This window comes from Alphaproteobacteria bacterium (genome assembly GCA_023898725.1).
Taxonomy (GTDB): Bacteria; Pseudomonadota; Alphaproteobacteria; order JAUHZC01; family JAUHZC01.
In genome coordinates this window covers 288,357-346,027 of the sequence record CP060236.1, presented here as the reverse complement: position 1 = coordinate 346,027, position 57,671 = coordinate 288,357, and the positions used below count along the sequence as shown (strand labels likewise).

The following is a 57,671-nucleotide window of genomic DNA, read 5'->3' as shown; positions in this document are numbered from 1 at the left end:
TACGAAATCGTGGAAGATGTGATTTCTGCGGATGCAATTCTTATGAATACGTGCCATATCCGTGAGAAAGCAACAGAAAAAGTCTTCTCGGACTTGGGTCGCTATCGTGATATCAGCGCACACAAAACAACCAAACCAGTTATGATTGTTGCTGGGTGCGTTGCGCAAGCGGAGGGTGAAGCCATTATGGCGCGCGAACCTTTTGTGGATATGGTTGTTGGTCCTCAAAACTACCATGATCTTCCGAAGCTTCTTGCGCAGGTTGCTCGTAATCGTGCGGGGTCAGGTGATGGCCCAGGTCGTGGTATCTTAGCGATTGATTTTCCTGAAGAATCTAAGTTTGACGCCCTTCCAGAATCAACCGCTGCAGTTGATAATCCCTCACAGTTTCTCACCATTCAGGAGGGCTGTGACAAGTTCTGTCATTTTTGTTGTGTACCCTACACGCGTGGAGCAGAGTATTCGCGTCCTGCGGAGGATATTCTGACCGAAGCGCGGGCGTTAGTGGACCGTGGTGCGCGGGAAATTACATTGTTGGGTCAAAATGTTAATGCTTACCACGGGATGGGAGTGAAAAGCGGTGAGTGGGGATTGGGAGATTTACTCTTTGCCTTAGCTGATCTCAAGGGTCTTTCCCGTATTCGTTACATGACATCACACCCGCGTGATGTTGATGATCGGTTGATAGAAGCGCATCGTGATATTGATACCCTTATGCCGTTTTTACATCTGCCGGTCCAATCCGGATCCGATCGCATGCTAAAGGCGATGAATCGTCGCCATACTGCGGCATTCTATCGTGAAATTATAGCAAAGCTTCGGGATGCACAGCCTAATTTGGCTTTTTCCTCGGATTTTATCGTTGGATATCCCGGAGAAACGGATGAAGACTTTGCGGATACACTGGCGCTCGTGAAGGCTGTAAATTTTGCACAGGCCTTTTCTTTTGTGTACAGTCCTCGTCCTGGAACACCTGCAGCTGCCTATGAGGATCAACTGCCTGCATCTGAGAAGCACCATCGACTTGAGATTTTGCAAACCGTTTTGCATGCACAGCAACTCGCCTTTAATCAATCGTTTGTTGGTAAAGAAATTCCTGTGCTTTTAGAAAAAACAGCGCGTCATGGGGGACAGGTAATCGGACGATCCGCTTATTGGCAGAATGTTCTTGTAGAGGCAAATCCCCGCTTGATTGGTCAGGTAATTCCTGTAAAAATTAAAGAGTGTACGCTGAAAAGCTTACTTGGTGATATTGTGGGTGTTGATGGCGATATTATGCGAGTGGCGTAGCATATTTAGGGAGTAAAGTAGACAGTTATGAGCGAAAAAAAACAATCCGACGTTCTTGAGTTGGTTTTTGAGACGAAGTATCTTGCGAGCCTTTTTGGTGACGATGATCAAAATTTGAAAGAAATTGCCAAGATCCTGGAGCTTAAGGTTTTATCAAAGGGCAACAAAGTTTTGTTATCTGGCGATCAAACAAAGATCCTTCAGGCACAGAGTGTTCTTGAGCAAACAGTGGCCACGCTCAAGGCCGGGCACGATGTAGGGTTGTCGGATGTGCGGGGCTTTCTGCGTACTTCGGGGGGGGTGGGTGAAAATAAGCCGCTACCGAATAACCAATCGAAGGGAATGGGAGACGGCATTCCTACGCGCAAGGGATTGGTGCGCCCAAGGACTCCTGGGCAAGCAGAATACCTCCAAGCCTTACGTGATTATGATTTGGTATTTGGTATGGGACCTGCGGGAACGGGAAAGACCTATTTAGCTGTTGCGATGGGGGTATCTCTCCTTCTGGAAAAGCGCATCGAGCGCCTTATTCTCTCACGACCAGCTGTGGAAGCAGGAGAGCAGCTAGGGTTCTTGCCCGGTGATCTGCGCGAAAAAATAGATCCTTATTTACGCCCCTTGTATGACGCTCTCCATGATATGATCCCGCGCGATCAAGTAGAAGCAAAGCTGAAAAACGGAGAGATCGAAATTGCCCCTCTTGCTTATATGCGGGGTCGTACCCTTGGAAATGCCTACGTTATTTTAGATGAAGCTCAAAATACGCTTTCCTCCCAAATGAAAATGATTCTGACTCGCTTGGGAGAGGGTGCGCGCATGGTGGTAACGGGAGACTTGAGTCAAGTTGACCTTCCTCGGGGGAAGCTTTCAGGGTTGCGGGAGGCGCATACCATCTTGAAGGATGTTCCTTCTATTAAGTTTTGCTCTATGACCACCGATGATGTTGTGCGTCATCCTCTGGTCGCTGCTATTGTTAATGCATATGACGCTCATGAGCCCCATAATCCTTACGAAGACAAAGACGGAGAAACACCCCCTGAGCGTTAATGTTACACAGGCCGTTGAGGATCGTCGCTGGGACAATCATCTGGACTCCTTTGACCTGGAGGCATGGTTTGCTGCAACGTTAACGCATGTACCGCAGGTGTTTCAAGAGACTGAGGTGAGCATTCTTTGGAGTAATGATGCGCATGTGCGCGCACTTAACCATCATTATCGTCAGAAAAATACACCAACAAATGTTCTCTCGTTTCCTGTCCCAAAAGCCCTCTTTACAGAGGGGGCTGCTGTCGTATATCTTGGGGATATAATTCTTAGCTTTGAAACGATTGATAGTGAGGCAATACGGGACAGGAAGCCTTTTGCTCATCACGTGATGCATCTGTGTGTGCATGGTTTTTTACATCTTTTGGGATTTGATCATGAAACAGATAATGACGCTTCTGCTATGGAAGCGGTTGAGATTCGTGCGCTTCAGCAATTCAATGTTTCTAATCCGTACATCTAAAAATTGCCCATAACTTTGGAATACGTCACCCCATGATAGATAAAATTAAAAAAATTAGTACGCAAATTCGCGGAATTATTGCCAAAAAAGGAGCAGAATCTTCTGCTCGCCAGACTATTGGGGAAATTATAGCTAGCCCTAATTCCGATAAAGATCCCTCGTTAGAGCCTGAAGAAATTATCCTCATGAAAAACATTCTGCGGTTGCGGGACCAAACGGCAGAAGACATCATGACGCCTCGGGTAGACATTAAGGGTATTGATGTAAATATCTCCTATGATGCTCTCGCAGAGCTTGTATCAAAAGCCAAATTTGCCCGCTTTCCGGTTTACAGCGAAAGTATGGATAACATCCTCGGTTGCCTTCATGTAAAGGATGTTGCGGGTGTAAAAAAAGAAGATTTTTCCTGTCGGGGCTTATTGTCCCAAGTGCTTTTCATTCCGACCTCTATGGGGCTTCTGGAGCTTCTTATTCGTATGAAAACAGCCCGTGTAACGATGGCATTCGTTGTTGATGAGTTTGGTGGAATCGACGGGCTAGTGACTAGTTGGGATATCATTCGGGAAATGCTGGGGGATATTGATGAAATTAACGCGAGTGAAGTTGTCCATGCGATATCACGCTTAAGCGACAATACGCTTATTGTTGATGGGCGTTTTGAGCTAGAAGATTTGCAAGAAGCTATTCATGGTGTTCTTACCAAAGAAGAAATTAGGGACTATGATACTGTGGGAGGGCTTGTTATGCATATGGCAGGACGAGTGCCCTCAGTGCATGAAATCTTTGATCATCCCTCAGGTACACAGTTTGAGGTTATGGATACGGATGGTCGTCGCGTGAAGCAGGTTCGTATTTATCCTTATAAAAAGTAAGATTATATGTCGCTTCGATGTTTTTGGGGGATGAGAGTCTTTTCCTGCTTGAGGGAGGGGGTGATACGGCGGCCGATGACCATGCGATGGGTAGTATTGGCCGGTTTTCTTGTTTCCCTTGGTTTTGCTCCTGTCCATGCATTTTCGGCGTATGTAGTGGGATTTGGCATTTTTATGGCGATCCTTCGGGAGAATGGACGTTCCTTGCGCGCGGCTGTTTCTATCATCACAATTTTTACATTTTTCTTTTTGCTTTCAAGTTTTTATTGGGTTGTTTTCTCACTAAGTGTGGATTGGAAAAAATATTGGCCCCTTGCTGCCCCCGTTCTTATAGGGGTACCGGTTTTATTTGGATGGATTTATGGGGGTGTTACCCTTCTATGGTGGCGGTATTGCCGGAATCTACAGGCAAGTGAAGTAATTCTGGGTATATTATGGTGGTGTGCTGAACTTTTTAAAGAGTATATTTTTATTGGTTTTCCTTGGAATATCCCCGCAGATGTATGGACATCCACCCCTAACGGCATTCTTTACCTTAGTGCGTATATTGGCGCGTCTGGGCTCAATTTATTGACCCTTGTTGGGGCTATGTGGCTGGGTAGATGCCTTCGTTACGGGTTGGCTGGATGGCATATTTGCGCTCTTGTTGTTGGCGCAATGATGTATCTGTGGGTCCCTTGCGCAAAACAGCCTGTTCGGAAAAATACAGTTGTTCTCGTGCAACCTTCAATTCACCAAAGCATCAAGGGGAGCCCGATGCATGTCCATGATCTCTTGACAGAGATGCGCTTGTATTCAAGCAATCCTACCCCAGACCCCCACGCAACAATTATATGGGCAGAAGGTGCCTTGCCTCTTGCTGTAAAAGTGTCGTATCCTTATGGGGGGTCGAACACAACAACTCCTGGTCTTGAAGCCTATTTTTCGAGCATTACTCAAGGAAAAAACACCCTCTTTGCCACAGGTATAACCTATCACGAAGAGAAATCTGTGCGGAAGATTTTTAATAGTATGATCCATGTAGATGCGCATGGGAAAATTGTGACTAAGGTATCAAAGGCGCGTCTTTTGCCGTTTGGAGAATATCTTCCTTTTCGGCGTTTTTTTCCACAATTGTTTGCGGATTTGGCGGTGGGGCCCTTGGATATGTCGCCGGATTTTAGCCCCTCTTTGTTGTATGCTGATGGTCTTACCTGGCACATACTGGTCTGTTTTGAGTCTTTGTTTTCTGACCTCGCTCGTCGTTATCTGGAAGCGGATGTTCTGGTTATTGTCACGAATGATGCATGGTTTGGGCACTCCCCAGGACCCTATCAACACCTGAGTGCTGCTATTTTACGCGCGGTTGAAACGGGTATTCCTGTTTTGCGCGTGGCTAATAACGGTATTTCAGCGGTTATCGATGGTGCGGGCCACCGTCATGCTCAACTTGGTATTAACGCTAAGGGCGCTATTCATGCGTATATTCCCCAGGCGATGCCTAAAACCTTTTTTTGGCGCTTTCCATGGGTGGGGGTTGTTCTTATGGTTTGTGCGCTCATTGTGGCTATAGGAATTGCGAATTCTAGAGATCGCAGGGTTTGACTTTTTGGGGCAACACGGTACATTCGTTGCAACAATGCCAAACTGTAAGGAATAGGCGCATGACACTCCTCCATCACATAACGCACGCATCTACGCAGGCTGTTGATCCTGAAATTGCCGCCCTGATTAGCAAGGAGTATGCTCGTCAGGAAAGCCAAATCGAAATGATTGCCTCTGAGAACTTCGCTTCACAGGCTGTAATGGCTGCCCAAGGCAGTGTTTTGACAAATAAATATGCTGAGGGTTACCCACATTTTCGCTATTATGGGGGATGTGAGCATGTTGATGCCATTGAAGATTTGGCTATTGAGCGTCTGAAAAAACTCTATCAATGTGGGTTTGCTAATGTTCAGCCACACTCCGGATCACAGGCCAACCAGGCGGTCTTTCATGCGCTTATGAATCCAGGAGACACCTTTCTTGGTATGCGCCTTGATATGGGGGGGCACCTGACGCATGGATCCCCTGTTAATTTATCGGGAAAAAATTATCGACCTGTTAGTTATGGTCTTGATCCACAAACAGGATTAATTGATATGGAGGCTGTGCGTTTACTCGCGCACGCCAAAAAACCTAAGGTCATTATCGCTGGGGCATCGGCCTACTCACGCACTATTGATTTTGCTGAATTTCGTGCGATTGCCGACGAGATTGGTGCCTATTTCATGGTTGATATGGCTCACATTTCAGGTCTTGTTGCTGCCCGTGTGGTTGAAAGCCCAGTGCCTTATGCACACGTGGTGACAAGCACAACGCATAAAACGCTCAGAGGCCCCCGGGGAGGAATCATCCTATGGAATGAAGAGCGTTTGACCAAAAAAATAAACAGTGCGGTTTTTCCTGGAATCCAAGGAGGACCCTTAATGCATGTTATTGCTGCTAAGGCGATTGCATTTAAAGAGGCTCTATCTGAGGAATTCCGACAGATGATGAAACGGGTTCTGGGTAATGCCAAGGTGTTGGCAGATGTTTTACATCAACGCGGAGTTGAAATCATTTCTGGTGGTACAGACAATCACATGGTTCTTGTAAGCTTGGCTGGTCGAGATGTTAGTGGGCATCAAATCCAGGAATTCCTTGAGGCTTCTGGGATTACGTGCAACAAAAATGGTATCCCGAATGATCCAAGGCCTCCTAAGCAAACATCTGGTATTCGCCTGGGGACACCGCCAGGAACAACGCGGGGATTTGGTATCTCTGAGTTTACCCAGATTGGTTCCTGGATTGCGGATGTTATTGAGGCGTCCCAAAAAGATGATCTGCCATCGGTGCAGGCCCGCGTACGCAAAGAGGTGGCTGATCTATGTCAGAAATTCCCTCTCTATCCTGAAAAATCCGCAGACAAACCTGCGAAATTAGGATAAAAGATACAATTAATTTCTTAAATCCAAATACAGCGAAGGATCATAATTATGAAAGCACCACTTTTACCTAAAGCAACTGCAAAGTGGCTGATTGAAAATACGGCCCTTTCTTTTTCACAGATTGCAGATTATTGCCAATTGCATACTCTTGAAATTGAAGCTATTGCAAATGATGAAGTTGCTAAGGGAATTGTGCCGTTTGATCCCCTCACGAGTAAGCAGGTCACGAAAGAAGATATCGTTGCGTGTGAAAAAAATCCAGACAGAAAGCTGACTCTTCTGGAATCAGCAGCCCTAGCACAAGCACGCAAGACAAAAGGGGGGCGCTACACCCCTGTGTCTAAGCGTCAAGACAAACCCAACGCGATAGCATGGTTGGTCAAACATCACCCTGATATGACAGATGCCGCTATTGTGCGCTTACTAGGAACAACAAAGCCCACAATCAAAGCAATCCGGGAAAAGACGCACTGGAATATCAAAAATATTCACTCCACAAATCCGGTAGATTTGGGAATGTGCCGTCAAACAGAACTTGATGCCGTGGTTGCCAAGATTATCCCCAAGCCCACCTCTTCGTAAGTTTACCCGATGAATATCTACCAGACCTGGACAGAAATTGTTCGCCAACATGCGGAATCTGTTCTTTCAAAGCTATCCACGGATGTGGATAAAAAAATAGTTGATCGTGTCATGGTAGAGCCCCCTCGGGATAGCATGCACGGACATCTCGCAACCAATGCCGCCATGGTTTTGGCAAAATCTGTGGGAATGTCTCCGCGGGACTTTGCGGATAAATTGGTACCGTACTTTTACGAAGAGTCCTATGTTTCCGGGGTAGAGGTTGCAGGCCCCGGCTTTATTAATATTTGCCTCTCCTCTGATTTTTGGAATCAGCAAGTAAAAACTGTGCTTTGTGCACAAGAGAACTATGCTTCCACGGCGTTAGGTGCTGGAAAATTAGTGAATATTGAATATGTTTCCTGTAACCCAACAGGACCTATGCATATCGGACACGCGCGCGGAGCTATTGTCGGTGATGTTTTGGCCAATATATATGAGGCTGTAGGTTATACAGTTACCCGGGAGTTCTATATTAATGATGCAGGTCAACAGATTAAGGCCCTTGGGGAATCCTTATACAAACAGTACCGAGAACTTTGTGGCATTCCTTACGAAAAAGATGTGGCGTACCCGGGAGACTATTTGATTGCGGCGGCCAAGGATATCTTTGATGCGGATAATAACAAGTGGGCTGATGTCACCGAAGACATGTGGTTACCAGAATTTTCGGTGCGGGCTGTTCGTGCAATGATGGTGCTTATTCGTCAGGACTTGAAAAAGTTAGGAATTTGCCACCGTATCTTCTCTTCTGAAAAAGCACTTGTTGAGCAAGGAAAAGTCCAAAAAGCGATCAAAACACTTGATGGTATGGGGTTACTATACCGGGGGATTTTACCGCAACCCAAAGGTCATGCCGATGATGATTGGGAACCCCGGGAGCAATTGCTTTTTAAGTCCACAGCATTTGGTGATGATACCGATCGCCCCTTGATGAAATCAGATGGAACATACACCTACTTTACCAGCGATATTGCCTACCACCAGGATAAATATGCGCGTGGTCACCATATTCTCATTGATATATTGGGGGCCGACCATGGGGGATATGTTACCCGCATTAAGTCAGCGGTAAAGGCCATTACTGGGGGTAATGCCCAGTGCCATGTACTCTTATGTCAGATGGTGAAGTTTATAAAAGACGGTACTGCTTTAAAGATGTCTAAGCGGGCAGGAACGTTTGTGACCGTGGATGATGTTTTGGCCGAAGTTCCCAAAGATGTTGTGCGCTTTATGATGCTTACGCGTAAAAATGATGCGCCCTTAGATTTTGACTTCACAAAAGTTGTTGAGCAATCAAAAGAAAATCCTGTGTTTTATGTACAATATGCTCATGCACGCATGTGTTCTATTTTTCGGCATGCCCAGGAGTTATTCGGAGACCTTGAGAAGGGTCTTATCGCGGGTGATGTCTCGATGAGCGAGGACGAACAGGATGTTATTCGATTCGTGTGTCAGTGGCCTCAAGTGTTACAGGCGTCTGCCACCGCCAATGAACCTCACCGCATTGCATATTACCTGTACGAATTGGCAAGCCAATTTCATGCGCTATGGAATAAGGGCAAAGATTATGAACATTTACGGTTCATCCATCCCACGAGTAAGGAAAAAACACTGGAGCGACTGCAGGTGGTGCGTGTTGTGCAGGTGGTCCTTGCTCAAGGACTTGGTGTGTTAGGGATTATACCTGTTGAGGAAATGCGCTAATGCCACAGTCAAAGTGGAACAAAAAGGGACAGCATCATGGGATATTTGCATGGCTTTCTTTTGATACGCCGAAAACCTATGGATTAGTTTTTTTTCTGGCTTTGCTGGTGATCTGGGGATCATGGCAAGCATGGAATTATGATGTTGGTCCTTACGAGATAGTCCTGGAGGCACCACTCGTCCGCGCAGAGCCCGGACCCTATCGTATGCGACCCGCTAACTATGGTGAGGTTAAGGTCCCTCATGCTGACAAAGTGATTTTTGATGTCATGCAAGATAATGCGGATGAGATAACACAAGTAAAAACACGCCCTGGTTATGAAGAACCCTTGTCTCTTGAGAAACCTGTGGAGGTTCCCGAAGTCGTTCAAGATCCTTTTATGACAAAAAAGGAAGTTGGTGATGTGGCGAATGCGGGTGACAACATCTTAGCTGCAAACAAACAATCAGATGGTGTTGAAGAAAGCGCTGACACATCATCTGCGCCTGGGAAAGGTGACCCGTTGATAGGTCTTGTGGACACCAAAGGTCCACCCAAACTGGTTTCTGAGCCGGGTTCAGTGAATCCTCCAACGCGTGCCGATATTGCTAAAAAGGGTGAGTATTGGGTGCGCTTGGCGACAACACAAACGTATGACGGTGCTCTGAGTGAATGGAATCGTTTATCTTCAAGGTTTGAAGAAGAACTTGAAGGCAAAGAGGGGACGGTTGCTATGATTGATATGGAAAGTGGCAAAAAGCTTTATCCGCTTTATGTGGGTCCCTATGATTCCATGGAGAGAGCTCGCAAGACATGCGCAAAAATTCGTGATCGTCTTGGCTGTATGACAGAACAACTCAAGCCCCGCTGATGGGAGAGGATGATAAGCCAGCTGGTTGTCAGGGGGGAGTAATTGGTGTAGATTCCACGTTATTTTGATAATAGGGCAAATGATGGTCAAAATACTTCCCTGGGTGTTAGCTGCAATATTTTATGCTTATCAGTATACCCTGCGGGTTTTACCAAGCGTTTTTATGTCTGATATTACCCAAACCTATGATATTGATTCTGCGATATTTGGACAATTAACCGGGCTCTACTATGTGGGGTATTCGCTGGCGCACATTCCTATTGGTCTTTCCATGGATAGATACGGCCCGCGCAATGTGATGTCTGTGGGTTTGGCTCTTGTCTTGGTGGGGACACTTCCCTTTGTGTGCCAAAGTCCATGGCAAATGGCGATGGCTGGGCGTATTGTTACGGGCATGGGTTCTGCAACAGCTATTCTTGGTTGCTTTACGGTCATTCGATTATCTTTTCCAGAAAATATGTTCAGTCGTATTCTTGGTATTACGGCGACAATTGGGCTTATAGGGGCAATGTATGGAGGAAAACCCCTAAGTTACCTTGCGGAGCGGTATGTATGGACAGCGATTATATGGTGGTTATTGGGAGCAGGTTTTCTTTTGCTGGTGGCGCTATGGTTCCTGATCCCCGGGAAGCAAGATACGCGCACCGAAAGTATAGGGTTGGATACGCTGGGGCGTATTATGAAAAATCGCAAGATTGTTCTGATTAGTTTGATCGGCGGCCTTATGGTTGGGCCTCTTGAGGGATTTGCTGATGTATGGGGGATTGAATTCCTTAAGCATGTCCATGATGTTCACGCGTCGCGTGCTGCCACAATGGTTGCGCTAATTTTTCTAGGCTTTGCTTGTGGGGCCCCTCTTGTAAGTTGGATCGGTGATATCACAGGAAGGTACTATCTTCTTATAAGCATATGCGCTCTGGTTATGGGACTAGGACTTGGGATAGTGACATTCGTAACGCTTTCAGAGTGCGCGTATTATGGCGTGTTTACCCTGCTAGGGATTGCTTCAAGTTATCAGATTTTTGTTGTTTACAAATCGACCACCTTTCTACCCAAAGAATATGTGGGGCAGGTGTCTTCTGTGTGCAATATGATCATCATGATTTTTGGATATGTTTTTCATAGTCTCATTGGTGGTATTATGCGCGTAACACAGGGGGAGTGCTTCAGCGATCCCAGCAAATACAGTGATCTTGCCTATCAAACAGCTGTGGGTGTGTTGCCTGCGGCTCAGATTGTGGCACTATTGTTAATTGTAGTATTTTTTCGGGATCGTCCCAGAGATCTTTCTACGGATTAGTTTTTACAGAAAAACTCCTGCTTGCACAGAGGCGCGCACGAAACGCACCATATATTTTATGCCCACCCACTTGGCAGAACGCCTAATATAGCTTACATGTGAGTCTGTATTATTGTTTGTTCTCATGAAAGATCTTCGAAACATTGCTATTATTGCTCACGTTGACCACGGAAAAACAACACTAGTTGACGCTATGCTTCAACAAAGTGGCACGTATCGGGAGAAGCAACAGATTGTTGAGCGCGTGATGGATTCCAATGCCTTGGAAAAAGAGCGTGGCATTACAATTCTGGCAAAATGTACGTCTGTAAATTGGCATGGCCATCGCGTCAATATTGTTGATACACCAGGACACGCAGACTTCGGGGGCGAGGTTGAGCGTATTTTGAATATGGTAGATGGAGTTGTTTTGTTGGTTGATGCGGCAGAAGGTCCCATGCCACAAACAAAATTTGTTTTGACGAAGGCGTTGAACCAAAAACTACGCCCTATTGTGGTGATTAATAAAATTGATAAACCCGATGCACGCCCTGATGAAGTGCTTGATGAAATCTTTGATCTTTTTGTGGCTCTTGATGCAGATGAAAAACAACTTGATTTTCCGATTCTTTATGCAGCATCCCGTGATGGATGGGCAGCAAAAGATTTAGAGGCACCGCGTGAAAATCTGGATGCGCTTTTTGATGTGATTCTTGCCCATGTTCCGACGCCCAGTGTTGATGAGAATGCTCCCTTCCGTTTTTTGACATCCATTATTGAATCTGACCAATTTCTTGGTCGGATGCTGACGGGCAAAATTTACAGCGGAAGAGTGGCGGTGAACACTGCGGTGCGGACACTTGATCTCACGGGGAAAACGGTTGAGCAGGGACGTATTAGCAAAATATTTGGTTTTCAAGGTATTCAGCGCATTCCCCTTGAAGAAGCGAATGCAGGGGACATTGTTAGCCTTGCGGGTCTTACAAAGTCAACAGTCAGCCACACGGTGACGCTACCTGATGTGCTCGAGCCTTTGCCTTCAACGCCGATTGATCCTCCAACGCTGGTGATGACCTTTTCAATTAATGACTCTCCTTATGTAGGGCAGGATGGAGACAAAGTTACATCACGGGTTATTCGGGATCGCCTTCTTAAAGAGGCGGAAGGTAATGTGTCTATTCGTGTAACCCCTACACCCGACAACGAGGCTTTTGAGGTGGCTGGTCGTGGTGAGCTTCAGTTGGGTGTGCTTATTGAAAATATGCGTCGTGAGGGTTTTGAGTTATCTATTTCGCGTCCACGGGTGCTTTTCAAAACAGATGAGCACGGCAAAAAAATGGAACCGGTTGAAGAGGTTATGATTGATGTGGATGAAGAGTTCACGGGCGTTATTTCTGAAAAACTGGGTGCTCGTCGGGGGGAAATCAAAGAGATGAAGCCGCACGGTGGTGGAAAAACTCGGCTGGTATTTCATGTACCCACACGGGGCCTGATTGGGTATCAAAATGAATTTATGTCGGATACGCGTGGGACTGGTGTGATGGCGCGAATTTTTCATGATTATATCCCCATGAAAGGTGAGATTCCAGCGCGTCATAATGGTGTGCTGATTTCAACAGAAACAGGAAAGTCAGTGGCCTATGCTCTTTGGAAGCTCGAGGATCGTGGCCAACTGTTTATTGGTGGCGGAGAGCCTGTCTATCAGGGAATGTTGATTGGGGAGCATAGTCGTGACAATGACCTTGAGGTTAATCCTCTAAAAGCAAAACAGCTCACAAACATGCGTGCCTCGGGTAAGGATGAAGCTGTTGCTCTGAGTCCTCCTCGTCGTTTGACGCTTGAACAGGCCATGTCTTATATTGCTGACGACGAGTTGATTGAAGTTACCCCCAAGTATGTTCGTCTGCGCAAGCGTTATCTTGATCCTAATGAACGAAAACGTCAGGGGCGTTCAAAAAATTAGCATACACAATAAGTTCGTGCTTACAGGTTAATCTGTCAGGGCACACCAATGCGCTGATCTTCTCGTTATGGGACGGCTCTCGCAGCCGCGACCAATGCGTCTGTGTGTTGTCAAAGGTCAGTGCACTGCTTGTCAAATGCTTGTCTGTCGTGATGCGCTGGCGCCATGCTTGTTTCTATTAAATCTATGCCAATAAAAATACACAATAAGTAAACTAACATTAATACATTTTTAATATATATTACTTATAATTTTTAAAATATAAAATGAGTATTATCATGAAAAACATCATAGTATTTCTACCTGTATTTATTTTGTTTGTGATTTTCTCTTCCTGCTTTGCGGGACCGTTTGATCGGCCAAAGGGTCAACAATATAACGCACATACGCTTGCGCAAGAAAAAAACTCAACGACTAAAAATGAGGGGAAACCGTGTGGTTGTCGTCGTAAAAAATCGAGATGACACGGTTACGTTTGCTCACATTAACAGAAACTAGATTTTAAAGAGGATTTCCGTTAGTCTCGGGTACATTTTATTAATGACAACACCATGAAATCACGCGTGTGGGGTGGAATCTTTATTATTGCAGGTACAACGCTTGGGGCTGGAATGCTTGCTTTTCCCATTGTTGGGCTGCGTGTGGGGGTTTCTGCAAGTTTTTCTATTATGCTATTTTATTGGCTGTATATGCTGATTACGGCAATTTTGGCAGCAGAGGTTGTAATACGCTCTGGTTCGCTAGCCACCATCCCAGAGATTGCTGGTAAGGTGCTTGGGCCTGGTTGGTCATATGTTGGGGCGATTGCGCTGTTGCTTCTTTTTGGTAGTTTAATGGTGGCCTATACTGTCAGTGGTGCCTCCATTCTCAAAAATGTTCTAGGAGATTTAATCCCCCTTTCGCAGGGGGGGTGCATGGTTTTGATGGCTGGGATCTTTGGCCCTGTGATCGTAGGAAAAATACCTGCACTCGATAAGATTAACAGGCACTTATTCTTTTTGATGATTGTTGCTTTAGGACTTATGTCAGTCATTATTTGGGGATCTCCTCCACCAGCCGTTATGGTACGCCCTTATACACCTCGTTTTTCCGATCTTGCGGCTGTGATTCCTGTCTTGTTTACAACATTTGGCTTTCAAGGAAGCATCCCAGTGATTATTAAATATGTCGGAACCCGCCGGAGGGACGTATGGTTAACTTTTGGTTTGGGATCCTTTATTCCCTTGCTTGTTTATATTTTATGGCAACATGTAGCCCTAGATGGGCTTTCTGCTGATGCCTACATACAGGCACGAGAATTGGAAATTGATAATGTAGGGCCATTTTTAAAACTTCTCAAAGAAACAGCCTTGGAGAATTCCTCTGACACTGTAGGCATTCTGTTTAGTGCTTCGGCGCAAACGTTTGCTTTTTTCGCGATTGTTACGTCTTATATTGGTGTAGGACTTACCCTGAAAGACTATGCTCATAATGTGCTTGCAAAAACCCCTGTCTTTGCAACATCCTTACGGCAATTTCTTGTGATCTCGGGAGTTCCGTTGATGGCAGCATTGGTATACCCTCATGCGTTTATCGGCGCGCTTGGGTTTGCGGGATTAATGCTCTTGGTGCTTGCGGTAATTTTACCAAGCATGATTTACATGAAAATACCGGGAAGAAAGGTATCCATTACCATTTTATGGGCCTGTGTTCTGCTTATAGGCATTTCTGTTGGAGCTGCAGAGATAAGCAGCCTGCTCGGTAAATGATGAAAGTGGTACCCCCAACGGGACTCGAACCCGTGTTTCCGCCGTGAAAGGGCGATGTCCTAGACCGCTAGACGATGGGGGCAGAACAACTACTTAATTACGCAATTATCGTTGAAAGCGCAAGGAAAAAATGAGAAACATTCCCCGAGAGGGGAAAAACGAAGTGTTTGTTTATTCGGTGAAGAGTTTGCCAGTGGCGTAAAACAGCCACGATCAAAAAAATAAGATCACTTATGTGAGGAGCGTTTTATTTCATTACGGTAGCTGTAAAATTATTGACCACCTATTGATGACCTGTTCTAGTGATGAATAAAAAGAGGAATCTTTGTGCGTTCGAGTAACCGTTGCGTGACAGACCCAAAAAGAGCCTCTGTGAAAGCAGACTGCCCGAATGATCCCACAACGACTGTGTGCGCATGAAGCTCTGTTGCTTTTTCCATGATAATATCAGCAATATTTGTCCGTGAAACAAGAGGGTGCGACTGGACATTAATACCATAAGAATTTGCAAGGCGCGTGACTTGTTGGCAGTGCGCTCGGGCGTCTTCTTCTTTTTTGTTGACGCTGATAATATGTACCTTTTTATTTTTTGCCAATCCTAATAAAAAATACAGATGGATGGTTTTAGATGCAGGTGCGCTGCCATCATAGGCAATTAGAATCGTCTCACCTTTCGCCTTATTTTGGGGGATAACAAAAATAGGTCGTGCAGAATCGCGTGCTGTGTGGGTCAAAACAAGGTTATTTTCTTCTTCAAGATCCTGATGAAGGCTGGATGTTTGCCCCATAACAAGGGCATCATACTCGTGGGCTACGCGGTATATTTCCTGAGCGGGAAAACCCTCCACGACGTTTGTGCTAACGGTCACACCCTCTTGAGTGCATTTGTGGTGAAACGCATCCAAGGCGACATTCATTTGGGCTCGCACGTGCCCTGTGATCTCGTCGTCATGATGCACTTTATAGGCTGCTGCGCCAAGGGGTTCTGGCTGAACTGCCGTCAGCCAGGGGGTATCTACAATACCAAGGCCCTTGAGCCTTACATTAAAGCTTTTCGCAAGTCTAAGGGCATATGACTGAACGTCCTGGCTTACGGCTGAACCGTCAATAATTACAAGAATCTGTTTCATGGGGTGTGTTAATCTTATCTGTTCGAGGTTACGGCAATTCCCTTAATAAACCCTAAATTAGCCCTGTGAAATATGCAATTGTTCAAATTCATGTGTGCGGGCTTCCACAAATCTTTTGACGTCTTCGTGGGCTGCTGTAACATGCGCCCTATCAATCCCTCGAATGACCAAGTTCAGATCAAAACCCGTGGCCGTCCACCGTGGATAACTTCCTATATCAAGGTTGGGGTGCGTGTCTTGGAGTTGAGCCAGGCCTTGTGAGATATAACTTTCGGGAAGATGGCATGTCACAGTTTCTGAGATCACGGGTTTTCCATGGGTAATTTTTGTCACCACATCATCGAACATGGCTTGGGCGATTGCAGGAACGCCTGCCATTACAAAAACGTTCTCCATATAAAATCCAGGAGCAATAGTTACTGGGTTCTCGATAAGGTCAGCTCCTTCGGGGATGACGGCCATTTTTCGTGCCCCAGGACCAAGGTGTGATTGATAGCGATCCTCTAACAAAGAGAGTGCTTTTAAATTCGTTACGAGTGGCACATCAAAAGCTTTTGCCACGCACGCGGCTGTAATATCGTCATGGGTTGTGCCAATGCCGCCGGTTGTAAAGACATAGTCATATGTTACCCGCAGGGCATTGATCGCAGCAATAATTTCACCTTCAATATCCCGTACAACCCGGCATTCGGTAAGGCTCACACCAATTTTTGCGAGTGCCAAGGCGATATAGTTAAGATTGGCCTCCTTTGTTCGTCCCGAGAGAATTTCATTACCAATGATCAGAACGGCTGCTGTTTTGTTGGTGGCGATATCCATGGTCTTGACGGAGGAACGTCCTTTGCGTGATAGTGAGGCATCTTCTAATATGTAACATGCTCATGCGCTACGATCCACCGTTGATACCCGGAACGCTTATAAAAAGATACAAACGCTTTCTTGTTGATGTCCAATTAGACACAGGTGAGGTGATTGTGTGCCACTGTCCCAATTCAGGGGCAATGCTCGGAATCAATACGCCGGGACTAAGGGTTTGGGTGCAGCCGATTGTAAACCCAACAGGTAAGTTAGGCTATCGCTTCGAAATGGTTGAGGTACAAAACACGTATGTTGGCGCAAATACGGCTCGTCCGAACAAGCTTGTAGAAGAAGCTTTGCGCTTGCGAACGCTTGTTCCCTTTGGTGGCTATGAATGTGTGACGCGTGAAGTGAAATATGGAGCACATTCGCGCATGGATTTTTTGCTTTCTGGTCCGAATCTCCCCAATCATTATGTTGAGGTAAAAAATGTGCATCACAAGGTTGCTGACCAAGCCCGTTTTCCTGACAGTGTAACGGTGCGTGGCACCAAACATCTCCGGGAACTTATGGCCTGTGTTAAGGAAGGTGGACGAGCATCTGTGGTTTTTGTGATCCAACGCGATGACTGTGTGTCTTTTGCGCCTGCTGCAGAAATTGACACTACGTTTGCACAAGCCTTTCGTGAAGCATGTGCGGCAGGTGTTGATATGTATGCGTATCTTTGTACGGTGTGTCCGATTTCTCTTGAAATTTTACGAGAAATCCCCATTATAAAGGACAACTAATCCCTTGTGTCTCTTGTTTTTATGATAAAGCCTTTGCGACATGTGCGTGGCACCTATGGTGAGCCTATCCCTCTTTATGGCGAAGAGGGTTTTGTGGGTATGCGCGCTGCGGGTAGGTTAGCATCACAAACGCTTGATCACATCATGCCCTTTGTCAAAGCGGGCGCTTCCACCAAATATCTGAATGATGTATGTCATGAATTTATCACGTCTCATAATGCGATTCCTGCTCCCCTTAATTACAAAGGTTTTCCCCAATCAATTTGTACATCTGTCAATCATGTAATCTGTCACGGTATTCCTTCTGAGACTAAGATTTTGCAAGAAGGGGATATTATAAACATTGATGTTACGGTTATTCTTGATGGGTGGTACGGTGACACGAGTCGGATGTTTGCTGTTGGGGGTATTCCGTTACGGGCGGAAAAACTCATTGATGTGACATACGAGTGTATGATGCGGGCGATTGAAATTGTTCGTCCCGGGGCTACGTTGGGTGATATCGGACACGCTATCCAAAGTCATGCAGAGAAACATGGGTTTTCCGTCGTGCGGGATTTTTGCGGTCATGGCTTGGGTAGAGAGTTTCACGTATCTCCAGAGGTTGTTCATTATGGAAATCCGGGAGAGGGCATGGCCCTTGAGGAAGGAATGTTTTTTACCATTGAGCCCATGATTAATGCGGGGCACTATGCTGCCAAAGTGCTGCGTGATGGGTGGACCGCTGTGACTCGTGATAAATCACTATCTGCTCAGTTTGAGCATAGCTTAGGAGTAACGGCAAGCGGTTGCGAAGTTTTCACAACTAGCGGTGCCTGATTTTTATATGCAAACAAAGCATAGAATTCTCTTATATATAAAAAAAACAGTGAAAATCAGCCTAAATATTCTTAAAGCCCCGGAAAATAAGGAGGTTTTTCCCTCTTTTTTGAATAAGGGCTTGAAAACTTATTTTTTTCGGTTCATGATATTTTTCAAGTAACTCAGCTTAGCGGTCTGGCTAGCTGTATTTGTGAGGGTGTTTTTAGGTGTATAGGCATCTTGAGGCAGCCGAATATCAACGTTTAACTGAAGGAATAAACCTATGAATAAAGCGGATCTTGTAGCACTCGTTGCTTCACAGACAAACATGACGAAGGCTGACGCAGAGCGTGCTGTTGAGGCTGTTTTCGGGGGCATTGGTGAATCCCTTCGTAAGGGAGCTGAAGCACGTTTTACAAACTTCGGAACATTTTCCGTGCGTACGCGTGCAGCACGCGAGGGTCGTAACCCACGCACAGGTGAGAAGATTAAGATTCCCGCGTCTAAGCAGCCCGTTTTTCGTGCTGGTAAAGAACTCAAGGAAATTTGCAACTAACTTTTGCACATTTTAAAAAGGCTCTTATTTTTGAGAGCCTTTTTTTATGTTTTTTTTTCTCATATTTGCGGTTCTATCAAAAGCGAGCCATGCTTGAAGAGATCACTAACTTTTGTTGCGCAGAAGGCGTTGCTTATCCCGAGCCCATGAGCGATCTTTTTCTGTTTGCCGTTTATCAACTGTATTTTTTCCTTTACACAACCCGAGAGCAACCTTTACGCGACCGCGTTTATTAAAGTAAATACTGAGAGGAATGAGGGTGTACCCCTTGCGCTTAATAGCACCTCCTATTTTCTTGGCTTCTTTGGCGTGTAGCAGCAGTTTTCGTGGTCGACGAGGCTCGTGATTGAAATGCGAACTGAATGTGTAGGGGGTAATATTCATATTGAAGATGTAAAGGGCCCCTTCCATTTCTCCTGCGTGTGATTCCTCGATATTCGCTTTTCCCGCACGGAGGGACTTCACCTCAGTGCCTTGTAAAACAAGGCCAGCCTCCAGGGTCTCTTCCACGAAATAGTTGTGGTGAGCCTTGCGATTTTGGGCGATTGTACTCCCGGGGCTATTTTTTTTTGGCGCAGACATTGCTGGCTCAGAGTCCTTATTTAGATTATACTCCAATCAGCCTTTGGTAACACAAATGTGTGTAAAACAAAACCCGCAACATAGAATCCTTTTCATGAAAGTGTTTTTGATGTTTTTTTCTCATTTCCGAAAATTTTTTACATATGCTTGTGCGTGTGTATTTTTTGGTGCAACGTTCCTTCTTGCTGATAAAGTCATTCCACGCCCCCATCCATTGCCGTTTAAAAAATCTCCCCCGTTTCGGTTGCAAGAAAATTTTGTTCCAGCCGCTTTATCGGCAGATGGTGCGGATGAGCTTAAACGGTGTTCCGCAGTACTTGACCACCTCAAGCATCATCGGTGGGTCGCAGCATATGAAAGTGCCAATCAAAAGTGTTTAATTCTTGCGAAGCTTAGTCTGTGGCACAGTTTATACCATGGTGGATCCCCCCAGCTTTTAGATGCGTACATTATGTTTATGGCAGAGCAATCCTGGCCAAGGCATAGCAATCTCAGTATCAATCTTGAGAAGTTGGCATCACATGTGAAGCAGGATCAAAAACTGGTAAATTGGTTTCAGCAGCATCCACCCAAGACAGCCGATGGAAAAATTGCTTTTGCAAAAGCCCTTAATCCTCAAATAGATGGAAAAAAGCGTCAAAAAATTATTGGCGATTTATGGCGCAACATGTCTTTGTCTGAGAAACAATTTGCTGATGTTTATCGTACCTTTAAAAATGCAATGACTCCTGCTATTCACAAAGAGCGTTTGCAGTCTATGCTGTGGAAAAACTCTGCAAGTGACCTCAAACCTCTAGAGCCTTTTTTGGATACAGCTGATAGAAAGATAGCATCATTTTGTCGCCATGCCGCTGCAAAAAACGGAGATATTATGGCCCAGTGGAAGAGATTACCGGAGTCCATCCGGTATAAAGAGGTGGTGCTTTACTATTTGGCCAAATGGCAGCGACAGACGCGTCATGCACACATGTTTGCTTTTTGGACAACACACCGTCGTCACATCAAAATAGACACTTTTGACTGGTGGAAAGAGTTACAAAGAACAATCTATGCGGGTATTCATCTTGGCAAACATGATGAAATTAATTCCATCATACATGCCTATTACCCCAAAGAGAACCTTGGTGATCGTGCCAGTTCGTTGTGGTTACGGGGGTGGATTAATTTGAAGAATCCTGACAAAACAAAACGTAATCCTGTTCGCGCACTGAAAAATTTTGGAGAAATTTATGAATTTGCCACATTTGCTACAACAAAGTCACAAGCGGCCTATTGGGCGGGCCTTGCTGCCAAAGAAATGGGGAATGCAGCCCTTGGTGCGCAGTGGTTTGGAAAAGCGGCTGGTTACACAACCACGTACTATGGCCAGCTTGCCAGCGATGAGCTCAACGCTGTCTATGATGTAAAATTACGGAGCTGGAAAAATGTTGATACGGCCTGGTTACAGAAAAAAAACCAGGTGCGTACGCTGTGTGATTTTATTCAAATGCTTAGCCGAATTGATGCGGGGTGGGAAATTTACGATTGTTTGGTTGCGCTTTTATATCGTGCGGAAAATCCCAGCCAAGCGCTGGGGGTGCTTTCTTTTTGTCAAAAAAACTATCCGCCGGCATTTGTTTTTGTGTCACGTGTAGCTATGTCTCGTTTCGGGGTTGAGATGCGGGGATATTTTCCTTTGCTTCCTCCTTTTTATTTTAAGCAAGAGGTTGATCCAGCTCTTGTGCATGCGGTTATTCACAGGGAAAGTTCGTTTCTCCATTCAGCGGTGAGCCCGGCGGGAGCTATTGGGCTGATGCAGCTAATGCCTGCAACAGCCAAGGAGGTCAGTAAGGCAATTGGTATTCGTTTTATGCACAACGATGAGTTAAAAAAACCACATGTGAATATGCAGGTTGGGCAACGATATCTGGCAACGTTGCTTGCAAAGTATGATGGGTGTATTCCCTTGGCCCTTGCAGCTTATAATGCTGGGCCGCACAATGCACAAAAGTGGATTGATGCTCTGGGGAACCCCTGCAAGAACACGGATATTAACTCCTGGATTGAAGCCATTCCCTTCACAGAAACACGGCATTACGTTAAAGCTGTTTTGACGAATTATCGTATTTATCAACTCTTGTTGGAACCCAATAATGACCCTCAAACCTGATGGATTGTTTTTTTTAAAAAACCCCCTTATGATATCGACACTTTTAAAGGAACCTAATGGATGATTATAACACCTCTTGCCGCACAGACTGCTTCGACCCCATCAACGATAATGAGTATGATGCCCATTCTTATTATTTTTGTGGTGATGTACTTTCTCGTGATTCGCCCCCAAAGCAAACGCGCTAAAGAACATAAAGATATGATTGCTTCCGTAAAGCGTGGGGATCGTGTGGTTGCTTTGGGCGGAGTAGTGGGTGTGGTTGTGAATGTCTTAGATGAGGCAGAGCTTGAGATCGAAACAGGAGGATCGCAGCTGCGTATTTTGAAATCTAGTGTCAATCAGATTGTTTCAAAACCAGAACCACGCACAGAAAAAAAAGACGCAAAAGCAGCAAAGCTCAAGGTTGTCAAAAAAAAATAGGCATCAGTTCGTCTCATTATCGTTAACCTTAGCCAAAGTCGAAAGAGCCCATGATTCGTCTCAGTAAATTTCAGCTTGTGTTTGTTGTTCTTGTTATTGTGTGGGGATCGCTTCTTGCGCTACCCAATTTTCTCAGTGAGGCGACTCTTTCACGCTTTCCTGCTTTTATGCCAACCCAGCGAGTGAACTTAGGCCTTGATCTCAAGGGAGGGGCACAGCTTTTGCTTGAGGCTGAAGTCGAGAAATCGATTCTTGATCGATTTGAGCAACTTGGGATGGATATAAAGAAAAACCTGCGCAAAGAGAGCCTTGGCTATCAATCACTTACGGTAATACCGCAAAAGGATGCCTCACCAAAGATTGTTTTTGTTCCGCGTATCGGAGATGATCGGGCGCGTGTGCGAAAGGCCATTCGGGAGGCGAGTGCCCTTCTTCAAGTAACGGGTGGCACCGATAATCAGTTGATTGTGACATACAGTGATGCAAGCTATACAGAAATGGTTCGGGGGATTATTGGTCGTACCCGTGATATCATCCACAAGCGTATCGATGCTTATGGCACATCAGAGCCAACAATTTTGATTCAAGGAACAGATAGAATCCTTGTGCAGTTGCCTGGTGTTAGTGATCCTGCGCGTGTTAAAGAATTGCTTGGGACTACTGCGAAAATGTCCTTTCATTTGGTTCCGGCCCAAGCATCCGAAGGAAGTGGTTATACAAGTGCTACAGCAAAAACAGTGCCTTTGCGTGATGAAAAAAGTGACTTAGCTATTGAGAAGCAGGCAGTTCTTTCAGGAGAAAATTTAGTTAATGCCCAACCGCGAACAAGCCAAGAAACTGGCGAGTGGGAGGTGCACTTCGAGTTGGATGGCGCAGGTGCTGCGAAGTTTGGTGAAATTACAGCCAATAATATTGGCAGACGCTTTGCGATTGTTCTTGATGATAAAATTATAACAGCTCCACGCATTAATGGTGCAATTCCAGGTGGTAGCGGTATGATTACAGGGAGCTTTAGTAGCGAATCTGCCCATGATCTTGCGCTTCTTATGCGTTCTGGGGCTTTGCCAGCGCCTATTAAGGTTATCGAAGAGCGTCTTGTTGGACCTGATCTTGGCCAAGATTCAATTAATGCAGGAAAAAATGCGACTATCCTTGCGGTGGTCCTCGTTGGTATTTTTATGATTGTCTCGTATGCATTTTTTGGCTTTGTTGCCAATGTGGGGCTGATTGCAAATCTGATTTTGCTTGTGGGGGGTCTTTCAATGCTGGGTGCAACGCTTACACTTCCCGGAATTGCGGGCATTGCCCTCACGTTGGGTATGGCTGTTGATGCAAACGTGCTTATTTTTGAGCGCATCCGTGAAGAGTTGGCGATGGGTCGTAAAAATAATCAAGCGATTAGTGCCGGATATGATCGTGCAATGACAACGATTATTGATTCGAATATTACAACTCTTTTGGCAGCTCTTGTTCTTTTTTATTATGGATCGGGTCCTATTCAGGGGTTTGCTGTGACGCTTTCTTTAGGAATTATCATTTCAATGTTTACGGCCATCACCTTCACACGCGTGATTATTACCCTTTGGATTAACTGGTTTCGTCCCAAAACTCTTAGTATATAGGATTATGCATGCAAGGATTACGTTTTTTCCCCTCAACGCCGACTATTGACTTCATAGGGGCGCGCAAGGTTGCTTATGGAATTGCCCTGTTTGTGGTTCTGGGCGCATTCGCTGCCTGGGCTGTGAAGGGGTTTAATTTTGGTATTGATTTTCGCGGGGGGTATTTAATCGAGGGACGCTTCACTGAAAATGTAGATCTTAGGGATGTGCGCGAAAAATTGAACACACTGGATGTGGGAGATGTTCGTCTTCAGGCACTTGAAAAGCCCACGGATATACTCATTCGTGCTGAAATGGCCAAATCGGGTTTTACCGATGAGCAAGTCATCGCATCCATTAAAAGTGTTTTGGGGAAGAATGTTACATATCGACGCGTTGAAACAGTTGGCCCTAAGGTGAGTGAGACACTGGTCCAGGGGGCAATTTGGTCTGTTATTTGGGCTATGCTGGCTATGCTTGTTTACGTGTGGTTGCGTTTCGAGTGGCAATTCAGTGTATGTGGTATTTTGGCACTGATGCACGATTGTATTGGCGTTCTTGGCTTTTATGCTATTTCTCACATGGAATTTAATGAAACAGCAATTATTGCTATCTTAACAACGGCTGGATATTCTATTAACGATACGGTTGTGATCTATGATCGTATTCGTGAAAATTTCCGCCGCTTTACCCATACCCCTATGGATAAACTTGTGAACCAAAGTATTAATGAAACACTTAGTCGCACAATGCTAACGTCCGGAACAACCTTATTGGCTTTGGCCGCACTTTATATTTTTGGTGGTGAGGTAATAAGCAATTTCAGCTTACCTATTATTGTAGGAATTTCACTTGGTACGTTTTCTTCTATCTGTGTGTCTGCCCTGTTGCTCTTGTTTTTTGATATTGATCGCGACCATTTTGTTGCAAAAGAAGGCAGTTCCTCCCGCACAAAAGTTTAAAGCCATGAGAGCCAATGCATAGGGATCTTTGCGGTTTTTTCTTATTTCGGTTTTGTTCCTGAGTCTTATTTGCTATCATAGACCTAGGCTATGAAAGAAACTATGACTATGAAACCTTCAAAACGTTATGAAGTCCTTACAAACTATGGGTTTAATCAATTTATTCCTGTGGCTCTCATCCAGTTTTGCTTTATCGTTATTTATATTCTTCTCAAAAGTTATAAAAAAATTCTGCTTGGAACGCTGGCAGGGGATCCGTATGTTGCCCCAGCTATTGATACGTGGGCAACCGTTCCTATGATTCTGCTGTTTTTGGGGGGATATTTAAAGCTTGCAAACCATCTACGGCGCGAGCAGCTTTTTTATCTAAGTCTTTCTGTCGTTGTTTGTCCACTAGCCGTTCTAACCTTTTGGATTTATCCAAACGGAGAATTTCTGTCTATGAAAAGTGAGACGGTTCAGATCATACGGGAGCAGTATCCTCACATGCAGTTTTTGATCATTTGGATAGGCCGATGGGTTGAGACGCTAATGTGTGGTTTTGCCACGCTCTGGGGTCCTGTGTTTGTCTACATGTTTATTTGGCAGTTTGCGAACGACATTACAAATCTTGTAAAAGCCCGATTTTTCTATCCTGTTCTTGTGTTTTTAGGGGGTGTTCCCTATGTTGTGGGCCAAAGTATTGTAGCCCGCAGTGTACCCGATGGCATTGTTGATGCTGATCAAATAGCATCGATATTACAGCGCTATATGGTGATCACTTTGGCCTTAAGTGCCGCCGCGGCTTACATATATTGGCACTATCACCAGAAAGCAAAACAAGAAAATAAATATCTCCCTGTTCAGGTGCCACAAAAACTGTATGTGATGCAAAGTTTGAATCATGCGTTTTCCGATGCTTTCACCCTTCGGCTTATCATCTTGTCATTTGGCATGGCTTTTATCCTGGAGGTCATGAGCACACTCTTGAGCAATCTCACTGCCGTTACACACGTCGAATTCCTTCAAATGGCGGAGTTTATGGATAGTTTGACGGGATGGATTGGTGCGATGGGGAAACTGACAATCGTGTTTGTTCTTGCGGCAATCTATCGTTTGCGGCGAACGTATTGGTCCGGGTTGTCGTCTATGACGGGTGCAGCCATGAGCTGTCTTGTAGTGGCGCTTTATGTGTTTGATTATATGGGTTACTTGCTGAAGGATCAGATGATTTTCAGTGTTCCAATGGGCGTTGCTGTTGTTGCCACAATCTTAGTTCTTACGGAGGGAACGAAGTTTTATTGGTACATTCCCGCCCGGGAGATGTTTTTTCTGACCATGTCTCAAGAGCATCGCATTAAATCAAAAGCAATTGCTGACTTACTGGGGATTTCAGCTGGGCTGACGTTTGCCCGAATTGTTATTGCGGGCACAACGGCACTTGGGAATGATGATTTTTTCCTTGGGCTCCCATACTTAATGGGGATTACCATTTTGGTTGCTATTGCTTGGCTTAAATCTATTGTAGATTTGCGTGGTCATATGAGCAAATCTGAACGTGAGCCCCATCAGATTCTCGATTAAATAAGGAGTCTTTTTGGAGATCTTTCCAAAAATCTTCTAAAGGGTACGGTAGCAAAGCTGTTTCAAGGGGGCTACCTGTGTGAACCCAAACTTTGTTCCGCGATTGTGCAGGAAGCTCACTCTCAAACACTGATCGTGTTTGATCTTAAGCGCCTGGCATCGCTTAACAGTAGGGATTCTGTGTCCCACTTTTTCGCGTATGGTGAATCCTATTCTGACAAAAGATTCCCGTGAGTGGCTGAAAGATTGGGGCGTATGCTATCAAAAACACCACTTTGTGGTATGACCGAAGCTTAAGCCCATTCTTTTCACATTAGGCTGGGTTCACAGGGGAGGGATTGCTGGGAATTTTGGTGTTAGCCATGGTCATAATCCCTGTCGTCCTCAGGGTCTAGATGCAGTAAAACATCAGCATCTGGAAAAGCCTCGCGCAATTTTGTACGCACATCAACAGAAATTTTATGCGCGCTGAGGAGTGAAATGGTGCCGTTTAATTCCAAGTGGCACTGAATGAAGAAACGATTCCCGCTGTTTCGGGTGCGCAAATCGTGATAGCCTCTGACATCGGCAGCTTGGTTAATAATCTGGATAATCTTGCGCCGCACACTGCTATCAAGTTCTTTATCAATCAGAATATTAATGGCCTCACGCCCAACACTGATGCAGCTTTTAACAATGTAGAGACCAATCACAAACCCTGTAAAAGCATCAACCCATACGAGGGGTTCATACTGTGCCGCCAGCAATGAAAAAATAACACCCACATTGATGACTAAGTCCATACGGTAGTGCGCTGCATCCGCACGAATAGCCATAGATTTCGTGCGCGCTATTACATGACGTTGAAAAACTAATAGCAATCCTGTTAAAAGGACGGAAAGAAGCATTACGAAAACCCCAGCCATTGTTTCCTTTGGAGCGACCGGATTCATGGCTTTTCCCAAGGTCTCGTAAAAAAGCCAGAGCCCTGATGTAAAAATAACAAATGCCTGTCCCAGTGCTGAGATTGCCTCTGATTTTCCATATCCAAATCGGTGAAATTTATCAGGAGGACGCATGGCCATACGTACAGCAAACAGGTTTGCAAGGGAGGTTAAAGCATCCAAAAGTGAATCAATAAAAGTAGCTTGCAAGCTAACGGATCCCGTAACCCACCACGCCCAAAACTTTGCTGCGATCAGTGTAATGGCTACAAAAACCGAGGCATAGGCTGCTCTGTTTACAAGAACATTGCGTGCTAAAGTGAGATCGTATGACATGAGCTGTTGAGTTGTTCGTCATAGTATTTATAATGAACCTGCGAGCAATTACAATCCGTATATGAATTTATCTTCCCTTATTGACCAGTTTAGTTTCAGCACCAAGATTGCAAACATGTGGAGTTATGGTGAGATAGTGCTGGTTCTTTTGGGGGCTCTTCTCGTAAGGCGCCCTTTGGTTTACGTTATCTTTAGTCTTTTATCGTTGGGAAAGTCTGAAAAGCAGAAAACATACCTCCGCCAAGCGCTGGCGGGCCCCTTAGAGTTAGGTGCTGTGGCTGTTGTTTTTTACGCATCGCTTCAGTTTTTGACATTTGTTCATGAGATTTTCTACGCGGCAAAGGTATCGGGCTCGGTCCTTATGATTGCTGTTTTTTGGGCAATACATCGAAGCATCAATGCCTATGCTACAAAAGTTCAAGAAATGTACACTCTTGTTGATGTTGGGCTTACGCGGGAAGTTGCAGAGTTTATAACACTTGGCCTGCGCGTGGTGGTCGTTGTTGTTGCTGTGTTTACGGTGCTCGATATTTGGGGTGTGAATTTAACAGCCTTGATTGGCGGTGTGGGAATTATGGGTGCTGCTATTGCTTTTGCTTCCCAAGATATCATCAAAAACATTTTTGGTTCTATCGTGGTGCTAACGGATCGTACCTATCAGGTTGGTGATTTTGTGCGCATTGAAAATACAGAAGGGGTGGTTGAGCATATAGGCTTACGTACAACAACCCTTCGGGATATTAATAAGTCTCTGGTAAGTATCCCCAATAGCGCCGTGGTTAATGCTACTGTGATGAATATCACGCGCCGCACCCATCGTTTGATTGAGGTTGCTGTAACGCTTGATCCAGAAACACCTAATATCGCTATTGAGACTTTTGTGCGTCGTCTTCGTGGATATCTGGCCACGCACGAACGTGTTGCCTGCGATGAAGTGGGTGTAACGCCGCCTATTGTCTGTGTTGCTGATTTTACCGATAGGGGTATTGCGGTAAAAGCCACCTTCTTTATGTCGCCGCCCGGGACACTTCAAGAAGGCCATATAATGAAGGAATCTGTTTACCTTAAGGCAAAACAAATAGCCGATTCAGAGGATGTCAAAATGGCCTGGGTTCAACGTATAGAAACCTCTGCATAAGAATTCTTCTGTGTTTTGAAAGCTGAGCAACCCAGTAAATCCTCCTTAGGGATTGTTTGGAAGTGGGGGGTGCCTGGGGGGTGCTCGTTTTACTTGTGTTTTTGGGGTGGGGGGTTCATAGAGAATCTAAAAGCTGGCGATAAGAATGGGAACAAGGTGGATAGCGTAGTACGCCCACAAAATATCCCCCTCAATGGTCGTGGGCACTTTTCTTTTTGTGAGTACTCTGCGGATGTGTGCTGTATAAATGATGTTTCCAAAAATCCCGAGCCATACTTTGATTCCCACATGAACAATAATGGGCCAGATCAGACGTGTGTAATTTTTTTCAAGAGCCCCATCAATAATAAAATAAATGCAGAAAAGATTGATAAAAATAATAGCAGAGGCAAAGCCAAACATTCGTCGATAGAACATCCATGCCCCGCCACCAAAAAATGCGGACCAGTTCCACTGAATGAATCGAGAGCGATCACCAAGCTTGTCGTAGTAATTCATATAATAGTGGCTTTCGTAAAGGGATGGGCGTCCCCCTTCGTTCGGCCCTTTGACAGCATTATAAAAATCTTCGCGAGTAAGCTTACGCATGGCTACGACTATTGTTTTTTACAAGACTATCTCAAGAAGGTTAATTTTGCGTTGTTTTCGTACCATACTGTGGACTATTTCCTTGCTGAGGGTTCAAAATTTGCTTGTCAAAATAAATAAACAGCGCTAGACATAGGCTATGTTCTTTACAGAACTCCTACGAACATCCTGTTCATCTCTTTCTTCGTGCAAAAAACTATCATCCTTCTGCGTACGAGCACCTACAACGATCAAAAACTGGAAAAAAATATGGACATACATGAGTTAAAGCTTCAGTCTCCTGCTGAACTGTTACGTCGTGCTGAGGAAATAGGTATTGAAAATGCAAGTACCCTTCGTAAGCAAGACATTGTTTATGCGATTCTTAAGCGCTTAGCGGAGGCTGGTACTCCTATTTTTGGATCAGGTGTAATTGAGACACTTCAAGATGGATTCGGTTTTTTACGATCGTCGACCTCGAATTATCTGGCGGGACCGGATGATATTTATGTGTCGCCGGCACAGGTGAAAAAATTTGCCCTACGTACAGGAGACACAATCTATGGCGAAGTAAGAGCCCCTAAAGAAAGCGAGCGGTACTTTTCTTTGGTCAAGCCAATCAAGGTAAATTTCCAAGATCCAGAGTTGACGCGCCATCGTATTAACTTTGATAACCTGACGCCTCTTTACCCAGATGAACGTATCCCTCTGGAGATTATTGGCATTGACCCCGAAAAGGGTGTGGCAAATCGCATCATCGACCTTATTTCACCAATTGGCAAAGGTCAGCGCGCGCTCATTACAGCTCCTCCACGCAGTGGTAAGACCATTATGTTGCATAACATTGCTGATGCTATTTCCAAGAACCTTCCCGATGCTCACTTAATGGTTCTTTTGATTGATGAACGTCCAGAAGAAGTGACGGATATGGCACGCACGGTAGATGGGGAGGTGATCAGCTCAACGTTTGATGAACCAGCGTCACGTCATGTGCAGGTGGCAGAAATGGTAATTGAAAAAGCCAAACGCTTGGTTGAGTGTAAGCATGATGTTGTTATTTTGCTGGACTCAATTACACGGTTGGCTCGGGCCTATAATGCGACGTTGCCGTCATCGGGGAAGGTTCTTACGGGGGGTGTTGATGCTAATGCTTTGCAGCGCCCGAAGCGACTGTTTGGTGCCGCTCGTAATATTGAGGGTGGTGGGTCCCTTACAATTATTGGAACAGGTATGATCGAGACAGGATCACGTATGGATGAGGTTATTTTCGAAGAATTTAAAGGCACAGGTAACTGTGAGATTATTCTTGATCGGAAGCTTTCTGATAAGCGTATTTATCCAGCTATTGATATTACTCGCTCCGGAACGCGTCGCGAGGATCTCTTGTTGACTAAGGAGAACCTTGCAAAAACATGGGTATTACGGCGTATTTTAGATCCTATGGGCCCTCAAGATGGTATGGAATTCTTGCGTTCTAAATTAAAAGAAGCCAAAAACAATGAGATGTTTTTTCAGTCTATGAATGCATAATCAGGCACATAAAGGTGTTTTTGCATAAGAAGTGAGGGGGGCGTTACATGTCTGGATCTGATTTTTTTTCGGAATTTCGGTATGATGGCAAAACCTTTCACATTTGTGACTTGCAAAAGGTATATCGTCACTATCCTGATGTGCGTCAATTTCCGACAACCCTCAAAATTCTGTTAGAAAATGGTATACGCCACACCCCCCGAAGTGACCAGGATGACTATATTAGTCATTTCATAAATGCCTATCTTTCTGCGGTGTCTTTTGTGGCCACTTTTCATCCTGGGCGTATCTTGATGCAAGACTTCACTGGCGTTCCTGCTGTGGTTGATTTGGCTGTCATGAGAGAAGCCGTTTCTCGCAGGGGAGGAAACCCCGGGTGTATTAATCCTCATGTCCCGGTTGATTTAGTGATTGATCACTCTGTGACAGTAGATGATTTTGGGAACCCCCAGGCGTTTGCCCGCAATGTTGCTCATGAATTTCAGCGAAATGATGAGCGTTATACATTTTTGAAATGGGCTCAGCAATCATTTGCAAACTTTCGTGTAGTTCCCCCGGGAACAGGTATTTGTCACCAGGTGAACCTTGAGTATCTTAGTACAGTTGTTCACACATATGATCGTGAAGGTCTAACATGGCTTGTTCCTGATACCGTCGTGGGCACAGATAGTCATACCACGATGATTAATGGTCTAGGCGTTTTGGGGTGGGGCGTTGGTGGTATTGAGGCAGAGGCTGCCATGCTGAATCAACCAATCCCCATGGAAGTACCACCTGTTGTCGGCGTTGATCTCAGGGGAACCTTAAGGGCTGGTGTTACGGCAACTGATCTTGTTCTTACTCTCACGGAGTTATTGCGCAAGGCAGGTGTTGTGGGTAAATTTGTGGAATTTTTTGGTGAGGGTTTGTCACACCTCACACTGGAAGATCGCGCAACAGTTTCCAACATGTGCCCAGAGTTTGGTGCGACCGTTGCTTACTTTCCTATTGACCAACGCACGTGCGATTACCTGACTATCACTGGGCGAGTAGAAACCCATTGTTCCTTGGTCGAGAGCTATGCGCGTCACCAGGGTATATGGTGTTCAAGAAGGGATAATGTTCAATACTCTCAGGTCTTAAGTCTTGATTTGGGAACGGTTGTTACTTGTTTGGCGGGACCAAATCGTCCCCAGGACAGGGTTGCGCTTGGGGATATTCCTGCTTCCTTGTACACAGCGCTTGCCAAAGATTCCTCCTCAATTCCTCAGAGAAATCATGCAGATTTTGTGGATACACTGACGGATGGTGATGTTGTCCTTGCGGCCATTACAAGTTGCACCAATACATCCAATCCATCTACAATGCTGGCGGCGGGGCTTTTGGCCCGCAATGCCCATGCAAAAGGTCTGCGTGTAAAGTCCTGGGTAAAGACATCGTTTGCTCCTGGTTCTGGCGTTGTGAGTGATTACATGGCAAAGGCAGGTTTGCAAAAGTATTTGGATGCTCTAGGATTTTATTTGGTCGGGTATGGGTGTACATCCTGTATTGGAAACTCAGGCCCACTGAGTCCAGCAATCGCACACGCTATTGATCATAATAACCTGAGTGTGGCGGCTATTCTTTCAGGTAACCGTAATTTTGAAGGGCGGGTTCATCCCCAAACGAAGCTCAATTATCTTGCCAGTCCCCCATTGGTCATTGCTTATGCGTTGGTGGGAAACCTACGGGTGGATATTACCACGGAGCCCTTGGGTGTCGACAGCAGAGGTAACCCCGTATATTTGGCAGACATATGGCCTTCTTCTATGGATATTCAGAAGGCACTTCACGGAGCTGTTAAAAAAGAAATGTTTACAAAACGCTATGCACAGGTGTTTGAAGGCACACCCACATGGAAAAATATTCCAGTAACGCATTCTGATCTTTATGCTTGGGATGCACAAAGTACCTATGTGCGGTGTCCGCCGTATTTTGAGGAAGAGCTTTTGCAGGGCGTCCGCACACTTGTGAACGCATCTGTTTTGCTGATGTTGGGTGATTCAATCACAACCGATCATATTTCCCCTGCCGGAGCCATCGCTTTTGACAGTCCTGCCGCGACTTATCTTCAGGAACAGGGAGTTCCCGTTTCGGACTTCAACTCCTATGGTGCGCGACGTGGCAATCATGAGGTGATGATGCGTGGTACGTTTGCTAATGTTCGCTTGCAAAATGAGCTTACTCCCCATAAGCGGGGCAGCTGGACATACTGTTTCTCAACGGACAAAGAAATGGATATTTTTGAGGCATCTAAACAGTACCGAAATCAAAAAATTCCCACAATTGTTGTTGCAGGCAAAGAATATGGAAGCGGATCTTCTCGGGATTGGGCAGCCAAGGGGCCAAAGCTTTTGGGTGTAAGGGCTGTAATTGCTGAAACATTTGAACGAATTCACAGGTCCAATCTTGTGGGGATGGGAATTCTTCCATTGACATTTACGGGGGGCCAATCACGCAAAACGTTGGGGTTATCAGGGCATGAAACATGGACGATTCCATGGAGTAATGATCATAATACCCACGGTGAACCCCGTCCAGAAATTACAGCGACGCTTACACGTGCAGGAGGAGAGAAAGAAACAATACGCTTACAAGCAGAAGTTTACACAGATCAGGAGTACGCATACTTGGCGCAAGGGGGAATTTTGCCTTATGTGGTTTATCGCTAGCCTCATCGACACGTTTCGCACAGATGGTCTCAAAAAGTTCGTTCGTAGAAGAGTCCAATCACTATGCCCTTCCGGTGGATACTTTGTGTATATGCTTGATAACCGAAATCGTCAAAATTGGCTCTGTCCTGACTTTATGCTTGCACCTCCTTCGCCAGCACCAATAGTCTTCTTTGTGGCTGACTCCGACCTTCCTCCGGACTATCCCGGAGGGGATGGTGCTTTCAGGGGCCAGAAAATATACGTGCTGTAATGAAAGAACGTTTTGGTTGTTTGTCCCATAACTGTCTCTTATATGCAAAAATAGCATTGGCAAAAATGCTGACAACTGGATACTATAATGGGGATATATATGTCAGACGTGATATATGTTGATACAGGAGATTTCCATGACCCCGATTTTGCGTTCATTATTCCGCGTTTCCCTTATCGGGATGCTTGCCTTGAGTTTTGGCGTTGATGCTAGCTGGCGTGTGGTTGCTGAAGAACTGGGGGCTTTAGCCGGCGTGACGGCTTCCCGCGCCGTCCGCGTTGCTGGGGTAATGCCTGCTCACCGATTGAGGGGACTTCGATCAGGGCTTCGCTATTCTGATTGGGGTACTCCCATCCGTAGAGGATATTCTCTGTCTTCTGTACTGGCAATGGATACTGCTCCCTCACGTCGGGAAACACGGAGGCGGGGGCAAATCTACGGAATCCCTACCTTTGATGCTCTCTTCAAATATGTCTTGAGCCACGGTAATGTACGTCCCTCTTTCTTTCATGCCTTCATTCCTGGTCTTCCCATTGTTGAGTCAGAACTTCTTGATGTGCACATGAACCCCATTCAAGGGCTTCAAATCCTGCGGGACTTTATTCACAGCAAGGAAACAAATGCGTTGGTAAAGCGTCTTTCGGAGGCTTCCCACGTGCATGTGGAATCACCTGGCGATGAGGGATACGCCCAAGACCCCGAAGGCACTTCATTTCTTCACAGGCTTCTGCATAACTTCGAGGATTTGCGCGTAGCATTTCCCCGCGCTCGGTATGAGGGAACCATGGATTTCGTCTGCAAATTGAAAACAGGGGGTTTTGCGATGGTGGAAATGCAGGTCATTCCGCACGATTATTGGGATGAACGGGCTCTTGCGTACCTGGCTGCCTTTTACGGGAATCAGCTGGCCCGAGGGGAAAGGTGGAAAGATATTCGCAAGGTTATTGGTATTAATATTCTGGGAGGGGGCAAGAACCTCACCGTGCACTGGAAAGACACTCCTGATCAGTGGTTACGTCATTACAAGTTTCAGGAACAGTTGCACACTCCGAAGCGGTATATTGAGGGAGTAGAGCTATTTCAATATTCTATCATGAATGCCCCACCTGCTTTGGATAACCAGGAACAGCAGGATTGGATTACCTTTTTTCGCCATGCGGCACGCATGACTGAAGCGGATGTGGTGCGCACCATTCACACACCTGCTGTACGGGAAGCCTTTGAGTTGGCAAAAATCAGGAATCTTCCTGAAGAAGTCTATGATGCCTATGAACGTACTGAGGAGCGATTTGATAACTATTCCCAATACACCCAGGAACAACGCGATGAAGGCAAAGAACAACGGGATATTGAGCTTGCACAGACGTGGAATGGTAAAGGCAAAACTGTGGCACAGATTGCTGATCTTTTGGATAAAGACGAGACTTGGGTAAATCAAGCCATTACAAAAGAAATAGACGAGAACAAGGACGAGCGCTCTTAGCCTGTTTGTTTATAAGAACCCCTAATGCGTGCGGCGGCGTTTCTTCGCTTGTGAAGGATTTTTGTTGTTAAACAATCGGCTTTGGCATTATCCAAGACTTGATACTCTTTGACGTGCCTTTTCTTCCCACCTGCCTCGATGAAGCGGAGTTGCCGACATAAGTACCTTCCATTACAAAGATACAGACGATCACAAACCACAAAAGGAGAGAGGGGAGGTGAGGGATTTTAGTGCAACTCACATTATTCCACATCTTGCTAGGAACCTTAACGATTCATCAATAGTTCTTCTCCCTTTTTATTTATACTGTTAAGAATTTTCGCCAGCACCAATAGTCCTCTTTGTGGCTGACTCCGACCTTCCTCCGGACTATCCCGGAGGGGATGGTGCTTTCAGGGGCCAGAAAATATATGTGCTGTAATGAAAGAACGTTTTGGTTGTTTGTCCCATAACTGTCTCTTATATGCAAAAATAGCATTGGCAAAAATGCTGACAACTGGATACTATAATGGGGATATATATGTCAGACGTGATATATGTTGATACAGGAGATTTCCATGACCCCGATTTTACGTTCATTATTCCGCGTTTCCCTTATCGGGATGCTTGCCTTGAGTTTTGGCGTTGATGCCAGCTGGCGTGTGGTTGCTGAAGAACTGGGGGCTTTAGCCGGCGTGACGGCTTCCCGCGCCGTCCGCGTTGCTGGGGTAATGCCTGCTCACCGATTGAGGGGACTTCGATCAGGGCTTCGCGACGCCTGGCGAGAAACGCCCCCGAAAGAAGATATGCCGGGGGCGGGTGTCTCTATTCTTGGGTTTGTTCCTGTACGAGGACTTTCAGGAAAAGCAGGATCAAGAGATGACGGGATAGAGGCGTGGGGACTTCCCGACGGTAAAGAACATGATTTCGCTGATCCTACCGATGACTTCCCCTTCAAAGCCATGTTTCGCCGGGAAGAAAATAAAGACCTCTTGCGTAACTTTCTGAATAATGTCCTGAGTCGCAAAGGAGAAAATGAAATCGTGGAACTCCATATTCGTGATCCCGATGCAGATTCATACTACGACGAGGTCAAGCAGTTTTCCTTCGATGTGTTGTGCGTTGATAAGTCCGGAGAACACTACATCGTGGAAATGGAAAAGGATGCTTTTAAACAACACTCCAAACCTGGTTTTTTTAAACGCCTTCAGGCGTATACTGGACGCGCTTATTCGGAACAACTCACCAAAGGAACATCCTATAGAGAACTTAATCCCGTGATTTGTATTGTTCTTGCCAATACGAAGGTATTTCACCATCCTGATGCTGAGCGGTATTTAAGCCGGCATGTCATTCTGGATGAGGAAACCCACGAGCAGCACTTTCGCGATATGATGTGGGTTGTTGTGGAGATTCCCAAGTTTCCCAAGGGGGAAGATGAGCTGGAAACAGAGCTTGACCAGTGGATGTATCTGTTTCGAAATGCGAAGGGGAAACGGCATCTTCCTGTAAAGATTGGTAGTCCTTACGTGCGTAAGGCTTACAAGGTTCTTGATAAGGCGACCTGGACAGATGATGAGCGTGCCGCGGCCCTACGGGAAGAAATCGCCTACTTTGATCGCAAAAGCATTGTGAAAGTGGCAGAAGAACGCGGAGAAGAACAGGCTCTCATAAACCTTGCACAGACGTGGAATGGTAAAGGCAAAACTGTGGCACAGATTGCTGATCTTTTGGATAAAGACGAGACTTGGGTAAATCAAGCCATTACAGAAGAAATAGACGAGAATAAGGACGAGCGCTCTTAGCCTGTTTGTTTATAAGAACCCCTAATGCGTGCGGCGGCGTTTCTTCGCTTGTGAAGGATTTTTGTTGTTAAACAATCGGCTTTGGCATTATCCAAGACTTGATACTCTTTGACGTGCCTTTTCTTCCCACCTGCCTCGATGAAGCGGAGTTGCCGACATAAGTACCTTCCATTACAAAGATACAGACGATCACAAACCACAAAAGGAGAGAGGGGAGGTGAGGGATTTTAGTGCAACTCACATTATTCCACATCTTGCTAGGAACCTTAACGATTCATCAATAGTTCTTCTCCCTTTTTATTTATACTGTTAAGAATTTTCGCCAGCACCAATAGTCCTCTTTGTGGCTGACTCCGACCTTCCTCCGGACTATCCCGGAGGGGATGGTGCTTTCAGGGGCCAGAAAATATACGTGCTGTAATGAAAGAACGTTTTGGTTGTTTGTCCCATAACTGTCTCTTATATGCAAAAATAGCATTGGCAAAAATGCTGACAACTGGATACTATAATGGGGATATATATGTCAGACGTGATATATGTTGATACAGGAGATTTCCATGACCCCGATTTTACGTTCATTATTCCGCGTTTCCCTTATCGGGATGCTTGCCTTGAGTTTTGGCGTTGATGCCAGCTGGCGTGTGGTTGCTGAAGAACTGGGGGCTTTAGCCGGCGTGACGGCTTCCCGCGCCGTCCGCGTTGCTGGGGTAATGCCTGCTCACCGATTGAGGGGACTTCGATCAGGGCTTTGCTATTCTGATTGGGGTACTCCCATCCGTAGAGGATATTCTCTGTCTTCTGTACTGGCAATGGATACTGCTCCCTCACGTCGGGAAACACGGAGGCGGGGGCAAATCTACGGAATCCCTACCTTTGATGCTCTCTTCAAATATGTCTTGAGCCACGGTAATGTACGTCCATCTTTCTTTCATGCCTTCATTCCTGGTCTTCCCATTGTTGAGTCAGAACTTCTTGATGTGCACATGAACCCCATTCAAGGGCTTCAAATCCTGCGGGACTTTATTCACAGCAAGGAAACAAATGCGTTGGTAAAGCGTCTTTCGGAGGCTTCCCACGTGCATGTGGAATCACCTGGCGATGAGGGATACGCCCAAGACCCCGAAGGCACTTCATTTCTTCACAGGCTTCTGCATAACTTCGAGGATTTGCGCGTAGCATTTCCCCGCGCTCGGTATGAGGGAACCATGGATTTCGTCTGCAAATTGAAAACAGGGGGTTTTGCGATGGTGGAAATGCAGGTCATTCCGCACGATTATTGGGATGAACGGGCTCTTGCGTACCTGGCTGCCTTTTACGGGAATCAGCTGGCCCGAGGGGAAAGGTGGAAAGATATTCGCAAGGTTATTGGTATTAATATTCTGGGAGGGGGCAAGAACCTCACCGTGCACTGGAAAGACACTCCTGATCAGTGGTTACGTCATTACAAGTTTCAGGAACAGTTGCACACTCCGAAGCGGTATATTGAGGGAGTAGAGCTATTTCAATATTCTATCATGAATGCCCCACCTGCTTTGGATAACCAGGAACAGCAGGATTGGATTACCTTTTTTCGCCATGCGGCACGCATGACTGAAGCGGATGTGGTGCGCACCATTCACACACCTGCTGTACGGGAAGCCTTTGAGTTGGCAAAAATCAGGAATCTTCCTGAAGAAGTCTATGATGCCTATGAACGTACTGAGGAGCGATTTGATAACTATTCCCAATACACCCAGGAACAACGCGATGAAGGCAAAGAACAGGCTCTCATAAACCTTGCGCAGACGTGGCATGGTAAAGGCAAAACTGTGGCGCAAATTGCTGATCTTTTGGATAAAGACGAGACTTGGGTAAACCAAGCCATTACAGAAGAAATAGACGAGAATAAGGACGAGCGCTCTTAGCCTGTTTGTTTATAAGAACCCCTAATGCGTGCGGCGGCGTTTCTTCGCTTGTGAAAAGTCCAATCACTATGCCCTTCCAGTGGATACTTTGTGTATATGCCTGATAACCAAAATCGTCAAATTTCTACACAATCTATTGCTATGGCTCTAGCTCTCTTCCTTTGATATCAAAACTAATTGGGATTTCGAGCAGTTTATCCTTACTATAGTGTGCCACACATTGAACGTTTCCATTCTCGTAGTATGTGATTAGTGTTCCCTCGCGCTTATCAAGATTATAGCTTCCCTCTTCAAGGATAGCACCTGATGGGTAATAGGTTGTTGCTTTGCCTTGTTTTTGCCCCTCATAATAACTTGTGACAGACTGTATGTTTCCTTCATCATCGTACGTTTTTTGTACTCCGTGTGCTTTACCATTTTTAAAATTGCTCACAAGCGTAAGTTTTCCTAAAGGATTAAAGTAACGCATTTCTCCTGTAGAAAAACCGTTTTCATAAGGCATTTCGCAAAAAAGGGAACCATCTTGATAAAATCTGGCAAGGCCGTGAATTTTCCCTTGATAATACACAAGCTCTTCTTGAATAATGCCAGTATCAAGGCGCCGATAAGGGCCATGAAGCACTCCCTTGTGAAAGGTCATCAAGATTGAAAGATCCCCATTATCATCATATAGACGACTTTCACCTTCAAGAATACCGTCTTTATATGTATGGGTATCGGTAACTTTCCCAGCATCATCGGTGATTGTTTGTGCGCCGTTAAGTGTTGTGACAGCGGTTTCCTCGTCTTCTTTTTCAGGTGAGTCATCTGCAGTTTGTGCAGAGGCAGTGGGCGAGTCACTGAAAAGTGTTTCTATTTTTGCAAGAGCAGTATCTGTGGCCAGAGTCTCTGCGTTTCCTTCTTCCGTGAGGAGGGATAAAGTTTCGGGGATATTGGATGACATAAAGAATACTTCCTAACCTAATAAAACGGGTGTTCCTTTAAGGACTATAGGCCCACTTGATTGCCCTGCAATGCTGGCGTCTGATTTGAGAACGACTGCCGCTCCCGCTTTTACGGTAAAAGCAGCGTCTGTTTTTACTAAGACAGTGGCGGCTTCCATTTGGTAAGCAGCAGCGGCTTTGACTTTCATGACGCCTCCCGATTTTACTTCCATCATGCTGCCAGCTTCCATTTGGAACATTGCCTCAGATTTGGCTTTTAGGGCTGTTTTTGCTTTCATCTCAATTGTGGGAGCTTCCATATTGAGGGCAACCCCCGCTTTGATTGTGATGTTTTTTGTGCTTTTTAGTGTAAGGTCGCCAGTGGCTTTAATTGTTGCGTCCCCTGTAACCTTGATGTTCCAATCTTTGGTGACATCTTGTTTGTATGAAGCCTTATTCGTGTGCTTCTCATCTTTTTTGACAAACACACTACGTGTACCGTTTTTAATAGCGATGACTTGATTACCCTTATCAATCGTAATGGTTTCATTCCCACTTTTGATTGTGAACTTGTGATTGCCTTTGTCCATTTTTACGGTGCGATTACCCTTTTTGATGGTAATCTCCATATCTCCTTTTGTGATGGTTAACGTCCGGTCACCCTTTTTCATCTCAATGGTGTAGTCTCCCTTACCCTTGCCTTTTGCCAGTAATTTTACGGTGCGAGATCCTTTATCAATGGTGAGGAGATCATCCCCCTTTCCTTTAACAGGTTTATCTTCGCCCTTAATATGGATAACACGGTCACCCCGATCGATTGTTTTTTCATCACTTCCCTCTTCGATAAGTGTGGTGCGTGTTTCGTTAACAACGGTATTCCAATCTTTTTCTGCATGAATAAAAATTTCCTCACTTTCATACTTATCTTCAAATCGAAGCTCGTTAAAACCCTTGGGTTTTCCTTTGGGGGTACCTACAGTTTGTGTGCGAATTGTGCTTTTGGTAGGGGTTTTAGGTAAATAAGGAGGGAGGTGAGTGCCGTTATATACGGATCCTGTGACGATGGGGCGATCAGGATCACCATTGAGAAAAGTAATGATTACTTCTTGCCCAATACGTGGAATGAATACAAACCCCCACTCTTTGTCGCTCCAATTCTGGCTTGTGCGTACCCAGCACGATGATTTTTCATCTCCTTTTTTTTCCGGATCCCAGTGGAAGCGTACCTTTATTCTTCCGTATTTATCTGTATACACCTCTTTGTTTTTGGGTCCTGTAACAGTTGCGGTTTGGATGCTCGCGATGCTGGGTTTGGGTGTTGTGCACGGTGGTCTGTAATCGGTATCTGCATAAAAGGCTTCGAAATCATTTTTGTAAAGGAGGTGGCGGTTACTTTCCTGTGCATCCATGATGCCATCAATCACATGAGTGACTTTTCGTATGACAAATTTTCCATTGAAATCCTTACGCAGGTGTTTCTTTAAGGTAAGTGTTGTTCCCGGGTGAAAGTCCGGAAAGGTACTGCTCCCGCAGAGGACGTTTTGCGATGCTTCTTCTGCTTCCAGGCGCATATTAGCGTAAGAACTGTTGATAGCCTTTGTTGGATCTTCTTCGTATCCTGACTGTCCAGGGTATGTAACCATTTCACCGCCTGCATATTTATCTTTGGCTTCAGCGTCAAGATCAGTAGTCGGCGTTGTAAAGTTGTAATCTTTCAGCGCGTATGATGTAGGAATTACACGATGATCCATCCGTACACCGAGGAGTGTATGTAGCATCCCAGGACTTGTGGTTGCAGTCTGAATTTCGATTGTATCCGAGGAGCGGAAAGGTTTAAATGTTGCGTTGCTGTCGGTGAGAACCAGGGTGTGTCCGGATTTTTCTTGTTTAAAGTGATACGCGATACCCTCTTCTTCCATGAGTCTTTGAATAAAGTCATAATCACTTTCATTATATTGAACACAATATTCACGCTTATCTTTTCCGCGTGTCTTTGTCTCGTTCTTAAAAGCGCTAATATCGTGTTCCTTAATGATTTCTGCGATAATTTCTTTTGTACTTTTTTTCTGAAATATTCGGTATTTTTTGGTGAACTTGAGCAACCAGAGACTTGGATATAGGGTAAGGCGGTAATGTGTGAGGTGTGTGTCAAAGGCTGTATCACGTTGAGAAACGTGACCAACAACACCCTGAAAATAATGCTTCTCACTACCGTACTCACAGGTTGCTTGCAGGGGTTTGCCGATTACCTCTTTAAATGAGAGTGCCTCTTGATCGGCTATAAGATCAAGGTGTACTTCAAAAAGGGTGCTCAGCCCTTCGGTACAGGTGAGTCGCTGAAGGGCATATCCCTTTTTTGCAAATTTTTCCTCAAGGTTGAGGGTGACATTGTTTTGGGTTTTTACACCTACTGTTGCCATGATTGCCCCCTAAGATAGCTCCCCTATCATAACCAAAGCATAAGGTCTTGTCGAGCAAGCAAGGATTGTCTATATAGAGTATATGAACGCGCCCGTAGCTCAGCTGGATAGAGCGCAACCCTCCGAAGGTTGAGGTCAGAGGTTCAAATCCCCTCGGGCGCACCAGGTTCATAGTCACTAGTATCACCGCGATCACGGAATCAGCATGAAGAGAGAAATCGCATGATTCCCAAGTGTGCGAAAAACACTTGAAAAATCCCCCATTATCGAATAGCTCTAAGGCACCATTGTGTTTCGCTAATTTTAAGGAGTTTCTCTATGAGTTTTGTGCGTTTCATGATTATGATTGGCGTGTGTTTTTTTGTAGGACTTGGGCTGGTTGCCAATTCTCACTCTGTACAACGCGCGCGACCCCCTATAACGAAAGGAAAAAAACAGATGTCTGAAGATATTCACAAGGAAATAATCACTGAGGGTGCCGGTGATATTCCTCAAAAGGGTGATCGTGTCCATGTCCATTATGTCGGTACGTTTGAGGATGGTACAAAGTTTGATAGTTCTCGGGACCGTGGTGAGCCACTGAAGTTTACCGCAGGAGTGGGTCAAGTAATTTCTGGCTGGGATAAAACTATTCTCGGGATGAAAGTTGGAGAGCGCGCGAAAGTAACTATTCCGAGCACACTTGCTTATGGCGAAGCGGGTATTCCTGGGGCTATTCCAGAGAATGCTACACTTGTGTTTGATATGGAGCTGATGGCTATTGGTAGATAGCCGTTGCTGATGTGAGGTGTGTCTCTTGCAAATTTAGTCAAAGAGCCCCGGTGTGAACTTTGGTGTTTTCCGGGGCTTTTTTAATGGCTTTGACTCCGGGCGGTGTGCGGCGCTCTTCGAACGCACGCAGGTGCGACCGTCGTGCATTTCGATGACTAAATGTTCCGCGCGCACAACATTTTTGCTTGTCGTGATGGGGTTATTGTCATGATCACGAATGACGGCAAATCCTCGGCTAAGGGTTCTTTCATAAGCATAACTTCCCAGAACTTGCGCATTCTTTTCAAGACTGAGGTGTGTGTGTGCCAATCGCGCGTTAACCCCCCTGACAAGGCGGGTCCAGATCATATGAATAGCCTCCGTTTGTGCGCGCAGAATGTGTTGGGGGTGTCGAAGGCGCATTCCTCTGTCATCAAGCCGCTGCTGATGGCGCAACAAGCTTTGGGTTTGCCAAGTGAGTTGCTTTGATGCATGGGAGATCCGTTGGCTGATTTGCCCGATAATTTGGTGAAGTGTTCGCGTGAGGTGTGCCCCCATTTTTGCAACGGTATGTTGCAGCTCAAACTTCACAGGAACAGCCATTTCAGCCGCGGCTGTTGGTGTTGGCGCGCGGTGGTCACTTGCGTAGTCTACAAGTGTTGTATCTGTTTCGTGTCCAATAGCTGTAATAATGGGGATTGTTGATGCACCTACGCATCGCACAAGACTTTCATCATTAAATGACCAAAGATCTTCAATGCTTCCCCCGCCGCGCGCCAGAATGAGAACATCAGGTCGGTTCGGATCTTTGTAGGAAAGAGCGTTAAACCCTTTGATGGCATTGATGATTTCACCAGCTGCTTTCTCGCCTTGAACAGCTGTTGGCCACAGAATAATACGTCTGGGAAAACGGTCATCAATACGGTGAATAATGTCTCGAATAACAGCTCCTGTTGGCGATGAAATAACACCAATTGTTTGTGGGAGGTAGGGAATTGCTTTTTTGCGATTTCTGTCAAAAATTCCTTCTTGAGAAAGAGCGTTTTTGCGTTCCTCAAGAAGCTTAAGAAGTGCTCCGGTTCCTGAGACCTCAAGAGACAAGGCACTTAGTTGATATTTGGAGCGCCCCGCAAAAGTGGTGACGCGGCCTGTTATGATTACATCTAATCCATCTTGGGCTTTAACAGGAAATGTTCCCACAACGTTGCGCCAAGCAACAACATCAAGCGCAGCGTGCGCATCCTTTAGTGTGAAGTATAAGTGTCCAGAGCTATGATGTGTTGCTCCTGATATTTCTCCTCGTACACGCACAAGGGTGAATGCTCCCTCAAGTGTTGTGCGGATTTTTTGGGAAAAATCGCTGACACCCATATAAGTATCGGTGGATTGTTCTAAGAGCATGTGCGGCAAGGAAACCCAAGATTTTCTGAGAAGCTACAAAGATAGTCCCTCAATGTGTCCTTTTATGCAATGGATTTTTGTTTGTTATTTTCAAGGATTCATTGAAGTAATCCAATAAAAAAGTAAGAAATTTTATTATAATCCCCATAATCAAGCTATACAATGGCATTTTTTTACAAAATCTGTTTGTTAATCTTCGGAAACTTTGGTATCAGATACATGTGATTGTCATGGTAAATCAATGAACTCCGAAACACTTCTCTCTAAAAAAGAAAAAAAAGCAGTCTCCCCTGAGATTTGGAAACTGAGCATTGCGGTAATGTTAGCCGCTGTTTCAACAACAATGACATTCAGTGTATCTCCCATGTATATGAAGGAAGTTCTTGGGTTTTCTTTGATTTCCATTGGCGTGATAGAGGGGCTTTCCGAAGGACTTTCTCAGCTAAGCAAGCTCATGTCAGGTGTTTTCGGGGATTACTTCCGCAAACGCAAACCACCGTTGATTCTTGGGTTTATCTTGGCGGCTCTTTCAAAGCCACTTTTTATTCTTGCTGGCTCTCCTTTATGGATCACAGTATCAAAGCTCACAGAGCGGATAAGTAATGGCCTGACAGCGACCCCTCGTGATGCTTTTGTAGCGGATGAGTCCACCCCAGAAAATCGTGGAGCCAGTTTTGGGGTTATGATGACCCTCAAGACGATCGGGTGTGCAGCAGGTTCTTTCCTTATTGGTGGAATGATTTTTGTTGCTGGAAAAATGGGATATACGGTTGACTACAAGTTACTCCTTTGGATAGGTTTTGTGCCGTGTCTGGTTGCCGTTTATATGATCACCTATACCGTACGTGAAAGTGCGGCAGTTGGAGTTCCTTCTGCTTCCTTAGGAAGCCGGAAGGGTGTCCGAAAAGATGATGACCAGAAGCTGCGGTTTGCTGATGTGCGTCTTTTGAGTTCTCGTTATTGGATGTTTCTTGTCATTGCAAGCTTGTTTATGCTTGCGCGATTTGCTGATGGACTTTTAGTTTTGCGGATGCAAACATTAGGGGCGCCTATTTGGATTTGCGCGATGGTTATCGGTATTTTTAATATCGTATCGTCCGTCTGTTGCTTCCCAATCGGAGACTTGTCCGATCGTATGCCTCGGGCAAAAATTTTATATTTTTCATTTGTGACGCTCATTCTATCGCACCTCTGCTTTTATGCGGGAGCGGATATGATGGTTGGCCCCTTTGTAATTAATTCGGCGTATTTGGGCATTATTTTTTGGGGTGCGCAGCGCGGCACGTCACAAATTCTTTTCTCTGCAATTATATCGGAAGAGGTCCCTCCCAAGGTAACGGGCACTGCTTTGGGTATCTTTAATCTTACAAGCGGAATGGCAGCTGTTGCTGCCGGATATTGTGCGGGCTATATTTCCGATGACAAAATTCAACTCCCATTTCTGGTGGGTGCTATCGTCGCAGGTGTAGCCCTTGTCACGCTTATTATTTGGAATGTCTATATTGACAATAAAGCTGTCCCAGTGCAGGTGACATGCACGAAAGTCCGTAAAACGGCATAGACACGAAAGGGAGTTCGTACGGTGGCTAAACTACTTTACTATTATTCTGCGATGAATGCTGGCAAGAGCACTCTGCTCTTGCAGGCCGCTTATAACTACCGCGAACGAGGCATGGAGGTGCTCTTGTTCTTGCCGGACTTTGATGCTCGCATGGGAAAAGGAATTATCGGATCCCGTATTGGAATCCATTCTCCGGCACATACGTTTACTGCTGATTTTGATTTTCTGGCTTATGTTTCCCGGGAAGTGGAGGGTCCTCAGCACAGTCTGGCAGCCGTGTTTATTGATGAAGCGCAGTTTTTATCGAAGGTGCAGGTTTACCAGCTAACCGAAATTGTTGACAAGCTCTCTATTCCTGTTTTGACCTATGGGTTACGCTCAGACTTTCAGATGGAACCTTTTGAAGGAAGTAAGTATTTGTTAGCTTGGTCAGATGAAATGCAGGAACTTAAGACCATTTGCCACTGTGGAAAAAGGGCAAACATGAATATGCGCACCGATACCCAAGGCAACGCCATTCATGAAGGCCAACAAATTATGGTTGGTGGTAATGAGACGTATGTTGCTATGTGCCGTCGGCACTACAAAGAGAACATTGAAAAAGCGCAAAACTCTGCTAATCGTGATCGAAGCGATTCTTTGCATGATATGTATCGGCCGGCGATATAACGGACGATGTGGTATAAAGACCTCACGATCGGAGATATAAAACTCCAAGGGAATGTAATTTTAGCGCCTATGTCGGGAGTTACCGATCAGCCCTTTCGTCGGCGGGTGAAAAAATGGGGTGCTAGCCTTGTTGTTTCTGAAATGATCGCCAGTCATGCGATGATTCTTCATACACGGGCGAGCATGCAAAAAGCCCAGGCTGGCTTTGACGAACAGCCTGCGGCAGTGCAATTGGCTGGCTGTGACCCTGACATCATGGCAGAAGCAGCCCGGTTGAACGAAGAAATGGGTGCGACTATTATTGATATTAATATGGGTTGTCCGGTCAAAAAAGTCGTTAATGGCATGGCAGGTTCTGCGTTGATGAAGGATCTTGAGCATGCGCGACGCATTATTGAGGCTACGGTAAGGGCTGTTAAAATTCCTGTGACGTTAAAGATGCGCACAGGATGGAATGATCAAAATCGCAATGCGCCAGAACTTGCAAAAATCGCCCAAGATGTGGGCGTAAAACTTATAACAGTTCATGGTCGCACACGTACTCAGCTTTATAATGGTCGTGCAGACTGGGGGTTTATAAGGCGTGTCAAGGAAGCGGTTTCGATTCCTGTTATTGGAAACGGTGATGTGCGTACCTATGAGGATGTGGACTGTCTTTTTGCCGAATCAGGTGCCGATGGCATCATGATTGGTAGGGGGTGTTATGGAAAGCCCTGGTTGCTTCATCATGTGCTGCACTATGGTCGTACGGGTATGCGCTTAGATCCGCCAAGCCTTGCGGATCAACTTGCTGAAATCTTGATTCATATCAATGAAATTTATAGCCACTATGGTTCATACCAGGGGATGCTTATTGCGCGCAAGCACATTGGTTGGTATTGTAAGGGGTTGCAAAATTCGGCAGAATTTCGAGGAAGGATTAATAGTGAAGAAAATCCGGCTATGATTACGCCTCTTTTATGTGCATTTTTTCGTGATGCGGGCGTAGAGAGTCCGTATGAAAAAGTTGGCTAGGGGTAATTTGCTAAAGATTTGCATGGAGAAAGACACGTGAAAAGTTCACAGGTATCGACAAAAAACCTTCATGAGCTCGTGGACGAGGTTGTTGCTAACTATCTTCAGGCGCATGAAAAAGCAGCGCTGCCACAGAATGTGTATAGACTCATTATGAGTGAGGTGGAAAAAACACTGGTGCGTCAGGTGATGCGCTATACATTGGACAATCAACTCCAGGCAGCAAAAGTTTTGGGGATTAGCCGCAACACGCTGGCGCGTAAATTACGCGAACATAATCTTATTTCTGGCAAAGGATGAGCGCATACCTTAAGCATATAGATGTTGAGCGTTTGTTATACAAGGTGAGCGCTCCTCGGTTTATGCGTTTTTTCCATGTGGCGATCTCAATCGTTGCGGTTCTTCTTTTTGTTATGACCTTTGTCGTCTTTTTGCAATCAGATGTTCTTGATAAACGGAGTCGGCTTTTTAACCTCGTCTTGTACGCTGACATTGCTGTTTTTTCCATTGTTTTTACAATTTTAGTGCGTCAGCTGGTGCTGTTGTTTATGAAGCGTCGAAAAAATCTCGCTGGATCGCGCTTACATAGCAGGATTGTTTTCATTATGGGTATCATTTCGGTGACACCTCCTATTGTTGTTGCTGCCATGCTGTGGTTTGTGTTTAATGAGAGTATTCAAACATGGTTCAGCAATCGTGTGAGCACGGCTTTAAGTCAATCAACAGCCGTTGCAGAAGGATATTTTGAAGAACATAAAAATGTGATCCGCTATAGTGCGGAGGCCCTTGCGCTTGATTTGGCTGCTGACTGGGAAAATTTGCGTAAGAACCCGGAAGTTTTACAGAATGTTTTGAATGCCCAAGCATCCCTGCGGTCCTTGAACGAAGCAATTATTTTTAACCCAGAATCTGTGGTGTTGGCGCGATCCTATCTGACTCTATCTCTGGATTTATTTTGGGTTACAAAAGAGGATATTCACAAAGCAAAGGATGAGGTTGTGCTCTTTACCAAAGATCGAACGGATCGTGTTCGTGCAATGGTTCGCATTCACCCTGATGACAACTTCTATTTGCTTGTGGGACGATACGTTGACAGCACCATTCTTTCACGCATTCAAGAAGTCCATGATGCAAAAAGCGAATACTCTAATTTTCAAAACCGTGTGGGGCAAATCCAAATTACATTTACTATTATATTTGGCACGCTAACGGTTGCTGTATTGCTTCTTTCTGTATGGGTTGGTCTTGGATTCGCAGGACAGATTGTAGGTCCCATTAGTGCTGTGATTCAAGGGGCTGAAAGAGCCGGATCTGGTGACCTAAATGCGCGTCTTAGTGTTGTCACTACAGAACCAGATATTCAACTTCTTGCGAATACCTTTAATGCTATGCTTTCGAGCTTACAAAGCCAACGCAAGGAATTACTTGATTCGCAAGCCTTGAGTGATAAGCGCAGACGGCTGATCCAAGCGGTGCTGAAAAGTATCTCTACAGGTGTTGTTACCCTTGATGCACAGAATCACACGACAATGATTAATCCTCGTGCGCGTGAAATTTTGAATATGAGAGAAAAAGAATCCGAAGGTGTGAAGCTTGATGACTGTATTCCGGATGTTAGCGTGCTCCTGAAACAGGCTCGTGTACAAGGATATATTCAGCGGCAAATCTCACCTATTATCAATGGTGAGCTTCATCAACTTTTGGTAAGTGTGAGTAAAATTGCAGGCCGTAAAGGACATGACGATCTTGTGATGACGCTTGATGACATTACACTTCTTGTCCATGCCCAGAAACAAGAAGCATGGTCAGATGTAGCTCGCCGTATTGCCCATGAGATTAAAAATCCACTCACGCCCATCCAGCTTTCTGCGGAACGAATCAAGCGCCGCTATCCTCCCCAAGATCCAGATGAAAAAGAAATTTTCGATCGTTGTATCAACACAATTGTGCGACAGGTCGATCACATTGGTCGCTTAGTGAGTGAGTTTTCATCCTATGCAAAAATGCCCCAACCCCAATATCAGCTCGTACAAACGATAGCGCTTTTGAAAGACATTGTGCTCTTCAATACAGAGGATGTGCATGCAAATAGCACCCTTTCTTTTGAAACTGTTAATGAAGCGGGAACTGTAATTTCTGAAAAAACAGCCGCACATATTACAGGTCTCTGGCAGTGTGATCCTGATCAAATCTCTCAAGTTTTGAGAAATCTTATCAAAAATGCGCAAGAATCTGTGACAGAGAATTCGCCTCATAACGGAAACATACTTTTACGCGCCTGTGTTTCTCATGATGGTCTGACCATTGAGGTCCACGATAATGGTCGGGGGTTCCCCGTTGGTCCTATCGAACGTTTGCTTGATCCTTATGTAACACATAAAGAGAAAGGAACAGGTCTAGGTTTGGCTATTGTGCATAAGATTGTTGTTGATCACGAAGGGAAACTGACGTTGCTGCCTAGTGCTCTTTTGGGAGGAGCTTGTGTGCGCATAACGATCCCTAAGCATATGTTCAGAACTACGACAGAGGTTTAGGAGCTTTAGGTTTTTCCAATTGAGCTCCTGATTATGATAACTATGCTGATGGAGATCTCTTTTTGGTTATGGTGAGACACAAAAAGATCACCTTTTTGAAGATCATAGATTGTTCCAAGACATGTCCCGCAATCATTGAGCGAGCGTATTAGCTGTTAGTGGTTATGCGCGTGAGAATATATTGTGCTCCGCGGTCATTAGGCCTTTTGGATTTTCCGGAAAGATAGGTCGTCCACCCAAGTGAAGCTGTTCCATCAACTCTCATGGTTTGGCGCTCTTCTTCTGGAAGGGTTAATTTGACGCGAACACTGCAGCGTTTATGAATATACAAATGACACAGATCTTGAAGATGTAAAAAACCATGACCAGAAGGTATAAGGCTTTCATACATTGCATGGGACATCGTACTCATGACAACATCAACATAATAATCTTGCTGCCACGCCCGCTGTCCAAGAACGGCCGTGTCTCCTAACCGATTAAGCTGACCACACTTCCTCCCCAAGCGGGTTTGTTGGGATGAGTCGATGGAAACCCATCGACCGACTGAAGTTTGGACTGTGACAGGAATGCTAAAGTAGTGTATGAGTAACTGTATGAGTCCTGAGATGTTTCGAGGATTTTGCCATAAAAGACCAGCATAGAAAGGAAGAGCTCGATCAGGAAAGGCCATGCGATTGCGCGATTCAGTCTCTCCCAACCCCGCAATCGCGAGAAAAGCTTTTCCCATGGCTGTCTCATGGGGGCGTTTTGTATTGAGCATCACATGGCGTTTGCGAGCGACATCGTGCAGCAAGTGTAATAAGCGATTATGAAAAATATCGAGAAAATCTTGGAAGACAAAATCTCCCGCACGTCTGCGTTTTAATATCAGTTCTGTGATGGGAAGAGGGAGGGGACCCTGTACACCGGCTAATCCCATAAAGTTTACATTTAGGCGTATAGGAGAGTGAATGTCTTTGGGAATATCAACAAAAAAAATATCACCGGGAGGCCAATTCAAGTGAACGTGACCACCAATACGTAAAGGTTGAACTGGTTTTTGGCCCTCCAAAGATTTGTCGGTTTTGGAGCTACGCCAGGCATTCAGTAACCGCATGACTTGATGAAATGAAAATGCATAGGGTGTTGTAATGAGCTCATCAACCAATGCTTTTGGTAGGACTCTCATAACAGGGACTTTTCTCCATTTTCAGGTACCCAGACATGCCATGGCTTTTCTCGTCCATGGGCCACCACCACGCACTCCACAAAGGAGTTGAGCGCTGCAGAGTTTGTTAAAAATTTTTGCAAAACAGTAAAAAAAATAAATGGTTCGCCGTTACGCAGAAATGTTTCATCTACATGAAACGTCACTTGTGTGCCATGGACAAATCCACGCCATGCCTCGACACACGTGCGGCGGGTAACGGTGCGCGTTTCAAGTCTTTTAATCGCACGAATGTCTGTGGACACATATCCGTCATCCATTTTATAAAGATGGAGAATTGTTTTAAAAGCCTCACAGCTTTTGGGATCACTGCTGAGACTGAGGTGATTGGTATTCACGTGTGAAATTAAACGCCACAGGGTTTCCCCCTCCAACGGCGGATACTTTAGCGGCGTCGGCTTATGAAGGGTCACCACGCGTGAAGCGGGATTTTCTACCTCACACTGGAACAGTGTTCCGGGACTGACATACTCTGCCAGCCCACGATTGGTGCACCAAACCTTAGCGTACACGGTATCAGTTGCTGGCTTGAAAATATCCATATTGGTATTTACAAAGCTTATCTTTGTGTCAATTCCTGTATATGAGCTGCGAAACATGGGCACTGTAGTTGTTATCCACATAGGAAAATCAGTATGCGTATCGCTATACTGATAGCGAAAATACGGCTGAAGAGTAACAGGATTATGGGCGCTTTCATGCAGGATATACACCGATTCCACACTATGAATCTCAGTGGTTTTTTCTCGTCGCACATCTCCTACGAGACGATATTCCGTTTCTTTGTTATCGACAAAAATTGGTTCAGATATTTTTGAAAAAAGATTAATCGCCGGCGTGCATCCAAGTTTGAACATATCCTTATTGACGTGCTGCACATCAAAAAGAAAATCATCTGGTATGCCGATATAAATCTCTTGAAGTTCTCCGGCTTCACGCGTGTGAAGGTTTGTGAGATCGAAAAAACAAAACTTGTGTGGAAAGTGGAAATACTCATAGAGCAACCGATACGAATCGTGAGCGTTTGAAGGAAAGGGCATCACATTATCATTGGTATCAAACCCTACATGACGCACTGATCCACGAGGGCACAACGAAAGAAGCGGATCCGCATCATCACGATAGTTGGCAAGAACCATAGGTGCGTTTTCTCGAAAAAGCATCTCACAGATACGGTCTTGGGTTGTTCGATCAGCGTCAATATAAAACCGCAATCGGCTATAAGGAAGCTGATTTAAAGGGTCAGAAAGAGGTTTTATTTTTAAGCAAAGGACCCTCTGATTAGGAATATCAATAACACGAACAGGGGTTGTGTCGCGTCGTCGAATGATGGCATCAGATACTTCTACAGGCCACACCTGAACAGGATATGCCGTGCGAAAATAGCACTCTGTATCATCGTTTGTCCCTGTAAATAAGAGAGTTTCTTTAGGAATTTCTGCTCCTTCGCTAAAGCTATCCTGGCTATCATGCGTATCAAATTGAATGATTGTGGCAGGCGGAACGGGATGTGTGAACTGGGGGTATAGTGTATCAAGAATTGCTTTGGCAACGTGAGGGTACTGGTCATCGACATTTTTTTGAATCTTTGCTGTAAGGTAGGCAAAAGCCTCAATGAGGCGCTCCACGTGCGGATCAGCTATATCTGTGCCGCTGAGCTCAAGACGCTTAGCAATTTTCGGATACTGCTTGGCAAACGCCGCTCCTTCGTTGCGTAAGTATTGCAACTCTTTTTGATAGTAATGGAGAATTCGATCATTTTGTGCAGACATAGTCGCTAGCCCTAAAATACCCCTATTTAATCACCCTACAGGACTTTTAACAATCTTCCAAGATGAACCAATTGTGCAAAAAAATATTCCCAAACGCAGCACATGTGTTAGCGATTCATTTTTGGGACAGTTGATGGTAGTGTTTCTGTATTGTTATCGTTGTACACGCATGAAGCATATTCTTATCGCAAACTGGAAAATGAACGGCCTGAAAGGTGATATTCACAATTTTTGTACGCAGCCTTTTCCTGTGGATATTTCAGAAAACATACAAAATAAAACCCTTATTTTATGCCCACCATCAATCTATCTTGGACTTGCTTGCGCCCATGCGCCTGAAAACTTGTTGATATACGCACAAGATTGCTCTGCTTATGAAAAAGGAGCGTACACAGGGGAGATATCGGTAGCTATGCTGGCAGATATGGGCGTGAAGGGTGTTCTTCTCGGCCACAGTGAACGGCGAATTTATCACGGTGAAACAGATGCACGGGTGGGAAAAAAATTAGCTGCAGCTCTTACGTGTGGCCTAACGCCTGTAGTGTGCATTGGGGAAACGCGTGAAGATTACGAGAGCAAACAGACACAGGTTTTCGTAGAAGCCCAGATTGCGGCAACTCTTGATTCATGTGACTATGTTTCTACCTTGCATAACATTGTGTGGGCGTATGAGCCTCGTTGGGCAATAGGAACGGGCAAAACCCCTACACAGGAGGAGATAACCACAGTTATCCAAACAATTCGTGAAACTCTAGAGGGGAAAACAGGCAATCCAACACCACATATTATTTACGGAGGATCTGTGACGGCTCAAAACGCCCACGCAATCAGTACAGTACCTTCTGTGCACGGTGCATTAATTGGTGGAGCCAGCCTAGACAAGGATTGTTTGGCAGAAATTATACGCCAGTGGGGTTCTTTCTAAAGAAGAAGCGCCTGCCCTCGACGGGTGGGTCTTCCGTGTTTTTTCTATTGGATTTCTTTCAGCCCCAATGAACGTAACTTCCTGTGCAAGGCGGACCGCTCCATTCCTACAAAGGAGGCAGTTTGAGAAACATTCCCCGAAAACCGCTTGACTTGGGTCAGTAGATAGTTGCGCTCAAAAGCCTCACGCGCTTTGCGTAAAGGGAGTAACAAAATTTCTCCTCCCCCATATCCAACGGCTTCCTGGGTTGGGGGCTCTTGGTTGAAAAGATCCCGCGGAAAGTCCGATGGTTCAATCATATGGCCATGAAAAGAATGATACTGTGCATACAAGCCATCAATCACGTTGCGCAACTGGCGGACATTTCCTGTCCATGCACAACCATTTAATGCACCATAGGCTTGCGATGAAAGTTTTAGTGGCCTCTTGCCGTATGAAAGCGCTAGTTTTTGGAGGAAGAAATTCACGAGCGGCGTAATGTCTTCGCGACGGTTTGCCAATCCGGGTACATAAACTGAGGTAACATTCAAGCGATGGTACAAATCTTCCCGAAAGAGACCCTCGGTAATTTTTTGTTGAAAGTCACACCCTGCGCCTGAAAATATGCGCACATCGGCTGAAAAGGGATGTACCCCCCCAAGCCGTGTGAAAGACCCAGAGTGCAGAAACTTCACAAGCTTTCCCTGGATATCGAGAGGCAGACAATCGACCTCTTTCAAATAAAGAATCCCATTATGTGCTTTTTCCAGAGCCCCCACATGACGTGTTGTAAACTGAATTTCTTGGCTTGCGGAAGGCTCATGACCAAAAAGCGCCATATCAAATTCATCAGGGGCGAACTGATCACAGGGGAAAACAACATACGGAGCGCGAAACCGTGTTGAGCGTTTATGAAGCAGTCGGGCACAAATGTCTTTGCCCGATCCAGGAGGTCCTGTAAACAAAATTCGGGTGTTTGTCTCTGCGTATTTTTCAAGATTTCCATTAAAGTTACCCACAAATGGAGAGGTCCCTATGAGTGTATCTGATTCTTGATTTTGGGTGCGCAAATACATATTCTCTTGTATCAAAACACTCGCATCTAAGGCCCGCTGGATCACAAGAATCATATGCTCTGCCTTAAACGGTTTTTCAATAAAGTCAAATGCACCGGAGCGCATAGCCTTCACGGCTGTTTCAACAGTGCCATGACCACTCATCATGACAACCGGGATGTGTGGATGCGTCTGGCGAATGATTTGTAAGGCCTTAAGACCATCCATGCGTCCCTCACCCATCCATATATCCAATAGAATGATGCCCGGACATCGATTCAAAACAGCGGTAATGGCCGCTTCGCCAGACTCAACATACCGTGTGGAAAACCCCTCATCATGCAGCACATCTGCAATCAAATTTCCAATATCCAGTTTATCATCAACAATAAGAACTTCTATCGACACGCAGGTCCTTGAGACAAAATATGTTGTTATTATACAACACCAGTCCTGGAGATTGTCAACTATGCAAAGCATTCCACCGAGAAAGTTTTGTATTTTTTTCTCTCATCCGTAAAAAATATTCTTTTTAAATCTCAAAAGAATCTGTTTCACGAGAAAAAATCGCGAACAAAATCTACGAACATAGGAACATATCGCCCATACTGCCCAGAGTTTGACACTTCTAATTCCTGGATCTTCCTTCAGTAATAATTTTAGAGGAACAGTGTGTAGCCTAAGGCGTCCTAACCAAAAGTGTCCGCCCTACCGTAGGAACAGAAAGACTTGCGTTTTGCTGGTATTTTTCTTACATTTCGCCTATATTTTTATGGTATATACATGAATCCGTACGCTGGGGAAGTTCTCACCCTTGCTCTTTGTTTGTGTGGCATTAGCATCACATACCGTTTTTACGGTATAGTGGGGATTTTTTCTTATAACATTCTGGGGATTCTCGTTGCAAATATTCAAGTCTTTAAAGTCGTTGACTTTGGTTTTTCGCAGCCCTTTGCTCTTGGTACAACGGTGATGAGCACACTATTTCTGACAAGTGATTTTATCACAGAAAAGTATGGCAAAAATATGGCTCATCAACTAGTTTCACTGAGTTTTTTGGCTTATTTTCTGTTTGTGAGCATGCTGATGATCACAGTCTTTCAACATCCACCAACCCCTGAAACAGCCTATAGCAGAAGTGTTCAAGCGGCACTTGAGCAACTATTTTTACCGGCACCGGGCTTCTTTTTGGCCAGCCTTGCTGCCTTTTTCTTTTCACAGCGTTTGGATATTGGTCTTTATGGTTTTTTTAAAAATAAATTCCCCATGAGCAAGACTACTCTTCGTGCGGCGGTTAGTTCTATTTGTGCCACATTTTTTGATAATCTTATTTTTAGCACACTTGCTTGGGTGGTTTTTCATCCCAGTCCTCTTCCCCTTGATGCTGTTGTACACACCTATATATTCAATGGATTTTTCTTTCGCGTGGGGCTTGCTGTTTTTAATGCCCCTCTGGTTTCACTGTTAGGGAAGGTTACCCCAAAGTATGAATTGTACGTACCCAAACGTTAATTTCGCTGTGTCTGTTAATACCCAAGGGGGGCCACGTCGCGGAAAAATTACTACCCTCCATGGTGTTGTGGAAACACCGGCATTTATCTTTTGTGCAACGAAAGCAAGTATTAAGGGGCTTTCTCCTCAACTGATGCGTCAAGCCGGAACGCAAATTATTCTTTCAAATACGTATCATCTTATGCTGCAACCGGGCGGAGAAGCGGTGGCGCAATTGGGGGGACTGCAGCGTATGACAGGATGGCAGGGGCCCATGTTAACGGACTCTGGAGGATTTCAAGTATTCAGCCTTGGTCATGGTTCTGTTGCGTCTGAAATCAAAGGCAATCGCACACAAAGTGCCCCTCAAACACTGATCAAGTTAACGGAGGAGGGTGCGCATTTTCGTGCCTATACTAATGGAAAGAGAGAGTTGTTAACCCCTGAACGCTCTATTCAAACCCAACAAAGTCTAGGGGCTGATTTAATCGTCGTGTTTGATGAGTGCACGCCCTTTAATGTTCCCAAAGAGTATACACGTGAGTCAATGCGCCGCAGTCATCGTTGGGCTTTACGCAGCCTGAGGGAGTTTCAAAAGAAACATAATGGAACGCAGGCTCTCTACGGAATTGTTCAAGGGGGGATATACGAAGATATGCGTCAAGAAAGTACCGACTTTGTAAACACACACCCGTTTTTCGGCCATGCTGTTGGGGGTTCTCTTGGGGCGCACAAAAATCAAATGTATGATGTCGTTTCCTATACCTTGGATCGCCTCAGGCGTGATCGCCCGGTTCATCTGTTGGGCATCGGTGGGGTTCGCGATATTTTTAATGGCGTTCGCTGTGGTGTTGACACTTTTGACTGTGTTCACCCAACACGTTTGGCCCGCCATGGAGGTGCCCTCCTTCGTGCGGATCAGCGTACAGCAACGGATACATTCACAAAAGAACATATTGATCTTCGTCAAGCAAAGTATCGCTTGGATGATGTACCACTTGATCCTTTCACTGCTGATCCATTTTTAAAAGAATTTTCTCGTGGATATGTGCATCATCTTTTACAAGCGGGGGAATTTCTGGGCCATCAGATCATTACGTACCATAATGTAAAGTTTATGAATGATTTAATGACAGACATTCGTTACGGGATTGAAACGGGCACACTAGATGGCGTAGAGGCAAAATGGATAGGGGGAATTGGATAATTTTCTATGTTGT

At 45.3% G+C, this 57,671-nt stretch carries 46 protein-coding genes and 2 tRNA genes (1 of these 48 only partly in view); 36 read left to right on the top strand and 12 right to left on the bottom strand.

The features are described 5' to 3' along the window. The 12 genes from miaB to H6849_01500 all read left to right on the top strand — a co-directional run. Positions 1-1,290, top strand: partial view of a tRNA (N6-isopentenyl adenosine(37)-C2)-methylthiotransferase MiaB gene (miaB, locus tag H6849_01555; protein ID USO01715.1) — the 3' portion only. The gene continues 90 nt to the left of window position 1, outside the view; the window shows 1,290 of its 1,380 coding nt (coding positions 91-1,380); its start codon lies beyond the left edge, outside the window; its stop codon occupies positions 1,288-1,290. Between the two features lie 27 nt (positions 1,291-1,317). Then, on the top strand, positions 1,318-2,337 hold the full coding sequence (locus tag H6849_01550) for a PhoH family protein (GenBank protein ID USO01714.1): 1,020 nt from the start codon (positions 1,318-1,320) through the stop codon (positions 2,335-2,337). After that, positions 2,282-2,797, top strand: coding sequence for an rRNA maturation RNase YbeY (gene ybeY / locus H6849_01545; protein USO01713.1), 516 nt, complete (start codon positions 2,282-2,284; stop codon positions 2,795-2,797). The genes H6849_01550 and ybeY overlap by 56 nt, the downstream gene beginning before the upstream one ends. Before the next feature lie 32 nt (positions 2,798-2,829). After that, positions 2,830-3,669: a CBS domain-containing protein gene (locus tag H6849_01540; GenBank protein USO01712.1), complete on the top strand. Its 840-nt coding sequence runs from the start codon at positions 2,830-2,832 to the stop codon at positions 3,667-3,669. Between the two features lie 75 nt (positions 3,670-3,744). Then, on the top strand, positions 3,745-5,253 hold the full coding sequence (gene lnt, locus H6849_01535; protein ID USO01711.1) for an apolipoprotein N-acyltransferase: 1,509 nt from the start codon (positions 3,745-3,747) through the stop codon (positions 5,251-5,253). A gap of 59 nt (positions 5,254-5,312) precedes the next feature. Continuing rightward, entirely contained in the window at positions 5,313-6,617 is a 1,305-nt protein-coding gene (locus H6849_01530; protein USO01710.1) for a serine hydroxymethyltransferase, read from the top strand. Positions 6,618-6,665: 48 nt separating this feature from the next. Then, the gene (locus tag H6849_01525; protein ID USO01709.1) at positions 6,666-7,199 is read left to right on the top strand and encodes a DUF1013 domain-containing protein; all 534 of its coding nucleotides are present in this window, start codon (positions 6,666-6,668) and stop codon (positions 7,197-7,199) included. A gap of 9 nt (positions 7,200-7,208) precedes the next feature. Then, complete coding sequence (locus H6849_01520; protein USO01708.1) at positions 7,209-8,945, top strand: arginine--tRNA ligase; 1,737 nt, start codon at positions 7,209-7,211, stop codon at positions 8,943-8,945. Further along, a complete protein-coding gene (locus H6849_01515) occupies positions 8,945-9,796 on the top strand; it encodes an SPOR domain-containing protein (GenBank protein USO01707.1) in 852 nt (283 codons plus the stop codon). Before H6849_01520 ends, H6849_01515 begins: the two co-directional genes overlap by 1 nt. A 79-nt stretch (positions 9,797-9,875) precedes the next feature. Further along, positions 9,876-11,096 carry an MFS transporter gene (locus H6849_01510; protein USO01706.1) on the top strand — a complete coding sequence of 407 codons (1,221 nt, stop codon included), beginning with the start codon at positions 9,876-9,878 and terminating at the stop codon, positions 11,094-11,096. A 124-nt stretch (positions 11,097-11,220) separates the two neighbouring features. Next, positions 11,221-13,038: a translational GTPase TypA gene (gene typA, locus H6849_01505; protein USO01705.1), complete on the top strand. Its 1,818-nt coding sequence runs from the start codon at positions 11,221-11,223 to the stop codon at positions 13,036-13,038. Positions 13,039-13,589: 551 nt separating this feature from the next. After that, positions 13,590-14,786 carry a hypothetical protein gene (locus tag H6849_01500; GenBank protein ID USO01704.1) on the top strand — a complete coding sequence of 399 codons (1,197 nt, stop codon included), beginning with the start codon at positions 13,590-13,592 and terminating at the stop codon, positions 14,784-14,786. Between the two features lie 6 nt (positions 14,787-14,792). Here H6849_01500 and H6849_01495 read toward each other — a convergent pair. From H6849_01495 to H6849_01485, 3 genes are all read right to left on the bottom strand, one after another. Then, positions 14,793-14,868 (bottom strand) — tRNA-Glu (locus tag H6849_01495). Between the two features lie 217 nt (positions 14,869-15,085). After that, complete coding sequence (locus H6849_01490; GenBank protein USO01703.1) at positions 15,086-15,916, bottom strand: universal stress protein; 831 nt, start codon at positions 15,914-15,916, stop codon at positions 15,086-15,088. A 57-nt stretch (positions 15,917-15,973) separates the two neighbouring features. Beyond that, on the bottom strand, positions 15,974-16,735 hold the full coding sequence (locus H6849_01485) for a competence/damage-inducible protein A (GenBank protein ID USO01702.1): 762 nt from the start codon (positions 16,733-16,735) through the stop codon (positions 15,974-15,976). Positions 16,736-16,797: 62 nt separating this feature from the next. Between H6849_01485 and sfsA the strand changes: the two genes are divergently transcribed. From sfsA to H6849_01470, 3 genes are all read left to right on the top strand, one after another. Then, positions 16,798-17,502 carry a DNA/RNA nuclease SfsA gene (gene sfsA / locus H6849_01480; protein USO01701.1) on the top strand — a complete coding sequence of 235 codons (705 nt, stop codon included), beginning with the start codon at positions 16,798-16,800 and terminating at the stop codon, positions 17,500-17,502. Between the two features lie 21 nt (positions 17,503-17,523). Next, positions 17,524-18,321: a type I methionyl aminopeptidase gene (map, locus tag H6849_01475; protein USO01700.1), complete on the top strand. Its 798-nt coding sequence runs from the start codon at positions 17,524-17,526 to the stop codon at positions 18,319-18,321. Between the two features lie 265 nt (positions 18,322-18,586). Beyond that, positions 18,587-18,859, top strand: a complete 273-nt coding sequence (locus tag H6849_01470) for an HU family DNA-binding protein (protein USO01699.1) — start codon at positions 18,587-18,589, stop codon at positions 18,857-18,859. 105 nt (positions 18,860-18,964) lie between these two features. On the opposite strand, the gene smpB is transcribed toward H6849_01470, so the two are convergent. Then, on the bottom strand, positions 18,965-19,441 hold the full coding sequence (gene smpB, locus H6849_01465; GenBank protein ID USO01698.1) for an SsrA-binding protein SmpB: 477 nt from the start codon (positions 19,439-19,441) through the stop codon (positions 18,965-18,967). 109 nt (positions 19,442-19,550) lie between these two features. Here smpB and H6849_01460 point away from each other — a divergent pair, with 109 nt between their 5' ends. From H6849_01460 to H6849_01440, 5 genes are all read left to right on the top strand, one after another. After that, positions 19,551-21,590: a transglycosylase SLT domain-containing protein gene (locus H6849_01460; GenBank protein ID USO01697.1), complete on the top strand. Its 2,040-nt coding sequence runs from the start codon at positions 19,551-19,553 to the stop codon at positions 21,588-21,590. A 60-nt stretch (positions 21,591-21,650) separates the two neighbouring features. Then, entirely contained in the window at positions 21,651-22,013 is a 363-nt protein-coding gene (gene yajC / locus H6849_01455; protein USO01696.1) for a preprotein translocase subunit YajC, read from the top strand. 50 nt (positions 22,014-22,063) lie between these two features. Next, positions 22,064-23,635, top strand: coding sequence for a protein translocase subunit SecD (secD, locus tag H6849_01450; GenBank protein ID USO01695.1), 1,572 nt, complete (start codon positions 22,064-22,066; stop codon positions 23,633-23,635). Positions 23,636-23,643: 8 nt separating this feature from the next. After that, positions 23,644-24,576 (top strand): protein translocase subunit SecF, encoded by a 933-nt coding sequence (secF, locus tag H6849_01445; protein USO01694.1) that lies wholly within the window; start codon positions 23,644-23,646, stop codon positions 24,574-24,576. A 108-nt stretch (positions 24,577-24,684) separates the two neighbouring features. Then, positions 24,685-26,139 carry a hypothetical protein gene (locus H6849_01440; GenBank protein USO01693.1) on the top strand — a complete coding sequence of 485 codons (1,455 nt, stop codon included), beginning with the start codon at positions 24,685-24,687 and terminating at the stop codon, positions 26,137-26,139. A 356-nt stretch (positions 26,140-26,495) separates the two neighbouring features. Here H6849_01440 and H6849_01435 read toward each other — a convergent pair whose 3' ends face one another. Next, positions 26,496-27,398 carry a cation transporter gene (locus tag H6849_01435; protein USO01692.1) on the bottom strand — a complete coding sequence of 301 codons (903 nt, stop codon included), beginning with the start codon at positions 27,396-27,398 and terminating at the stop codon, positions 26,496-26,498. 61 nt (positions 27,399-27,459) lie between these two features. Here H6849_01435 and H6849_01430 point away from each other — a divergent pair, with 61 nt between their 5' ends. Further along, positions 27,460-28,536, top strand: coding sequence for a mechanosensitive ion channel family protein (locus tag H6849_01430; protein USO01691.1), 1,077 nt, complete (start codon positions 27,460-27,462; stop codon positions 28,534-28,536). A 126-nt stretch (positions 28,537-28,662) separates the two neighbouring features. On the opposite strand, the gene H6849_01425 is transcribed toward H6849_01430, so the two are convergent. Beyond that, positions 28,663-29,124 carry a DUF2628 domain-containing protein gene (locus H6849_01425; protein USO01690.1) on the bottom strand — a complete coding sequence of 154 codons (462 nt, stop codon included), beginning with the start codon at positions 29,122-29,124 and terminating at the stop codon, positions 28,663-28,665. Between the two features lie 249 nt (positions 29,125-29,373). Here H6849_01425 and rho point away from each other — a divergent pair, with 249 nt between their 5' ends. The 5 genes from rho (at position 29,374) to H6849_01400 (ending at position 38,747) form a co-directional block, all read left to right on the top strand. Next, positions 29,374-30,633 (top strand): transcription termination factor Rho, encoded by a 1,260-nt coding sequence (gene rho, locus H6849_01420; protein USO01897.1) that lies wholly within the window; start codon positions 29,374-29,376, stop codon positions 30,631-30,633. Positions 30,634-30,680: 47 nt separating this feature from the next. Then, positions 30,681-33,323, top strand: a complete 2,643-nt coding sequence (gene acnA, locus H6849_01415) for an aconitate hydratase AcnA (GenBank protein ID USO01689.1) — start codon at positions 30,681-30,683, stop codon at positions 33,321-33,323. 389 nt (positions 33,324-33,712) lie between these two features. After that, complete coding sequence (locus H6849_01410) at positions 33,713-35,059, top strand: PD-(D/E)XK nuclease family transposase (GenBank protein ID USO01688.1); 1,347 nt, start codon at positions 33,713-33,715, stop codon at positions 35,057-35,059. Positions 35,060-35,616: 557 nt separating this feature from the next. Further along, positions 35,617-36,843, top strand: coding sequence for an Rpn family recombination-promoting nuclease/putative transposase (locus tag H6849_01405; protein ID USO01687.1), 1,227 nt, complete (start codon positions 35,617-35,619; stop codon positions 36,841-36,843). Positions 36,844-37,400: 557 nt separating this feature from the next. Then, positions 37,401-38,747, top strand: coding sequence for a PD-(D/E)XK nuclease family transposase (locus H6849_01400; GenBank protein USO01686.1), 1,347 nt, complete (start codon positions 37,401-37,403; stop codon positions 38,745-38,747). Positions 38,748-38,886: 139 nt separating this feature from the next. Here the strand turns inward: H6849_01400 and H6849_01395 are convergent, their stop codons facing one another. Then, positions 38,887-39,690, bottom strand: a complete 804-nt coding sequence (locus tag H6849_01395) for a toxin-antitoxin system YwqK family antitoxin (GenBank protein USO01685.1) — start codon at positions 39,688-39,690, stop codon at positions 38,887-38,889. Between the two features lie 12 nt (positions 39,691-39,702). Next, on the bottom strand, positions 39,703-42,090 hold the full coding sequence (tssI, locus tag H6849_01390; protein USO01684.1) for a type VI secretion system tip protein VgrG: 2,388 nt from the start codon (positions 42,088-42,090) through the stop codon (positions 39,703-39,705). An 88-nt stretch (positions 42,091-42,178) separates the two neighbouring features. On the opposite strand from tssI, the gene H6849_01385 reads away from it, so the two are divergent. Together H6849_01385 and H6849_01380 are read left to right on the top strand one after the other, a co-directional pair. Continuing rightward, positions 42,179-42,255 (top strand) — tRNA-Arg (locus tag H6849_01385). Positions 42,256-42,528: 273 nt separating this feature from the next. Continuing rightward, a complete protein-coding gene (locus H6849_01380; protein ID USO01896.1) occupies positions 42,529-42,861 on the top strand; it encodes an FKBP-type peptidyl-prolyl cis-trans isomerase in 333 nt (110 codons plus the stop codon). A 33-nt stretch (positions 42,862-42,894) separates the two neighbouring features. Here the strand turns inward: H6849_01380 and H6849_01375 are convergent, their stop codons facing one another. Then, entirely contained in the window at positions 42,895-44,241 is a 1,347-nt protein-coding gene (locus H6849_01375; GenBank protein USO01683.1) for an exodeoxyribonuclease VII large subunit, read from the bottom strand. Positions 44,242-44,482: 241 nt separating this feature from the next. On the opposite strand from H6849_01375, the gene H6849_01370 reads away from it, so the two are divergent. The 5 genes from H6849_01370 to H6849_01350 all read left to right on the top strand — a co-directional run bounded on the left by H6849_01370 (position 44,483) and on the right by H6849_01350 (position 50,019). Next, positions 44,483-45,802 carry an MFS transporter gene (locus tag H6849_01370; protein USO01682.1) on the top strand — a complete coding sequence of 440 codons (1,320 nt, stop codon included), beginning with the start codon at positions 44,483-44,485 and terminating at the stop codon, positions 45,800-45,802. 21 nt (positions 45,803-45,823) lie between these two features. Next, positions 45,824-46,471 carry a thymidine kinase gene (locus H6849_01365; GenBank protein USO01681.1) on the top strand — a complete coding sequence of 216 codons (648 nt, stop codon included), beginning with the start codon at positions 45,824-45,826 and terminating at the stop codon, positions 46,469-46,471. Between the two features lie 6 nt (positions 46,472-46,477). After that, positions 46,478-47,485 (top strand): tRNA dihydrouridine synthase DusB, encoded by a 1,008-nt coding sequence (dusB, locus tag H6849_01360; GenBank protein ID USO01680.1) that lies wholly within the window; start codon positions 46,478-46,480, stop codon positions 47,483-47,485. Positions 47,486-47,521: 36 nt separating this feature from the next. After that, positions 47,522-47,785 carry a hypothetical protein gene (locus H6849_01355; protein USO01679.1) on the top strand — a complete coding sequence of 88 codons (264 nt, stop codon included), beginning with the start codon at positions 47,522-47,524 and terminating at the stop codon, positions 47,783-47,785. A 62-nt stretch (positions 47,786-47,847) separates the two neighbouring features. Further along, on the top strand, positions 47,848-50,019 hold the full coding sequence (locus tag H6849_01350; protein ID USO01678.1) for a HAMP domain-containing protein: 2,172 nt from the start codon (positions 47,848-47,850) through the stop codon (positions 50,017-50,019). A gap of 148 nt (positions 50,020-50,167) precedes the next feature. Here the strand turns inward: H6849_01350 and tssG are convergent, their stop codons facing one another. Further along, positions 50,168-51,190 carry a type VI secretion system baseplate subunit TssG gene (gene tssG, locus H6849_01345; protein ID USO01677.1) on the bottom strand — a complete coding sequence of 341 codons (1,023 nt, stop codon included), beginning with the start codon at positions 51,188-51,190 and terminating at the stop codon, positions 50,168-50,170. Next, positions 51,187-53,001, bottom strand: coding sequence for a type VI secretion system baseplate subunit TssF (tssF, locus tag H6849_01340; GenBank protein ID USO01676.1), 1,815 nt, complete (start codon positions 52,999-53,001; stop codon positions 51,187-51,189). The genes tssG and tssF overlap by 4 nt, the downstream gene beginning before the upstream one ends. A 169-nt stretch (positions 53,002-53,170) precedes the next feature. Here tssF and tpiA point away from each other — a divergent pair, with 169 nt between their 5' ends. Next, positions 53,171-53,926 carry a triose-phosphate isomerase gene (tpiA, locus tag H6849_01335; GenBank protein USO01675.1) on the top strand — a complete coding sequence of 252 codons (756 nt, stop codon included), beginning with the start codon at positions 53,171-53,173 and terminating at the stop codon, positions 53,924-53,926. Positions 53,927-53,970: 44 nt separating this feature from the next. On the opposite strand, the gene H6849_01330 is transcribed toward tpiA, so the two are convergent. Beyond that, positions 53,971-55,368, bottom strand: coding sequence for a sigma-54-dependent Fis family transcriptional regulator (locus tag H6849_01330; protein ID USO01674.1), 1,398 nt, complete (start codon positions 55,366-55,368; stop codon positions 53,971-53,973). 375 nt (positions 55,369-55,743) lie between these two features. Between H6849_01330 and H6849_01325 the strand changes: the two genes are divergently transcribed. Next, positions 55,744-56,472 (top strand): queuosine precursor transporter, encoded by a 729-nt coding sequence (locus tag H6849_01325; protein ID USO01673.1) that lies wholly within the window; start codon positions 55,744-55,746, stop codon positions 56,470-56,472. Next, a complete protein-coding gene (tgt, locus tag H6849_01320) occupies positions 56,447-57,658 on the top strand; it encodes a tRNA guanosine(34) transglycosylase Tgt (GenBank protein USO01672.1) in 1,212 nt (403 codons plus the stop codon). Before H6849_01325 ends, tgt begins: the two co-directional genes overlap by 26 nt. The last annotated feature ends 13 nt before the right edge of the window (positions 57,659-57,671 follow it).

Excerpts from the sequence above, each read along its gene's own strand:
- H6849_01510 (USO01706.1), top strand. The coding sequence starts at position 9,876 with ATGATGGTCAAAATACTTCCCTGGGTGTTAGCTGCAATATTTTATGCT.
- H6849_01515 (USO01707.1), top strand. The coding sequence starts at position 8,945 with ATGCCACAGTCAAAGTGGAACAAAAAGGGACAGCATCATGGGATATTT.
- yajC (USO01696.1), top strand. The coding sequence starts at position 21,651 with ATGATTATAACACCTCTTGCCGCACAGACTGCTTCGACCCCATCAACG.
- H6849_01435 (USO01692.1), bottom strand. The coding sequence starts at position 27,398 with ATGTCATACGATCTCACTTTAGCACGCAATGTTCTTGTAAACAGAGCA.
- rho (USO01897.1), top strand. The coding sequence starts at position 29,374 with ATGGACATACATGAGTTAAAGCTTCAGTCTCCTGCTGAACTGTTACGT.
- tssF (USO01676.1), bottom strand. The coding sequence starts at position 53,001 with ATGTCTGCACAAAATGATCGAATTCTCCATTACTATCAAAAAGAGTTG.
- smpB (USO01698.1), bottom strand. The coding sequence starts at position 19,441 with ATGTCTGCGCCAAAAAAAAATAGCCCCGGGAGTACAATCGCCCAAAAT.
- secF (USO01694.1), top strand. The coding sequence starts at position 23,644 with ATGCAAGGATTACGTTTTTTCCCCTCAACGCCGACTATTGACTTCATA.
- H6849_01405 (USO01687.1), top strand. The coding sequence starts at position 35,617 with ATGACCCCGATTTTACGTTCATTATTCCGCGTTTCCCTTATCGGGATG.
- H6849_01395 (USO01685.1), bottom strand. The coding sequence starts at position 39,690 with ATGTCATCCAATATCCCCGAAACTTTATCCCTCCTCACGGAAGAAGGA.
- H6849_01380 (USO01896.1), top strand. The coding sequence starts at position 42,529 with ATGTCTGAAGATATTCACAAGGAAATAATCACTGAGGGTGCCGGTGAT.
- tpiA (USO01675.1), top strand. The coding sequence starts at position 53,171 with ATGAAGCATATTCTTATCGCAAACTGGAAAATGAACGGCCTGAAAGGT.
- H6849_01500 (USO01704.1), top strand. The coding sequence starts at position 13,590 with ATGAAATCACGCGTGTGGGGTGGAATCTTTATTATTGCAGGTACAACG.
- ybeY (USO01713.1), top strand. The coding sequence starts at position 2,282 with ATGAGCCCCATAATCCTTACGAAGACAAAGACGGAGAAACACCCCCTG.
- H6849_01375 (USO01683.1), bottom strand. The coding sequence starts at position 44,241 with ATGCTCTTAGAACAATCCACCGATACTTATATGGGTGTCAGCGATTTT.
- H6849_01400 (USO01686.1), top strand. The coding sequence starts at position 37,401 with ATGACCCCGATTTTACGTTCATTATTCCGCGTTTCCCTTATCGGGATG.
- H6849_01490 (USO01703.1), bottom strand. The coding sequence starts at position 15,916 with ATGAAACAGATTCTTGTAATTATTGACGGTTCAGCCGTAAGCCAGGAC.
- H6849_01530 (USO01710.1), top strand. The coding sequence starts at position 5,313 with ATGACACTCCTCCATCACATAACGCACGCATCTACGCAGGCTGTTGAT.
- H6849_01525 (USO01709.1), top strand. The coding sequence starts at position 6,666 with ATGAAAGCACCACTTTTACCTAAAGCAACTGCAAAGTGGCTGATTGAA.
- H6849_01410 (USO01688.1), top strand. The coding sequence starts at position 33,713 with ATGACCCCGATTTTGCGTTCATTATTCCGCGTTTCCCTTATCGGGATG.
- H6849_01325 (USO01673.1), top strand. The coding sequence starts at position 55,744 with ATGAATCCGTACGCTGGGGAAGTTCTCACCCTTGCTCTTTGTTTGTGT.
- H6849_01460 (USO01697.1), top strand. The coding sequence starts at position 19,551 with ATGTTTTTTTCTCATTTCCGAAAATTTTTTACATATGCTTGTGCGTGT.
- typA (USO01705.1), top strand. The coding sequence starts at position 11,221 with ATGAAAGATCTTCGAAACATTGCTATTATTGCTCACGTTGACCACGGA.
- H6849_01470 (USO01699.1), top strand. The coding sequence starts at position 18,587 with ATGAATAAAGCGGATCTTGTAGCACTCGTTGCTTCACAGACAAACATG.
- H6849_01370 (USO01682.1), top strand. The coding sequence starts at position 44,483 with ATGAACTCCGAAACACTTCTCTCTAAAAAAGAAAAAAAAGCAGTCTCC.
- H6849_01430 (USO01691.1), top strand. The coding sequence starts at position 27,460 with ATGAATTTATCTTCCCTTATTGACCAGTTTAGTTTCAGCACCAAGATT.
- H6849_01550 (USO01714.1), top strand. The coding sequence starts at position 1,318 with ATGAGCGAAAAAAAACAATCCGACGTTCTTGAGTTGGTTTTTGAGACG.
- tssI (USO01684.1), bottom strand. The coding sequence starts at position 42,090 with ATGGCAACAGTAGGTGTAAAAACCCAAAACAATGTCACCCTCAACCTT.
- H6849_01440 (USO01693.1), top strand. The coding sequence starts at position 24,685 with ATGAAACCTTCAAAACGTTATGAAGTCCTTACAAACTATGGGTTTAAT.
- map (USO01700.1), top strand. The coding sequence starts at position 17,524 with ATGATAAAGCCTTTGCGACATGTGCGTGGCACCTATGGTGAGCCTATC.
- H6849_01540 (USO01712.1), top strand. The coding sequence starts at position 2,830 with ATGATAGATAAAATTAAAAAAATTAGTACGCAAATTCGCGGAATTATT.
- H6849_01350 (USO01678.1), top strand. The coding sequence starts at position 47,848 with ATGCGTTTTTTCCATGTGGCGATCTCAATCGTTGCGGTTCTTCTTTTT.
- H6849_01520 (USO01708.1), top strand. The coding sequence starts at position 7,209 with ATGAATATCTACCAGACCTGGACAGAAATTGTTCGCCAACATGCGGAA.
- dusB (USO01680.1), top strand. The coding sequence starts at position 46,478 with ATGTGGTATAAAGACCTCACGATCGGAGATATAAAACTCCAAGGGAAT.
- secD (USO01695.1), top strand. The coding sequence starts at position 22,064 with ATGATTCGTCTCAGTAAATTTCAGCTTGTGTTTGTTGTTCTTGTTATT.
- H6849_01425 (USO01690.1), bottom strand. The coding sequence starts at position 29,124 with ATGCGTAAGCTTACTCGCGAAGATTTTTATAATGCTGTCAAAGGGCCG.
- tssG (USO01677.1), bottom strand. The coding sequence starts at position 51,190 with ATGAGAGTCCTACCAAAAGCATTGGTTGATGAGCTCATTACAACACCC.
- H6849_01485 (USO01702.1), bottom strand. The coding sequence starts at position 16,735 with ATGGATATCGCCACCAACAAAACAGCAGCCGTTCTGATCATTGGTAAT.
- acnA (USO01689.1), top strand. The coding sequence starts at position 30,681 with ATGTCTGGATCTGATTTTTTTTCGGAATTTCGGTATGATGGCAAAACC.
- lnt (USO01711.1), top strand. The coding sequence starts at position 3,745 with ATGACCATGCGATGGGTAGTATTGGCCGGTTTTCTTGTTTCCCTTGGT.
- sfsA (USO01701.1), top strand. The coding sequence starts at position 16,798 with ATGCGCTACGATCCACCGTTGATACCCGGAACGCTTATAAAAAGATAC.
- tgt (USO01672.1), top strand. The coding sequence starts at position 56,447 with ATGAATTGTACGTACCCAAACGTTAATTTCGCTGTGTCTGTTAATACC.